Genomic DNA, 55,742 nt, shown 5'->3' with positions numbered 1-55,742 from the left:
GTGGTGCCGGCCGCGTGGTGCACGCCGGCCGCGACCGCGATCTCCTCGGCGGAGGTCGAGTGGAAGGAGGCCCCGCCGCCGCCGTGGTTGTGGATGTCCACCAGCCCGGGGAGCAGGATGCCGGCCGGCTCAGGATCGTCGGCGAGCGCGGCCCGCACATCCGAGACCACCCCACCGGAGATCGCGACGACGACGTCGTCGAACCCGCCCGGCCGCGGCACACGGCCCCGCACCACTTCGTCCACGCCGTCCGTCCCGTCTAGATCCATCGTTTGAACCAGATCCTCGTCAGCCATTCCTGCCGGGTGAGCAGCTCGTCGGTGTAGATCGGCCAGAACCAGGCGAAGTTGCAGACCACCAGGACGACGAAGATGCCACCGGCGACGGCACCCGCGATCCTCCGCCGGTCAGCCGTCCGACCGCCCGCCGCCGGAGGTGGCCGGTCCAGCATCTTGCCGAGACACAGGCACAGCCCGAGCACCAGGAACGGCAGCGCGATGATCATGTAGAAGGAGAAGATCGGTCGCCCGGCGTACTGCAGCCACGGCAGCCACGTCGACAGCACCCCGACCACGGCCACGCCGAACCGCCAGTCGCGGGCCGCGACCCACATGAACCCGGAGACGATCAGCGCGACGAACGCTCCCCACCACAGCACCGGGGTGCCGAGGAGGAGCACCTGCCGCAGACACGTCCCGGCCTCCTTCGGGCCGTCGCCGTCTGGGTCGGTCGTCGGCGTCGCCTCGCACATCTCGCCGCGCGACTTCGCGCCCGACAGGATCCCGGTGTCGGCGGCGACCCCGACGGGCCGGTTCAGCACGAGCCAGCCGACAGGGTGTGAGCCGTAGGTGTGCTCGGCGCACTCGAGGAAGTTGGTGTGGAAGGTGTAGACGTCGCGGTGGTAGTACCACAGCGACCGCAGCGACTGGGTCACCTCGCCGAGCCCGGAGGCGTCCGGCTCGGTCGCGGTCGGCCAGCGCTTCTCGTTGAGGTTCTCGGGGACGTACGACTTGTCCTCGCAGTGGCCCTCGCCGGTGTAGCGCGTGTACTGCGTCGCCGAGAGCGACTCCTCGTAGACGTCCGCGTGGGTCATCCACGGGATCCAGGTCATCACGTAGACCGCGGCCGCGACCCCGACCAGGTGGACGAAGGCCGTCGGCCCGTCGGCCACGCAGGCACGCAGCCAGGAGAGGCGTACGCCGAAGGAGCGCCGCATCCCGGCCGACCAGGCGACATAGAGGAGACCGAAGGCGGCCAGCGGGTAGAGCGCCTCCCACTTGCAGCCGATCGCCAGCCCCCACACGACGCCCGAGAAGAGCAGCCAGGGACGGAAGAGCATCCGGCGCACCGGGCCCCAGGCGCCGGGCGCGGCGAGCTGGGTGGGCGCGAGCGTGGCGAACCGTCGTCGGCACCAGTCGCGGTCCATCACCATCAGGTGCACCGCCAGCAGCAGGAAGAAGGCGACGAAGAGGTCGAGCAACGCCAGCCGGGACAGCACGAACGCCAGGCCGTCGAAGGTGACCAGGATGCCGCCGACGAGGCCGAGCAGCATGGAGCCGGACACGCGGCGTACGAAGCGGATCGTGAGCAGCACCAGCAGCGAGCCGACCACGACCGAGGCGATCCGCCAGCCGAACGGATCCATCCCGAACAGCTTGATGCCGAGCGAGATGATCCACTTGCCGACGTCGGGATGGACGATCATCGACGGGCCGTCGGCGAACTGCCCGGTCAGACGCCCGGCGAGGATGTTGTCGTCGGCGCCCTCGACGAAGTTGCGCGCATAGCCGAACTGCAGCAGCGACCAGGCGTCCTTGGCGTAGTAGGTCTCGTCGAACGCGAAGACCTTCGGCGTGCCGAGGTGCCACAGCCGCAGGAGGAAGGCGACCAGCGTGATGCCGATCGACGCGAGCCAGCCGGCACCGGCCGAGCCGCTGATCCGCCGCTGGGCGCGCTCCCACGCGGTCGGGAGCGGGTGACCGGAGGGGGTGCCGGCCAGGCCCTCCAGGGGCTCCGGCTCCTCGGTCACCGTCGTCGTCACGAGGGAACCCTATAACCTGCGACAATCGTCGAGTGGTGGTTACTGACGAAGGCGTGCTCGTACTTGCGGCGACCCCGATCGGGCGTGTCGAGGACGCCCCACCCAGGTTGGCCTCCGAGCTCGCCACCGCGGACGTCATCGCAGCTGAGGACACCCGCCGCCTCTCCCGCCTGACCCGCGATCTCGGCGTCGAGATCAAGGGCCGCATCGTCTCCTACTTCGAGGGCAACGAGAGCGCGCGGACCCCGTTGCTGCTCGCCGACCTCCTCGACGGCAACCGGGTGCTGCTGGTGACCGACGCCGGCATGCCGTCGGTCTCCGACCCCGGCTACCGGCTCGTCGCCGCGGCGGTCGAGGAGGACGTACGCGTCACGGCGGTGCCCGGCCCCTCGGCCGTGCTGACGGCGCTGGCCGTCAGCGGCCTCCCCGTCGACCGGTTCTGCTTCGAGGGCTTCCTGCCGCGCAAGGCCGGCGAGCGCTCGCGCCGCCTCGCCTCGCTGGCGAAGGAGGAGCGCACCATGGTCTTCTTCGAGGCGCCCCACCGCACCGAGGCCGCCCTGGCGGCGATGCGCGACGCCTTCGGTGGCGACCGCGCCGCCGCGGTCTGCCGTGAGCTCACCAAGACCCACGAAGAGGTACGCCGCGGGGGCCTGGCCGAGCTCGTCGACTGGGCCGCCGAGGGGGTGCGCGGAGAGGTCACCATCGTCGTCACCGGCGCCGACCCGTCCGCCGAGATCGCCGACGACCCCGACAGCCTGCGTGCCGCCGTCGCCGACCTGCAGGAGGACGGCATGACGAAGAAGGAAGCCATCGCCGAGACCGCCAAGCGGGCCGGCGTACCCAAACGCCAGGTCTACGACCTGGTCCACAAACCCTGACCCGACCCGTCGAAAATCGACCCCGAGACGTCGAAAATCGACGCCGAGAGGTCAGTCAACTGACCTCTCGACGTCGATCTCTGACGCCTCGGCGCCGATTTCTGACTTCTCGGGGGATCTAGGATTCCTCGTGTGAGTTTTCCGCCGCTTCCCGAGCCGCTGCCTGCGCCTGTCGTCGACAACCACACCCACCTGGACATCGTCCGGGGCGAGGAGGGTCTCCCGGTCGAGGAGGCGCTCGCCCGGGCGGCAGAGGTGGGGGTCACCCGGGTGGTGCAGGTCGGTTGCGACCTGCCGGGGGCGCGCTGGGCGGTGGAGGCGGCCGAGACGTACGACAACATGGTCGCCGGTGTCGCGCTCCACCCCAACGACGCGCCGAACCAGCCCGACCTCGAGGCAGCGCTCGACGAGATCGAGAAGCTGGCCGGGGCGCACGACAAGGTGCGCGTGGTGGGGGAGACCGGGATGGACTTCTTCCGCACCGACGAGAGCGGCCGAGAGACCCAGGCGTACTCGTTCCGGCGCCACATCGACATCGCCAAGCGGTTGGACAAGACGCTGATGATCCACGACCGCGACGCCCACGACGCGGTGCTCGAGGTGATCGACAGCGTCGGCCCGCCCGAGCGCTGGGTGATGCACTGCTTCTCCGGCGACGCCGACTTCGCCCGCCAGTGCCTCGACCGCGGTGCGTATCTCTCCTTCGCCGGCACGGTGACGTTCAAGAACGCGCAGTACCTCCGTGATGCGCTCGCGATCACGCCCCAGGACCGCATCCTGGTCGAGACCGACGCGCCGTTCCTGACGCCGCACCCGCACCGCGGCGCGAACAACTCCAGCTACATGATCCCGGCGACGATGCGGGTGATGGCGGAGGTACGCGGCGACGATCTCGAGGCGCTGTGCCGCGCTGTCAACACCAACACCGAGACCGCCTTCGGTGGCACCTGGTGACCCACCGGCGCTGAGACGGACGAAGGGCCCGAGGCGATCGTCTCGGGCCCTTCTCGATGGTGGATCAGGTCAGGAGACCTTGATCTGCATCGTGCCCTTCTTCTCGTTCGAGGAGAGGACCTTGATCTTCACGCCGCTGCCGGCGGTCTTGGTGGAGTGCGCCGGGTTGGACGGGTCCCAGTAGGCCGTCTCGGAGCTGTCGTGGAAGGTCGACACGCTCTGGTGCTTCGGCACGTCGAGAACGTTGTTCTCGCCACCGGCGACCTCGGCCTCGAGGTGCAGAGCGTCGGCACGGTCGACGTCGAAGGTCGCGTCGTAGCCCTGCATCCGGCCCCGGGCGATGCTGCCGTCCGACCACAGGTTCGCCTTCGCGGTCGAGTCGATCGGGAGGGCCTGGCCACCACCGGGGTGCTGCGAGGTGTTGTTGTCGGTGTAGGCACCGTTCTGGTACCAGACCAGCAGACCGTCCTGATAGGCGTAGTGGTCCACCTTGTCAGGCGCCGAGACCGCGTAGTCGAAGCTGTACGGGCCCGTGGCGAGGGTCTTGTCGTAGCCCATGTACTGCCGGTTCTCGGCGATGTAGAAGCGCGGGTACGTCTGGGTGTAGGTCCCGTCGGTGATGCCCATGTACTCCTTGACGGTCCAGTCGTCGAAGGACGAGAAGTCCGTGCTGTAGGCCGAGCCGACCGACAGGTCGTCGACGGCGAAGCCGTAGTAGTGCAGGCCACCGTCGTTCGCGGTGCGGAAGCGGAGCTGCACGTCCTGGCCGGCGTACTCGGAGAGGTCGGCGGTCAGGTCGACGTACTCCTGCGGGTCGTGGTCGGCGCAGTTGACGTCGCACGAGCTGTCGGAGGTGCCGTGGATGCCGTTGTTGTACTCGGCCGAGGAGAGGTTGGTGGCCAGCGGGGACGACCAGGTGGCGCCGCCGTCGGTCGAGGCCTCGAGGAAGGTGAAGTCGTACTCCGCCTCGAGGTCGTACTTCACCTTGGCCGAGAGAGTGCCGCCGTCGGGGACGGTGATCGCCGGGCTCACCGCGGTGGCGGTGCGGTCGTCGCCCTTGCCCGAGTAGAGGAAGGTCGTACCGGACGAGCCCTCACCGACGTCGTGGGTGGTCTCCCCGTCAGGCAGGTTGACCACGAGCGCCTGCGGGGTCTTGTCGCCGGTGTCGTGGTAGCTCGGACCCAGGGTCAGCTTCTTCGACGTGCCCGCCTCGACGGTGTCGTGGTTGAGCCAGCCGAGGAAGAGCTTCTCCGGGGCACCCATGTGGTTGGGGGTGGTGCCGATGGTGCCGTCACCGTGACCCAGCCAGGAGCCGGAGCTCATCAGGGTCCAGAAGCCGGTGCCGTTTTCGCCGCCGGCGGTGTCGTAGAAGTCCGGCAGACCGAGGTCGTGGCCGAACTCGTGGGCGAAGACGCCCAGGCCGCCGTTCTCGGGCTCGGTGGTGTAGTCGCGGATCCAGATGTCGGTGTTACCGATCTTGACGCCGCCGGCCTTCGGGAAGTCGGCCGGACCGTCGGAGCCGGAGGCGTTCGCGGCCCAGCGGTGCGACCAGATGGTCCACGGGTCGGCGCCGGCCTCCTCGCCCTCGCCGGAGTGGATCGCCTGGAAGTGGTCGATGTAGCCGTCGGGCTCGTTGAAGTTGCCGTCGCCATCGAGGTCGTAGCGGTCCCAGATGTCGAAGTCCTTCAGGTACTCCGTGATCTCGGCGTCGGTCTTGCCGGAGGCCTTCTGCGACTCGTACCAGGCGTTGGCGGTGTCCTGGATGTAGTTCTTCATCGAGGTGGCGGTCTCGTCGCCGTCCGCGCTCTGGTAGTAGGACTCCGCGTGCGGGAGCGTGATCCAGTCGCTGACGTCACCCTGGAGGTCGAAGCGGCCGCTCGACATCTCCTTGTAGGCGTTGTGGAAGGACTCCTTGCCCTTCGTCTGGTCGAAGAACATGTCCATGTAGTGGTCGCGCGAGAAGTCCTCCTCCCAGTAGGTGGAGTTGTCGTCCTCGGCGGGCGGGGCGATCTCGTTGTGGAGCGGGCCCGAGGTGTTGTCGGGGAAGGCCGGGTTGCCGCCCTCGCCGAACTCGACCAGGAAGCTCAGCAGCTGGGACTTCTCGGTGGGCTCGTGCTCCACCCAGCGGGCGTTCTTGCCCTTGCCCATCTTGACGACCTTGCTGCCGTTCTTGGTGACGGTCTGCTTCTCGCCGGTGGCGACAGCATTGGCGGCGTTGGTCTTCAGCTCGCGACGCTTGGTGTTGAGAGCGTCGGGCTTGTCATCGACCTTCTGCTTGACCGCAGCGGCGGCGGGCGTGCCCGTCTCCTCCGCTGCGTTCGCCGACGAGTGGGTCAGGGCGACCGGCGTCACGCCGGCGACCGCGACCGCGGCGAGAACGCTGGTTAGGCGTCTGTTCATCGTTCCTCCGGAGTCTGGTGACATCGCGCACATCTGCCTTCCCCGAGAAATGACCGGCACGACGGGCCATCACGACACAGATGGCTGTGGAGTACAACACCAAGCAACCCAGTTACCTGTAAAGGATTTGTCGCCTATTGGCCATAGACCGCGATATTTCGTGGCGGGATTACGACATGCACCGTGATCAACCGGCTTGACCTGCGATTTTGCCATGGTGAATCGCACATGTGTGATTCGCTGCGACAGGGATTGACAGCTCGATCTGGCGCTGTTTTGAGGCCGAGATTGCACGCTTGTAATTGCGTACGGATCGAGTGGCGAACTTGCATTTAACCGACGCGTTTTGTTCCGCTGGAGGACGAATAGCCGGGATCGGGACAGATCCGGGCGGTGTTTGGGGGTGGGCCTCAGCGCGTCGATCGACAGATTGCGCAGCACCGCGCGCCCGTGCCCGGGGGGATCGAACATCGGAGCATCGTGCCCGTCAGCAGCACCAATTCGTGGTACCGCAACATCGCTTCAACTCGCCGCCGTAAAGCCGTCCTGGTCGGCGGCCTCGCCGCAGCAGTAGTTGCCGCAGGGGGCGCGGCATACGCCGTGAACACCGCGCAGACCGACGTCATCGTCTCGGTCGACGGGAAGGCCAAGGACGTCAGCGTCCACGCCGACACCGTCGGCGAGGTTCTCGAGGCCGAGGGCATCAAGGTCGGTGACCGTGACGCCGTGGCTCCGTCGGTCGACACCAAGGTCGAGGACGGCAGCGCGATCAGCGTCCGCTACGCCCGTCAGCTCAGCCTCGACGTCGACGGCAAGGCTCAGGATCACTGGGTCACCGCGACGACCGTCGGCGGCGCGCTCGCCGAGATCGGTCGCGACTTCGACCGCGCCGAGCTCTCGACCAGCCGCGGTGCGTACATCGGTCGTGACGGGATGTCGCTCGACGTCGTCACGCCGAAGACCATCGAGGTAGAGCTCGCCGGCAAGAAGGCCAAGAAGGTCAGCGTCACCGCGCTGACCGTCGGTGACGCGCTCGAGGACCTCAAGGTGGATCTCGAGCGTCGTGACAAGGTCACCCCGGCGGCCGACAAGGCCCTGAAGTCCGGCCAGAAGATCGTCTTCACCGACTTCTCCGCGAAGAACGAGAAGGTCGCCCGCGAGACCATCGAGGCGCCCGTGGAGAAGCGCGAGGACGACTCGCTTCCGAAGGGCGAGACCGAGGTCGTCGAGGAGGGCGCCGACGGCGTCCGTTCGGTGACCTACCGGATCGTCTACAAGAACGGCGAGGCGGTCTCCAAGAAGGTCCTGAAGCAGAACGTCCTCGACAAGCCCGAGACGCGCATCATCAAGGTCGGCACCAAGGAAGAGGCCCCGGCGGCCAACTTCGCCGGCGGCAGCTCTGTCTGGGATCAGATCGCGCAGTGCGAGTCCGGCGGCAACTGGGCCATCAACACCGGCAACGGCTACTACGGTGGTCTCCAGTTCGACGCGCAGACCTGGCACGCGTACGGCGGCTCGGGTCTCCCGCACGAGAACAGTCGCGAGACCCAGATCTCGATCGCGGAGAAGGTCCGTGACGACCGCGGTGGCTACGGCTCCTGGCCTGCCTGCTCGCAGAGCCTCGGCCTGCCGCAGTAGGGCTGTTTCGGCCTTCGGGCCATAGTCTGTACCCATGACCGACCGCACCCCGCCGCGCCTGTTGGGCCCGGCGGAGGTGCGGTCGCTCGCGTCTGAGCTCGATCTGCGCCCCACCAAGCAGCGGGGGCAGAACTTCGTGATCGACGCCAACACCGTGCGCCGGATCGTCCGCGAGTCCGGCGTCGACTCCTCCGACGTCGTCGTGGAGGTCGGCCCCGGCCTCGGCTCGCTCACCCTGGCCATCCTCGAGACCGGCGCGCGGGTGACCGCCATCGAGATCGACGAGGTGCTCGCCGAGCGGCTGCCGCGCACGATCGAGGAGTACGCCCCCGACCAGGCCGACGCCTTCAGCCTGCTCCGCGCCGACGCCCTGCGGGTCGACTCCGTGCCCGCCCCGCCGCCGACGGCCCTGGTCGCGAACCTGCCCTACAACGTCTCGGTGCCGGTGCTCCTGCACCTGCTGTCCCTGCTGCCGTCGCTGCGCCACGGCCTGGTGATGGTGCAGGCCGAGGTCGCCGACCGGCTCGCGGCCAAGCCCGGCTCCAAGGTCTACGGCGTCCCGTCGGTCAAGGCCGCCTGGTACGCCGAGGTGCGCCGCGCCGGCGCGATCGGCCGCAACGTCTTCTGGCCGGCTCCCAACGTCGACTCCGGCCTCGTCTACTGGAAGCACCGCGAGCCGCCGTCGACGGAGGTCTCCCGCGAGGAGGTCTTCGCGGTCGTCGACGCCGCCTTCGCCCAGCGCCGCAAGGGGCTGCGCGGGGTCCTCAAGCCGCTGGCCGGTTCGGCCGAGGCGGCCGAGAAGGCCCTGGTCGCCGCCGGCATCGACCCGCTGGCTCGCGGCGAGTCCCTGACGATCACCGACTTCGTACGCATCACCGAATCGCTCCAGAGGGTCCCGTCATGACGATCACCGTCCGTGCCGCCGCGAAGTTCAACCTGCACCTCGGCGTTGGACCGGTCCGGGAGGACGGCTATCACCCGCTGGCGACCGTCTACCAGGCGATCGGTCTCTATGACGACGTCACGGCCGGCGAGAGCGACGCCTGGGATGTCGAGCTCACCGCGGAGGACCACATCGCGCTGGGGGAGATTCCGAGCGGCGACGACAACATCGTGATCCGCGCCGGCAAGCTCCTCGCCGCCCACCACGGGATCGACCGGGCGGCGAAGATCGCGATCCACAAGGGCATCCCGGTCGCCGGCGGGCTCGCAGGAGGCTCTGCCGACGCGGCCGCCACCCTCGTCGCCCTCGACCGGCTCTGGTCGCTGGAGACCCCCGACGAGGAGCTGCTGAGCCTGGCGGGGCAGCTCGGGTCCGACGTACCCTTCGCGCTCATCGGCGCGACCGCCGTCGGCGGCGGCCGGGGCGAGCTCGTCGAGCCGCTCACCGACAACGGCGACTGGTGGTGGGTCGTGGTCGGCAACGAGCAGGGTCTCTCGACGCCTGCGGTCTACCGTGCCTTCGATGAGCACGCGGGGGCCGACGTCGCCGACCCGGAGGTGCCCGAGCGTCTCCTGATCGCGCTGGAGAAGGGCGACCCGGAGCTCCTCGCCGCCGCCCTCGACAACGATCTGCAGACCCCCGCGCTGGCGCTGCGTCCCGACCTGGCGCAGACCTTCGCCGACGGCGAGGAGGCCGGCGCCTTGGCCGTCCAGCTCTCCGGCTCCGGGCCCACCGTCCTCATGCTCTGCCGCGACGCCCCCCACGCCCGCGAGGTCGCCGGCGCCCTGCAGGCGAAGTCGTACGACCGCGTCTGGACCGCCCCTGCCCCGGTAGCCGGCGCCCACGTGCTCACCTACTGACACCCCCGCCGAGACGGCAGAAATCGACGCCGAGACGTCAGTTATCGACGCCGAGAGGTCAGGAGAAGTGACGCCTCGACGTCGAAATTCGACGCCTCGGCGTCAGATTTCGACTTCTCGGGGTCAGGCGGCGCTGGAGACGACCTCGTCGGAGATAGCGGCGGCGGCACGGCGCAGGTGGCGGGTGATGCTGGCGGCGTTGAACCCGGCCGCGCTCCCGGAGACGGAGACGGCGGCGATCGCGCGGCCCTCCATCATGATCGGTACGGCGGCGCAGACGATGCCGAGCTGAGCCTCCTCCCGGTCGAAGGCGATGCGCTCGCTGTTGGCGCGGCGGAGCTCGGAGAGGAACTTCGCCGGGTCGCCGTGCGAGTGACGGGTGCGCCGGACCAGGCCGGACTCGAGCACGGCCGCGATGTGGTTGCGGTCGCTGAAGGAGAGGATCGCCTTGCCGAGCGCGGAGCAGGCTGCGGGTGCTCGCCCGCCGACGTACGTGTCGGTCTGGATGCCGCCGCGGCCGGCGATCTTCTCGAGGATGACGATGTCGGTGCCCTCGAGGATGGCCAGGTGGACGGTCTTGCCGGTCGCCACGTAGAGCTCGGCGAGGTGGGGCATCGCGGTCTCCCGGATGCCCTGCGGACGACAGATCTGCACCGCGTTGCCGAGCTCGAAGAGCCGGCGGCCGAGCACGTAGTGGCGGCCGGTGCGCTCGACGTATCCGCTCTGCTCGAGGTGGCGCAGGAGGCGGAAGGCGGTGGACTTGGGCAGCCCCGCGGTGCGAGCGATCTCGCTGACACCGAGCTTGGGGCCGGCTCCGAGAAATGCCTCCAGGATCTGGAGAGCCTTCGTCGCAGACGGGGTTGCCGAAGAGGTCGTCCTCGGGGCACCTTCATGGTCGTGCTGACTAGCCAGGGTGGGGATAGCAGAGACGCTCATGGGGGGATCTCCTTACTGAGACAGAAACCCACCACGATGGGGGGATCTGGTGGCTCTGACTCTCTGTGACAGCAGTCACTGTAACGATCGTTCCGGAGGTTGTGGCGGAAATGTTGGATAAATCTCATTCCTGACCTGCGGAAATAGATGACACGGCACATATTTCTATGCGTTTTCGACCGTTAGCGTCGTAGATCGTCTGTGGATCTACGGTAGTAGGTCAGTGACTGACCTGTGCATGAAACGGCGTCGCGGTGACCAGTCGCGCCAGCAGGTCGGAGGTCGTGGCCGGTGGCATGTCGGCGCTGTCGAGGGCCTCGGCGAAGAGGAGTCCGTCTACGATCACGAGCAGTAGCGCGGCCATGCCGTCGGCATGTTCCGGACCCTCCTCGGCAAGGGCTCCGCGGAACCATCCGGCGAACTCGTCGCGCGTCCGGCGGCGTACGTCGAGGAACCGGTCGCGCCCCGGCAACGGCTCGGAGCGCTTGGGGAGCACCAGCATCAGGCCGATCCGCAGGAACGGCGGAAGCTGGTGGAGGCTGGCCAGCAGCGGCGTCAGCATCCGGGGCAGCTCGGTCGTGCAGTCGCAGGCCTCCGCCGGGGGCTGCCACGACGGCTGCGTGCGGTTCCAGTCGCGGTAGGAGTCGTCGACCGCGGCCGAGAAGAGGTCGTCCTTGTTCTCGAAGTGCCAGTAGACCGAGGAGGCCGGCAGCTTCGCCGCGGCACAGATCCGGCTGATCGAGGCACCCTCGTAGCCGCTCTCCGCGGCGACCTTCAGCGCCGCGGCGAGTAGCTTCTCGCGGCTGCTGGTCGGTTCCTCTGCAGATGTGAGCGGCAGGTCCGCCTCCTCCGGGGCGATCGCCGGGTCGTGATCCCGCAGCCGGTCCACGATCGCGACCAGCCCGTCGGCCAGCCGCTGCCGGAGCTGGTCGAGGTCGGCGTAGTCGTCGGCCTGGACATGGATGAAGAGGCCGTCGTGAGCAGCGAGGGTCAACCGGGCGAGCACGCGGCTGTGCGCAGGAGGGAGGCCGGTCGCGGCGGACCACCACTGCTCGAAGTCGCTCAGGGTCCGGACGCGGATGCGGAGGAAGCGCTCCCGGGGCCCGTCGCCGACCGTCGGCCCGGACTCGAGGGCGAGCATCAGGCCCATCCGCCACCAGTCGGCCCTCGCGTCGAGCGTGGCCGAGGTCGTACGCCGCAGCCGGGTCAGCAGCGCCTCGCGGAGGTCGACCCCGGGTGAGGCGGGCTTCCAGCGCGGGACCAGCCGGTAGAAACGTCGATGGCCGTGCTCGAGCGCCTCGGCGAGCAGCTCGTCCTTGTTGGAGAAGTGCCAGTAGAGGGACGACGGCGGCAGGCCCGTCTCGCGACGGACGAGCGCCATCGTGGTGCCGACGTAGCCGCGCTCGGCGGCGAGGCGGAGGGCAGCTTCGAGTATCGCCTGACGCGAGCCGTGCTTGTGCTCGCGGAGCGACTTCTCGACCATTGCACGGAGTCTAAGCAGGTCAGGGGCTCTTCGTCCGCCCGGCGTGCCGCTGGATGGCCGCCGCGATGCGGGCCGCCTCACCGCCCTCGGGGAGAATGGGAGGCGATATGGCGAACCTCCTCAACCTCGAGCACGTCTCCAAGGCGTACGGCATCCGGCCCCTCCTCGACGACGTCTCCCTCGGCATCAGTGCCGGGGACCGGATCGGCATCGTCGGACGCAACGGCGACGGCAAGACGACGCTGCTGCAGGTGATGACCGGGCTGGAGGAGCCCGACTCCGGCCGGGTCTCGCGCCAGCGGGGGCTGCTGGTCGGCTTCCTGCACCAGGGCGACCAGCTCGTCGACACCTACAGCGTCCGCGAGGCCGTGCTCGGCGGACGCTCCGACCACGAGTGGGCCGGCGTACCCGCGCTGCGCGAGATCGTCGAGCAGCTCCTCGCCGGGATCGACCTCGACCGAGCCGTCATGGGGCTGTCCGGCGGTGAGCGGCGCCGCTGCGCGCTGGCCGAGCTGCTGCTCGGTGAGCACGACCTGATCGTCCTCGACGAGCCCACCAACCACCTCGACGTCGAGGCCGTCGCCTGGCTCGCCTCCCACCTCGCCGCGCGCTCCTCCGCGCTCGTCGTCGTGACCCACGACCGCTGGTTCCTCGACGCCGTCTGTCAGTTCACCTGGGAGGTCCACGACGGCCAGGTCGACGCCTACGAGGGCGGTTATGCCGCGTTCGTGCTCGCCAAGGCGGAGCGTCAGCGTCAGGCGGCCGCCTCCGAGGTACGCCGCCAGAACCTCGTCCGCAAGGAGCTGGCCTGGCTGCGCCGCGGCGCTCCGGCACGCACCTCGAAGCCGAAGTTCCGCATCGACGCCGCCAACCAGCTCATCGAGGACGTGCCCCCGCCGCGCGACCGCTTCGAGCTGCAGAAGTTCGCCACCCAGCGGCTCGGCAAGGACGTCATCGACGTCGAGGACGTCGACCTCTACCGCGGCGAGCGGCAGCTGCTCTCGCACGCCACATGGCGCATCGGCCCGGGTGACCGCATCGGCATCGTCGGCGTCAACGGCGCGGGCAAGACCTCGGTGCTCTCGCTCCTGGACGGCTCGCTCCCGCCTGCGGCGGGGAAGGTACGCCACGGCCGCACGATCGCTCTCCAGCACCTGACCCAGCAGCTCGACGACCTCGACCCCGAGGCGCGCGTCCTGCCGACGGTGGAGTCGATCAAGCGCGTCACCAAGACGACCGACGGCCAGGAGCTCTCGGCCACCTCGATGCTCGAGCGGTTCGGCTTCACCGGCGACAAGCTGGTGACCCGCATCGGCGACCTCTCCGGTGGCGAGCGCCGCCGCTTCCAGCTGCTGCGCCTGCTGCTCACCGAACCCAACGTGCTGCTCCTCGACGAGCCCACCAACGACCTCGACATCGAGACGCTCAACGTCCTCGAGGACTTCCTCGACGCCTGGCCCGGCACCCTCATCGTCGTCTCCCACGACCGCTACTTCCTCGAGCGCGTCACCGACTCCGTCTGGGCGCTCCTCGGCGACGGCCAGATCTCCATGCTCCCCCGAGGCGTCGACGAATACCTCGAGCGCCGCCTCCCCGCCCCCGCCGAAAAGGCACAAACCGACGCCGAGACGTCAGAAAATCTCGGCGAGACGTCAGAAATCGACCCCGAGACGTCAGTTTCCGCGCAGCCCAAGGCCAAGGCCGGCTCCGCCGAGGAGCGCGCGGCGAAGAAGGTCATCGCTCGCATCGACAAGCAGCTCGAGCGGATCTCCGAGCAGCAGCAGAAGCTCGAGGTCGCGATGGCCGAGGCGGTGAACGACTACACCCGCCTCGCCGAGCTCAGCGCCGAGCTCGACCAGCTCTCCGCGGAGAAGGACGAGCTCGAGATGGAGTGGCTCGAGGCCGCCGAGGTGATCGAGTAGCGACGCTCAGGCGGAGAACGGCACCAGCAGCCGGCGCAGCAGATCGGTGAGCTGGCTGCGCTGAGCGTCGTCGAGGCCGTCGAGGAACTCCCGCTCGGCGGCGAGCAGGGCCTCGAAGGCGCTGTCGACGGTCGCCTTGCCGTCCGGGGTCAGCCGGACGAGCACGCCGCGGCGGTCGGCCGGGTCGGGCAGGCGCTCGACCAGGCCGCGGGAGGCGAGCCGGTCGACGCGGTTGGTCATGGTGCCGCTGGTCACCAGGGTCTCGCGCAGCAGCCGGCCGGGGGAGAGCTCGTAGGGCGCGCCCGCGCGCCGCAGCGCGGCGAGCACGTCGAACTCCCAGGACTCGATCCCAGAACCGGAGAACGCGTCGCGACGGGCGAGATCGAGGTGGCGCGAGAGGCGGGAGAGTCGCGAGAAGATCTCGACGGGGCCCAGATCCAGGTCCGGCCGCTCGTGTGCCCAAGCCTCGCTCAGGTCGTCGACTTCGTCGCGCATGGCGCGAGCCTAGCCCACGATCGCCTCATCGAGAATCTTGACATCGAGAGAAGTCGGGAGGACGATCGGGATATCTTGACATCAAGAGATTCTGCTGAGAGGACGTACGCCATGACCGCATGGGACCCCGAGCGCTACCTGACCTACTCCGACGAACGCGGGCGGCCGTTCGTCGAGCTTCTCCGCCGGGTCGACGCCGACCACCCGAAGACCGTGGTCGACCTCGGCTGCGGACCGGGGAACCTGACGGCGCTGGCCGCCGAGCGCTGGCCGACGGCGCGGGTCGTCGGCCTGGACTCCAGCTCGGCGATGGTCGACAAGGCTCGGGCGAGTGTCAGCGGCATCGACTTCGCGGTGGCAGACCTCCGGGACTGGGCGGAGTCGGCCGCGCCCGGCTCGGTCGACGTACTCCTCTCCAACGCCACACTCCAGTGGGTCCCCGGCCATCTGGAGCTGCTTCCCGCGCTCGCTCGCGCGGTGCGTCCCGGAGGTTGGTTCGCCTTCCAGGTGCCCAAGAACTTCGACGAGCCCAGCCACACCGTGCGCGCCGAGTTCGCCGCCGAGGAGCCGTACGCAGCGCACACCCGCCACCTCGAGGCGCCGGCATCGCACGAACCTGCCGCCTATCTGGACGCACTGGTGCGGGAGGGGTTCGCGGTCGACGCCTGGGAGACCACGTACCTGCATGTGCTGACCGGCGAGGACGCGGTCTTCACCTGGATCTCCGGGACGAGCCTGCGGCCGACGGCGGCCGCCCTCGAGAAGGCCGGGCTCTTCGAGCCGTTCGCGGACGAGCTCAAGAAACGTCTCGCGCGGTCCTATCCGCTACGAGAAGATCCGGTAGGAAACAGTTTCGTCCTGCTCCCGTTCCGTCGCGTCTTCGTAGCCGCCCGCAAGCTGGAGGCCTGATGCGCATCCACCACGTACAGGTCGGTATGCCCGCTGGCGGCGAGCACGCGGCTCGGGCCTTCTATGCCGAGGGCCTCGGGCTGGCCGAGGTGCCGAAGCCCGTCGCGCTCGCCAAGCGCGGCGGCGCCTGGTTCCGCTCACCAGGTGGCGCGGAGATCCACCTCGGAGTCGAGGATCCGCACCGACCACCGGTCAAGGCCCATCCGGCCCTGGCGGTCGAGACCGAGGCCGAGCTCGAGGAGCTCGGCGCAAGGCTGGCGGAGCTCGGCTTCGACGTCGACTGGAGCCAGCGGCACAACGCCGAGGACTTCCAGCGCTTCCACGTCCGCGACCCGTTCGGCAACCGCGTCGAGATCGTGTGGCCGACCGGTGACTAGCACGAACTGGCCTTCCATGTGGGCGAAATCCGGAATCAATCGGAAAGAGGCGTAACGCGCACTGGTCTGGACCGTTGTCCCCCGGGGGATACAAGAACGATGCCAGGAATGATGCCAGAAACGATGGAAGGCAAGACTTTGACTGACGACGTGACCGTCCCCCAGCCTCGGGACGCGGAGACGACGAGCGTGGTCAATCGAGTCCGCCGGGCTCAGGGCCAGCTCGGCGGCGTGCTCCGCATGATCGAAGACGGCCGTGAGCTCGCCGACGTTGTCGGCCAGCTCAAGGCAGTGACCCGCGCCCTCGACAAGGCAGCCTTCGCGCTGCTCTCCAACGAGCTGCGTCGTGCGCACGCCGACGGAGACCGCCCGGAGCAGATCGAGGAGCTCGAGAAGGTCTTCCTGTCCCTCTCCTGATCTCGGGACAGGAGAGGGGTAGGAGGTTACCCTCGGGTAACCTAACCGCCATGAGCCAGCTCTACGACCTGTGGAAGTCCTTCAACCGCGTGCCGGTTGTCGGCAAGCGAGCGTTCTCGGTCGCCTTCGCGAAGAAGGCGCCGTACTTCGGGTCCATCCACCCGCTGGTCAACCAGCTGCGACCCAACTACGCCGAGGTCGTCGTGCCCAACCGCAGGGGCAACCACAACCACATCGGGACCGTGCACGCCATCGCGCTGTGCAACGGTCTAGAGATGGCGATGGGTGCCCTTGCGGAGGTCACCATCCCGCGCGACAAGCGCTGGATCCCGAAGGGGATGACCGTCTCCTACACCGCCAAGGCCTCCACGGACATCACTTGCATCGCGGAGACCGACCAGGAGCAGTGGGACACCGCCGACGGCGACCTCGAGGTGCGCGTCAAGGGCATCCGCGAGGACGGCACGGTGGCCATCGAGGGCACCATCAGCCTGTGGGTGACCCCGAAGAAGAAGTAGAGCGAGTACGCAACGGCCCGCTGCCCCGTCGGGGCAGCGGGCCGTCGTGCTGTCCGACGGATCAGACGATTCCGCTGGGCATGCCTGCGGCCGGTGCGGTCTGGAGCTCCGGGGTGTCCGTGGCGCCGACCGGGCCGGCGGTGTGGGCCACCCGCCGCGTACGGGCTTCGATCCAGTTGGCCACCAGGCCCAGGATCGTGTTGAGCACGATGTAGATCAGCGCGACCACGATCGCTGCGGGGATCAGGTTGTGGAAGTTGATGTCGAGCTGCTTCACCTGGTTGAGCAGCTCGCTGTAACCGAGCACGTAGCCCAGGGCGGTGTCCTTGAGCAGCACCACGAGCTGGGCGATGATCGCCGGAAGCATCGAGCGGACCGCCTGCGGCAGCAGGATCGTGCGCATCACCTGGCCGGAGGTGAGGCCGATCGCGGAACCCGCCTCGCTCTGCCCCTTGGGAAGTGCGTGCACGCCGGCGCGGATGATCTCCGCGATGACCGAGCCGTTGTAGAGCATCAGGCCCAGCACGACCGCCCAGAAGATGCTGGTCGGCTGGATGCCGAGCGAGGGCTGCAGGAAGTAGATGAAGAACATCAGCAGCAGCATCGGGATCGAGCGGAAGAACTCCACCACGACGGCGGACGGGATGCTGACGATCTTCAGCGGCGAGAGTCGCCCGACAGCGAAGACGAACCCGAAGGCCAGGGCGAGCAGGGAACCGACCGCGAAGGCGCGCAGGGTGCCGAGCAACCCGGGGATCAGCAGGTTGTTCCAGACATCGGCGTCGATGAACGGCGTCCACTTCTCGCCCTCCCACTGGCCGGTCTCCTTGAACTTCGAGAACACCAGCCAGGCGACGAAGAGGAGGGCGACCAGCACGAGGCCGGAGTAGAGCCAGTTGAGCTTCTTGGCGCGGGGCCCAGGGGCGTCGTACAGAACAGAGGCACTCATCGGATCACCGCGAATTTCTTGGAGGCCCACCCGGCGAGGAAGCCCACCGGCAGGGTCAGGATCATGAAGCCGATCGCGAAGATGATGAAGATCAGCACGATCTGGTCAGCCTCGTTCTCCATCATGGTGCGCATCTGACCGGAGGCTTCGTTGACGCCCTTGGCGGTGACGACTCCGATCGTGACGGCGACGGTCGTGTTCTTGATCATCGCGATCATGACGCTGGCCAGCGGGTTGAGCACCGACCGCAGCGCCTGCGGGAGGACGACCAGCCTGAGGTTCTGGGAGAACGTGAGCCCGATGGCGCGTGCTGCTTCGGCCTGGCCCAGCGGCACGGTGTTGATGCCCGAGCGCAGGACCTCGCAGACGAAGGTCGAGGTGTAGACGGACAGTGCGATGACCGCGAGCTGGAAGTTCTGCTCGTTGAGCGGAGCGGTCTGGCTCGCGCCGATCTTGAGCTGGTAGAAGAGCCCGAACAGCGCGAAGAACATCACCAGGGTCAGCGGCGTGTTGCGGAACGTGTAGACGACCGCGGCGCCGATCCAGCGCAGAACCGGAACCGGGGAGACCCGGAAGACGGCGAGCACGACGCCGAGGATGAGCGAGAAGATGCCGCTGAAGACGGCCAGTCTCAGGGTCAGCCCGAACGCTTCGAGAATGGCAGACCCATACTCGGAGAAGAGGTCCATGAGGTCCTTCCAGGTATTGCGGAGCGCCTCAGCTCAGGCCGAGCCGGCACAGCGGGCCCCGAGATCCAGGTCCGACTGCGCCGACTCGGCTGCTGCTGAAGACTCAGTAGCGGTCGACCTTCGGCGGCTCCGGCAGCTCGTAGCCGGAGTTGCCCAGGTTGTCGTTGAAGGCCTTCTCCCAGGCGCCGTCCTCGAAGGACTGCTCGATCAGGTCGTTGATCTTGTCGCGGTCCTCGCTGCCCTTGGGCAGGCCGACGCCGTAGTTCTCCTCGGAGAACGGCTGGCCGACGATCTTGAACTCGCCGGGGAACTCCTCGGCGTAGCCAGCGAGGATGATGTCGTCGGTGGTCAGCGCGTCGATCTGGCCGCCCTGAAGAGCGGTGATGCACTTGCTGTAGGAGTCGAACTCCTGCGGCACGGCGCCGTACTCGTCCTTGACCTTCTGGGCGGAGGTGGAGCCGGTGACGGAGCAGATCTTCTTGCCCTTCATGTCCTCCGGGCCCTTGATGGAGGAGTCGTCGGCGCGGATCAGGAGGTCCTGGCCGGCGACGTAGTAGGGACCGGCGAAGTCGACCTCGGCCTTGCGCTCGTCGGTGATCGAGTAGGTCGCGAGGATCATGTCGACCGTGCCGTCCTTGAGGAACGTCTCGCGGTTGGCGGAGACGGCTTCCTTCCAGGTGATCTGGTCCTCTTCGTAGCCGAGACCCTCGGCGATGTAGGTCGCCATGTCGACGTCGAAGCCGGCGTAGGTGCCGTCGGCCTTCTTGAAGCCAAGACCGGGCTGGTCGAACTTGATGCCGATCGTGATCTTGTCGCCGCCGGCGTCGGAGCCGGAGTCGTCGCTGCCGCCACAGGCAGCGAGCGAGCCGGCGAGCGCGAAGGCGCCCACGACCGCGGCGATCTTCTTGAACTTCATCGAATCCACCTTCTGGGATATGAGTGTTGGTGCGTTGCAGGGTTCGAGCCCGAGGCTCACCCGAGACGTACGTTCAGTGCTTGAGGATCTTGCCGAGGAAGTCCTTGGCGCGCTCGGACTGCGGGTTGTCGAAGAACTCCGCGGGGGTGTTGGACTCGACGATCTGGCCGTCGGCCATGAAGACGACGCGGTCGGCGGCGACGCGGGCGAAGCCCATCTCGTGGGTCACCACGATCATGGTCATGCCCTCCTTGGCGAGGCTGACCATGACGTCGAGCACCTCCTTGACCATCTCCGGGTCGAGGGCGGAGGTGGGCTCGTCGAAGAGCATCACCTGCGGCTTCATCGCCAGCGCCCGCGCGATCGCGACGCGCTGCTGCTGGCCGCCGGAGAGCTGGGCGGGGTACTTCGAAGCCTGGGCGCCGACGCCGACGCGGTCGAGCAGCTTCTTCGCCTCTGCCTCGGCCTCCGCCTTCTTGAGCTTGCGCACCTTCATCGGGCCCAGGGTGACGTTCTGCAGGATCGTCTTGTGGGCGAAGAGGTTGAAGCTCTGGAAGACCATCCCGACCTCGGCGCGCAGCTTGGCCAGGCCCCTGCCCTCGGCGGGCAGCTCCTTGCCGTCGAGCTTGATCGTGCCGGAATCGATCGTCTCCAGCCGGTTGATCGTGCGGCAGAGGGTCGACTTCCCCGAACCCGAGGGTCCGATCACCACGACGACCTCGCCACGCTTGATCTCCAGGTTGATGTCCTGGAGGACGTGCAGGTCGCCGTAGTGCTTGTCGACATGGTCCAGCACCACCAGAGCGTCTCCGGACGGGGCGCTGGTGGGTTCTGTGTCAAGCACGGTCATGTCGCAGACCTAACCACATCCTGCATTGCACATCCATGACTTGGTCCCTGCAGTCGGTTACAAGCAGATAACCAACAAGATTCAGTACGTCTGCCTCGACTGCCCGTCCGCGCCGGATTCCTCCGCGCGGCACCCGCGGTCGTACGCTTGAGGGCGCTATGACTACGTCGATCGCCTCTGGCTCCGCTCCGGCGGTGCGCACCTACGAAGTCCGCACCTACGGGTGCCAGATGAACGTCCACGACTCCGAACGCCTCTCCGGGCTGCTCGAGGACGCGGGCTACCTCAAGGCGACCGACGGCACGCAGGCCGACGTGGTCGTCTTCAACACCTGCGCGGTCCGGGAGAACGCCGACAACAAGCTCTACGGCAACCTCTCCCACCTGGCCCCGATCAAGGAGGCCAACCCCGATCTCCAGATCGCCGTCGGCGGCTGCCTCGCGCAGAAGGACCGGGCGACGATCACCGAGAAGGCGCCGTACGTCGACGTGGTCTTCGGGACCCACAACATCGGCTCGCTGCCGGTGCTGCTCGAGCGCGCCCGGGTGCAGGAGGAGGCGCAGGTCGAGATCCTCGAGTCGCTCGAGGTCTTCCCCTCCACGCTGCCCACGAAGAGGGAGTCCGCCTACGCCGCCTGGGTGTCGGTCAGCGTCGGCTGCAACAACACCTGCACCTTCTGCATCGTCCCCTCGCTGCGCGGCAAGGAGAAGGACCGCCGACCCGGTGAGATCCTCGCCGAGATCGAGGCGCTGGTCGCGGAGGGTGTCACCGAGGTGACCCTGCTGGGACAGAACGTCAACGCCTACGGCGTGGAGTTCGGCGACCGGAAGGCCTTCTCGAAGCTGCTGCGCGCCTGCGGCGAGATCGAGGGCCTCGAGCGGGTCCGGTTCACCAGCCCGCACCCCGCCGAGTTCACCGACGACGTCATCGAGGCGATGGCCGAGACGCCCAACGTGATGCCGTCGCTGCACATGCCGCTGCAGTCCGGCTCCGACCGCGTCCTCAAGGCGATGCGCCGCTCCTACCGCTCGACCAAGTTCCTCGGCATCATCGAGCGCGTCCGGGCGGCGATCCCGCACGCCGCCATCACCACCGACATCATCGTCGGCTTCCCGGGCGAGACCGAGGAGGACTTCCAGGCCACCCTGGACGTGGTCCGCGAGTCGCGCTTCGCGAGCGCTTTCACCTTCCAGTACTCCAAGCGACCCGGCACCCCCGCCGCCGACCTTCCCGACCAGATCTCGCCCGAGATCGTCAAGGACCGCTACCAGCGACTCGTCGACCTGGTCAACGAGATCGCGCACGAGGAGAACCAGAAGAACGTCGGCCGCACCCTCGAGCTGATGGTCGCCGAGGGCGAAGGCCGCAAGGACTCCTCGACGAAGCGCCTCTCCGGCCGCGCCCCCGACAACCGGCTCGTCCACTTCAACGCGGCCGGTGCCGAGGGCGTACGTCCCGGCGACATGGTCACCGTCGAGGTCACCTACGCGGCCCCGCACTATCTGGTGGCCGACAACCCCGTGCTCGAGGTGCGCCGCACCCGCTCCGGTGACGCCTGGGAGGCGCGCCAGGGGGTCTCGACAGGCTCGACCGACGGAACGTCGCCGACGGTCGGTCTGGGGATGCCCTCGGTCGGCGTGCCCGCTCCGCTTCCGCCCGCGCCTGCCTGCGGCTGATCGTCCGGCCCGTCGCGCTCCCGACAGCAAATTCTTCGCGGCTCCGTTCCCCTCGGGGTATTCCTGCCTCTAGCCTGAGGCAACTTGTCTCAGGAAGGGATACCCCCATGTCGATTCCCAAGTTGGCCAGCAGAGCCGCAGCGATGGGTGCACTCGGAGTGCTCGTGGCCTCAGGACTGGCAGCCGCCGCACCCGCGTCCGCGATGCAGGCGTCCGGCGGTGGCGGCGACGCGTGCTTCGACCCGCAGGCGGTCGGCGCGGCCCGGGTCGCCGACGGCACCAAGCAGGTCCGCGACAAGAACAACCTGACCGCGAAGCAGGCCGAGGCCAAGGAGAAGGAGCTCACCGGCGCGCTGAAGGCCAAGGGCAAGAAGAAGGGCGGCAGCGCCACCCTCGGGCCGACGACCATCCCGACCTACATCCACGTCATCCAGGAGGACGCCACCACCGGCGCGATCCCGCAGGCCAACATCGACGCCCAGATGGGCGTGCTCAACGACGCGTACGCCGGCACGCCGTTCTCGTTCGAGGTCGTTGGCCAGGAGACCACCATCAACCCGGCCTGGTATCCCATCATCTCCGGCTCGACCGGCGAGCGCGCGATGAAGTCGGCGCTGCGCCAGGGCGGCGACGACGCGCTCAACATCTACATCGGCGAGATCGACGACGGTCTCCTCGGCTGGGCGACCTTCCCGACCAAGAACATCTCCGCGCAGGACGGCGTGGTCATCCTCGGGGAGTCCCTGCCCGGTGGTTCGGCGGCGCCGTACGACGAGGGCGACACCGCCACCCACGAGGTCGGCCACTGGCTGCACCTCTACCACACCTTCCAGGGCGGCTGCCGCGGCAAGGGCGACGAGGTCGCCGACACCCCGGCCGAGGCCGAGCCCGCCTTCGGCTGCCCGGAGGGTTCCGACACCTGCACGGCGCCGGGCCTCGACCCGATCCACAACTTCATGGACTACACCGAGGACGCGTGCATGGACGAGTTCACGCCGGGTCAGGTGCAGCGGATGATCGACGGCTGGGTGGCTTACCGCGCCTGACGCTTCGCACCATCGGTTCAGACGCACCGAGCGCCGGGTCCCCTCGCGGGGCCCGGCGCTCGGTCTGTGTGATCGGTCTGGGTGATCAGTACTGCGACTCGCCCTGGCCGCCCTCGGAGCCCTGGTCGGAGCCGTAGGAGGCGCCGCCGGACTGCTGGTCGCCACCACCGAAGCCGCCCTGGTTCTCGTTCTCCTCGGCCTCCTGGCCGAAGCTCTGCTGGGACCCCTGCTGGGACCCCTGCTGGGACCCCTGCTGGGAGCCCGGCTCAGTGCCCTGCTCGGAGCCCTGGCCGAAACCCTGGTCGGAGCCGTAGGAGGAGCCGCCGGACTCCTGTCCGCCGCCGTAGCCGCCCTCGCCGCCACCGGACTGCTCGCCGCCACCGAACGAGCCGCCGTCGCTCTGGCCGCCCTGCTGCTGGCCGCCGTAGCCGCCCTCGCCGCCACCGGACTGCTCGCCGCCACCGAACGAGCCGCCGTCGCTCTGGCCGCCCTGCTGCTGGCCGCCGTAGCCGCCCTCGCCGCCACCGGACTGCTCGCCGTAGGAGGAGCCGCCCTCGGAGCCCGAGCTCTGGCCCTGGGACTGCTCGCCGCCGTAGCCGCCCTGGCTCTGGCCACCCTGCTGCTGGCCGCCCTCCTGGCCGTAGCCACCCTCGTTGGAGGACTGCTCACCGTAGGAGCCTTCGGAAGACTGCTCGCCGCCGAAGCCACCCTCCTGGCCGGTGTTTTGCTGCTCGTCGCTGTTGCCGTAGTTCTCAGACATGAAGGTCCACACTTCCGAGTAGTTGTGTTGGGACCGGACTCGAAGCGCATTCGCACGCTTCGCCCCCCGGCTGCCCTGGTGGGCACGAGATGCAACTCTCTAGACCGTTCCACGTGGCGGCACATATGGCAACAGTGCCGTAACAGTGTGTTCAAAAACAGTAAGCAAAATGTCCGTCTGGTGTAACGGTCACGAAAACGCGAGGCGGGGAGCAACCTGGTCGGTTGCTCCCCGCCTCGCGGTCTGGGTGGATCAGCGGTTGCCGTCCTCGCCACCGTCCATCCGGTCGACGTGGTCGCGGGCGGCGTCTACGCCCTTGTCGATCTTGTCGCTGTGCTTGCCGCCGGTCTTCTCGTCGGCGAACTCGCCGGCGCGGTCGATGCCGTCGCCCACCTTGTCGGCGCCTACCTTGTCGACGCCCTGCTTGGCGGCGTCCTTTGCCTTGTTAAAGAAGCTCATGCTTCCCCCCTCGTGACGGTGGCTCCCCGAAAGAGCCAACTTCCGGCCAGACTAACCACATGACGCACGACAACAACAGGGGGACACGCGATCGGGATGGCTCACCTGGGCTAGGCGAGCTGGGATCTTCGACCCTGTCGAAGACCCCGATCGTGGCCGTCGTCGGCGCCACCGCAGCCGGGAAGTCCTCGCTCTCGCTGGACCTGGCCGAGGCCCTCGATGGCGAGATCATCAACACCGACGCGATGCAGGTCTACCGAGGCATGGACATCGGCACCGCCAAGCTGCCGGTCGAGGAGCGCCGGGGCATCCCGCACCATCTGCTCGACCTCCTCGACATCGCCGAACCGGCCTCGGTCGCCGACTTCCAGGGTCTGGCGCGCGGCGTGATCGCGACGCTCCGCGAGGCCGGGAAGACGCCGGTGCTGGTCGGCGGCAGCGCCCTCTACACCCGCTCGGTCCTGGACCGCTTCGACTTCCCCGGCACCTCCGCCGAGATCCGCGCGCGTCTGGAGAAGGAGCTCGAAACCGCAGGTGAGACGGCACTTCACGATCGTTTGCGTGCCCTGGACCCGGTCTCCGCCGACCGGATCGAGATCGACAACGGCCGCCGGGTCGTACGCGCCCTCGAGGTCATCGAGCTGACCGGCGAGCCGTTCAGTGCCCGCCTTCCCGAGCAGGTCTATCTCGACCCGGCCACGATCCAGATCGGCGTCGACATCCCCCGGGAGGCGCTGGACGTACGCATCCGGCAGCGGGTCGCGGAGATGTTCGAGGCAGGCTTCGTCGACGAGGTCACCCAGCTCCTCGAGGCCGGCCTGGCACAGTCGCGCACGGCCGCCAAGGCGATCGGCTATCAGGAGGTCGCGGCGTACCTGGCGGGCGAGACGACCCTGGCGGAGGCGATGGACCGGACAGTCATCAAGACCAGGCAGTTCGCGCGTCGCCAGGACGCCTGGTTCAGGAAGGATCCGCGTGTGGTCTGGGTCTCATATGATGATCCAGACCGTGTCCACAAGGCAGTCACGGCCGTGCGGGCGTTGGTGGGGTGAGGGCGGTGGAGCCATGAGCAACGGCGAGCGGGACCGGCTGCGAGAGCTGCTGGACGCGGTGCTCGAGGGCGCTGACGACGGCAGGCCGCGCACCCTGGCCGAGATGGCGGGGGATGCCTACACCTCGCCCTACCACTTCAACCGGCTGCTCTCGCGCGGCACCGGCGAGCCGCCGGTGGCGATGCGGCGCCGGGTGATGCTGGAGCGAGCCGCGTGGCAGCTGCAGCACGGCGGCACCGTGACCGACGCGGCCTGGGCGGCCGGCTACGAGTCGGTGGAGGGGTTCTCCCGGGCGTACGCGAAGGCCTTCGGTCATCCGCCGAGCACGGCCGCGGTGAGCCACTGGCTGCCGGCCCCCAACGGGATCCACTTCCATCCGCCGGAGTCGCTGTGGGTCGACTCCCAGGAGCAGGTGCTCGCGCCGCTGACCGAGCAGCTGGTGATGCACGATCTCGACGACACCCGGGCGCTGCTCGACCTGGCCAAGGGAGTGCCCGACGAGGTGCTCGCCGAGGTGCGGCTGCCGGGCCACGAGGTGCTGCCCTGGGACGGGCCGGAGGAGAGTCTGCTCCAGGTGCTGGACGCCACGGTGTGGTCCAAGGAGTGCTGGGTCGCGTCGATCGAAGGGCTCTCCATGCCCGTGCGCCGCCCCGCCGGCTCCGCGCGGGCGCTGATCGAGCGGCACGACGCGGTGGCGCCGCGGTGGCTGGCGGTCGTACGCGACATCGAGCGCCGGGGCGCCTGGGAGGACCGGCTCGTCGACGCGCTCTGCGAGCCGCCGGAGAGCTTCCAGATGGGCTCGGTGATCGCCCACGTCCTGACGTACGCAGCCCACCGGCGCCTGCTCGCCCGGATGATGCTCCGGATGGCCGGCGTCGAGGTCGACCGCGGCGACCCGATCGAGTGGCTGCGTGCCCGCCGCGGCGAGGTGCCGACGGTCTGAGCTTGGGGGCGCAGGGCTGCTGGGCCCGGCCGTCGGGAAATGGTTCGGCGGTCCGGCGAGCGGCTCGTACCCTTGGCCCGTGACCCCTACCTGGACTGAGATCAGCACGCTCGAGGAACTCGTCGACCTGGTCGGCACCCCGCACGAGCGGGCGGTGAACAAGGGGCGCCCGGCGCTCCTCGACGTCGACCGGCAGTGGCTTGCCGCGTCACCGTTCTGCGTGCTCGCGACCTCCGACGCCGAGGGGAGCTGCGACGCCTCGCCCAAGGGCGACCCGGCCGGCTCCCTGGTCCACGTCATCGACGACACCACGATCGCGATCGCCGAGCGACCCGGCAACAAGCGCGTCGACGGCTACCGCAACGTCCTGGCCAACCCGCACGTCGGCCTGAACTTCCTCGTCCCGGGCCGTGGCGACACCCTGCGGATCAACGGCCGGGCGCGGCTGGTCTCGGACGCTCCGTTCTTCGACGAGATGGCCGTCAAGGGCAAACGGCCGATCCTCGCGCTCGTGGTCGAGATCGACGACATCTTCTTCCACTGCGCGAAGGCGATGCTCCGCTCGGGCCTGTGGAACCCGGAGACCTGGAACCCCAGCGACCTGCCCGCGCGGGCGGTCATCGCCAAGGAGGTCGAGAAGGACACGCGTACGCTTGCGGAGATGGAGGACTACTACCGTCCCGACAACTACTCGAAGCACCTCTACTGATGACCTACACCTTCCTCAAGGGCCACGGCACCGAGAACGACTTCGTGCTGCTCCCCGACCTCGACGGCTCCGTCCACGGCGCCCTCTCCGCGGACGAGATGGCCGACCGGGTCCGCGCGCTGTGCGACCGCCGGGCCGGCATCGGCGGTGACGGGATCCTGCGGGTGGTCCGGACCTCCGCCTACACCGGCGAGGACCGCCCGGTCAGCGACGCCGAGTGGTTCATGGACTACCGCAACGCCGACGGCACCCTGGCAGAGATGTGCGGCAACGGCACCCGGGTGTTCGCCGAATACCTGCGTGCGGCCGGTCTGGCCGGTGACGAGGTCACCTTCGCCACCCGTGCCGGCGACAAGACGCTGCGTGCCGCCGACGGTCTGTGGACCGCCGACCTGGGGTCGCCGAAGCTGCTCGGCACCACCCAGGTCACCGTCGACCACCACTTCTGGCCGGCCTGCAACGTCGACATGGGCAACCCGCATGCTGCCGCCGAAGTCGACTCGATCGACCCGCACGGCCCCATCGGCGACCTCTACGACTCACCGGTCTACGACGAGGCGGTCTACCCGCACGGGGTCAACGTCGAGTTCTTCGAGCGCGTCGGCGAGCGCCATGTCTCGATGCGGGTCTTCGAGCGCGGCGCGGGGGAGACCCGCTCGTGCGGCACCGGAGCCTGCGCGGTGATGGTCGCGGCCGCCGAGGCCGACGGTCTCGCGATCGCTCGCGATGCCGACGTGACGTACCGCGTCGACGTGCCGGGCGGCACCCTCCACGTCACCTGGACGACCGACGACCGCATCCTGCTGACCGGCCCGGCGGTCCTGGTCGGAGAGGGCACGACCTCGCTCTGAAGGCCGTGCACGCCACTCTGCATGCGAGACGGTTAACGGGTATTCACCTCAGTGAGGGTGGTCACGTCTAGTCTGCTCCCCATGGAGTTGACTGATAGCACAGCGATCGTGACCGGAGCGGCCAGCGGGATCGGGGCGGCGACGGCCCGGGCTCTGGCGGCCAAGGGTGCGACGGTGATCGTCGCGGACATGCAGAAGGACAAGGGCGAGGCCCTGGCGGAGGAGATCAAGGGGCTGTTCGTGCCCGTTGACGTGACCGACACCGACCAGATCACCAACGCCGTGGAGCGGGCCGTCGAGATCGCGCCGCTCAAGGCGGTGGTCAACTCGGCGGGCATCGGGTGGGCGCAGCGCACCATCGGCCGCGACGGCGAGATCTCGTCCGCGCACGACCTGGACGCCTACAAGAAGGTCATCGCGATCAACCTGATCGGCACCTTCGACATGTGCCGCCAGGCGGCGACGTACATCAGCCGCAACGAGCCCGACGCCAACGGACAGCGTGGCGCCATCGTCAACCTGGCCAGCGTCGCGGCCTTCGACGGCCAGATCGGCCAGGTCTCCTACTCCTCGTCCAAGGGTGGCGTGGTCGGCCTGACCCTGCCGCTCGCGCGCGATCTCGCCGCGGTCGGCATCCGCGTGAACACTGTCGCGCCGGGTCTCATCGACACCCCGATCTACGGCGAGGGCCCGGAGTCGGAGGCGTTCAAGGCCAAGCTCGGCGAGAGCGTCCTGTTCCCGCACCGCCTCGGCGTGCCCGAGGAGCTGGCGAGCATGGTCGTGGAGTGTCTGACCAACGACTACATGAACGGCGAGACGATTCGCGTCGACGGCGGCATCCGGATGCCACCGAAGTGACCGCACGCCACTGAATTAACTGGACGCATCGAGTACCCCCGCGGCTGGCGCACCGCTAATGTGTGCGCCAGCCGCGGCGCGTACGGGCCCGTGGCGCGGATGTCGGAGCAAGGGGAGTTCGCATGTCCGATAAGTCGGACAAGAGTCCGTCGAAAGCGCTCGCGATCATCGGATCCGGGGAGCCCACGGCGCCGGAGCCACCGAGCGCGCCCGCACGTGAGTCGCGGTTCAGCCGGGAGACGATCGGCGTGATGGCCGGTGCCGCCGGCGTCCTGGCGCTGTGCCTGCTCGCGACCGCGCTGGTCGCCAACACCTCGGCCGAGCCGGGCGAGGACCAGGCCTGCTCGGGCCCGCAGATGAAGGTCGCGGTGGCTCCCGAGGCGGCGACCGTGGTCGGCAACATCCTCGAGGACGCCGGCTGCAGCCAGATCGCGGTCGAGTCGACCAAGACCGACCAGGTCCTCGAGCCGATGGCGCTCGGCGACGATCTGCCCGACGTGTGGATCCCCGATTCCTCGCTCTGGACCGAGCGGGTCTCGGCCGTCGAGCAGCCGGTCGTGCTGCGCGCCTCGATGGCCACCTCCCCGGTGGTGATCGTCTCCGGCGACGGCATCAACCGCACCTCCTACGCCGAGGCCTTCGCCGAGGACGACCTGCTGATGGGTGACCCGCAGCGGATGATGAGCGCGCTCGGCACCGCCGTGGCGAGCCAGGGCAAGCCGGCGAGCGAGGCCAAGCTGCAGCCGTACGCCGAGCGGATCGCCTCCGGCGACGAGGCCGCCGCCCTGCCCGACTCGGGGCGCCTGGCCGAGCTGCGCACCGTGGCCAGCGGGGTCACCGCGACCAGCGAGCAGCAGTGGTCGACGTACGCACCGATGCTGAAGGCGAGCGCGCCCAAGGAGGGCACGGTCGTCCTCGACTACCCGGTCCTCATCACCGCCGACGCCTCGCGCCGCAACGCGATCGCCTCCACGATCACCAGCTTCGCCAGGGTGCTCGACAGCAAGGCCGCCGACGTCGCGCTGACCCAGGCCGGGTTCCGCACCGCCGGTGCCGGCAAGCCCTCGCCCAACGTCGGCGCCTTCACCCAGGTCGACCAGTCGGTCGTGGCCAAGACGGCCGCGGAATGGTCCGGCAAGCTGCGGCCCACCCGGACGCTCGCGGTCGTCGACGTCTCCGGGTCGATGGCCTGGCCCTCGGCTCCCGACAGCGCCACCACGCGCCTCCAGCTGACCCAGGCGGCGGTCTCCGAGGCGATCCGCGCCCTTCCGGGCGGCGCCGCCGCGGGCCTGTGGGCCTTCTCCGAGGAGACCGAGGGCAAGCTCGACGGCGACCACGACGTGCTCGTCCGCACCCGCCGGCTCGCCTCGGCGGGCCAGCGTGCGCGGCTCACCGAGGAGATCGCCGGGCTCACCAAGCGCACCGGCGGCGGCACCGCGCTCCACGACACCACGCTGGCGGCCTACCAGGCGGCCATCGCCTCCTACGACCCGCTCGCCTCCAACACCGTGCTCCTCTTCACCGACGGCACCAACGACGACGCCGACTCGATGGACCTGGCAGAGCTCGTACGTCAGCTGAAGTCTGCCTCCGATCCACGGCGCCCGGTCCGCGTGCTGGGTGTCGGGATCACCGCCGACGCCGATCTGGGGGCGCTGCAGGCGATCGCCGATGCGACCGGCGGGGCTGCGTACGTCGCAGAGCGGCCGGAGGACGTCGACGCCGTGGTGCGCGAGGCTCTCGGATAAGCATTGTCCCCCGGGTGGTGCGGCGCCGTATCCTTGTTGGTATATGACAAACAACGCACACGACTTTTCACTCGCTGACGACCTCCAGGCCACTGAGGACTGGGACGCGCTCGACGGCGACCTCGAGGACGGCTTCGAGTCCGGCTACGCCGACGAGGACCCCGAGGAGAGCGTCGACCCGACGGTCGGCGCCATGGAGCTCGCCGAGCGGCACGCGCTGCGGCGCGTCGCCAGCCTGCGCACCGAGCTCGAGGACATCACCGAGGTCGAATACCGCCAGCTGCGGCTGGAGCGAGTGGTGCTCGTGGGCGTATGGGCCGGCGGCACCCAGACCGACGCGGAGAACTCCCTGGCGGAGCTCGCCCTGCTGGCCGAGACCGCCGGCTCGGAGGTGCTCGAGGCGATCTACCAGCGCCGTCAGGCGCCTGACCCCGCGACCTACATCGGCCGGGGCAAGGTCGAGGCGCTCAAGGAGATCGTCGCCGCAACCGGTGCCGACACCGTGATCGCCGACGGTGAGCTGGCGCCCTCGCAGCTGCGCAACCTGGAGGACCGCACCGGCGTCAAGGTCGTCGACCGCACCGCGCTGATCCTCGACATCTTCGCCCAGCACGCCAAGTCGCGCGAGGGCCAGGCGCAGGTCGAGCTGGCCCAGCTCAGCTACATGAAGCAGCGGCTTCGTGGTTGGGGTGGCAACCTGTCGCGTCAGGCCGGTGGCCGTGTCGCCGGTGGCGCCGGTATCGGTGGCCGTGGTCCTGGTGAGACCAAGATCGAGACCGACCGTCGCCGGATCAACACCAAGATCGCCAAGCTCAACCGCGAGCTGAAGGCGATGAAGGGCACCCGCGACACCAAGCGTGCTGACCGCAAGCGCAACCACATCCCGGCGGTCGCGATCGCCGGCTACACCAACGCCGGCAAGTCGTCGCTGCTCAACCGGCTCACCGGCGCCGGCGTGCTGGTCGAGGACGCGCTCTTCGCCACCCTGGACCCGACCACCCGACGCACCACCACCGAGGACGGCCGCGTCTACACGATGTCCGACACCGTGGGCTTCGTGCGTCACCTGCCCCACCAGCTGGTCGAGGCGTTCCGCTCGACGCTCGAGGAGGTCGCCGACGCCGACCTCGTCGTCCACGTCGTCGACGGTTCCCACCCCGACCCCGAGGGGCAGCTGGCCGCGGTGCGCGAGGTCTTCGCCGACATCGGCGCCGCCGAGGTGCCGGAGCTGGTCGTGATCAACAAGGCCGACATCGCCGACCCGCTGGTGATCAGTCGGCTGCTGCGTGCCGAGCCCCACTCGGTCGCGGTCTCGGCCAAGACCGGCGAGGGCATCGACGCGGCGATCAAGGCCGTCGAGCACGACCTGCCGCGTCCGGACGTGGAGTTCTCCGCGCTGCTCCCCTACGAGCGGGGTGACCTGGTCAACCGGATCCATCAGCACGGCGAGATCGACCACCTCGAGCACACCGCCGAGGGCACCGTCGTCCGTGGCCGGGCCAACGCCGACCTGGCCGGTGAGCTCGCGGCGTACTCTGCTTGATCCTGGGGACCCCTCGGGGCCTGGTTCGGCGTTTCGACCCCGACGATGACAGGCTGGTCCTCCACACTTGGGACGATCAGCCGTTGGGAGGGCAGATGACACAGGTACGCCACGCGGCGCGCGCCACGATCGTGAGCGCGCTGGCGACTGCTGTCCTGGTGGCGACGCTCGCCGGCTGCTCCAGCGACGACGTGGGTGCGCTCCCGGGCCAGGAGAAGGGCCATGCGGGCGAGGTGACCCAGGACCTCTGCACGCGACTGGCGGCCGAGTCCGTCACCCGCGCTTCGGTGGTGACCGGCGTGGGGGAGCGGGTCGTGGTGATCGGCGACTCGTGGGCCTCCGGCTTCGGGCTCGACGACCCCGGCCAGTCCTGGCCTCGTTATCTCGACGGCGAGGTGCGGGTCTCCGGCTTCGGCGGCACGGGCTACTCCCACGGACTGATGGCGCGATGCGGCCCGATCTCCTTCTCCGAGCGTGTTCCCGACGTGGTCGCCCAGGGGGCCGACCTGGTCGTGCTCGAGGGCGGCATCAACGACTCCAAGAGCGATCTCGACGAGGTCGAGAAGGGTTTTCGGGCGACCCTGGAGGAGCTGAAGGGCTTCGACGTCATCGTGCTCAGCGCGCCCAAGGTCAAGTCCCGCGCCGCCGCCATCCGCCCGGTCAACAAGATGATGCGGCGGGTCTCGAAGGAGTACGGCGTGACCTACATCAACGTCTTCGACCTCGACCTGCCGATGCTCGAGGACAACACCCACCTGACTCCGGCCGGCCACGAGAAGTTCGGCGAGATCGTCGCCCACCGGATCGCGGAGAGCCGATCGGAGACTGTCCCCGCGCACAGCTAGGGTTGCCCGAGTGACCGCAACCGAAACCGCTCCCCAGACGCCCGTACGTGAAGCCTTGGCGGACGCGGTCGCGACTCTCGGTGGCACCACCCGCGACGGCCAGGTGCTGATGGCCGATGCCGTCGCCCGGGCGCTCGCCGACGAGGAGCATCTGCTGGTCGAGGCCGGCACCGGCACCGGCAAGTCGCTGGCCTACCTGGTTCCCTCGCTCCTCCACGACAACCGCGTCGTGGTCGCCACCGCGACCCTGGCGCTGCAGCACCAGCTGGTCGAGCGCGACCTCCCGCGCCTGGTGAAGGCGATCGGCTCGCGCCCCGGCGTCGACGCATCCTTCGCCGTCCTCAAGGGCCGCTCCAACTACGCCTGCCTCCACCGGGTGCGCGAGGGCGCTCCCGACGACCAGGGCACGCTGGTCGACGTCCCGCTGGGGCCGATGGCGGAGAAGGTCCTCGAGCTGCGCAGCTGGGCCGAGAAGCAGGCGGAGAACGGCGGCAGCGGCGAGCGTGACTCCGCGCCGCGTCACACCGACCGCGAGTGGCGGCAGGTCTCGGTCAACCACCGCGACTGCCTCGGTGCCGCCAAGTGCCCCTTCGGTGAGGAGTGCTTCGCCGAGGTCGCTCGCGAGAAGGCGCAGAAGAGCCACCTGATCGTCACCAACCACTCCCTGCTCGCGATCGACGCGATCGAGGGCGTGCCGATGATCCCGGAGTACGACGCCGTGGTGATCGACGAGGCCCACGAGCTGGTCGCCCGGGTCACCCAGGCGGCGACCGACGAGCTGACCGCGGCCGAGGTCGAGCGGGCCGCCCGGCGCGCGCAGAAGCACATCGACGGCTCCGAGGCCGACGACCTCGCCGACGCCTCCGACGCGCTGCGCGCCGCGATCAGCGAGAGCTCGCCCGGCCGGTTCGTGACGCTCCCCGAGATCATCTCCGACGCGCTCGTCCTGGTCCGCGACGCCGCGCGGTCGGCGCTCTCCGCGCTGCCGAAGCCGAAGGACTCCGAGAGCGCCGACCCCGGCTTCCAGCAGGCAAAGGGTGGTCTGCAGGAGGTCTTCACCACCGCCGAGCGGATGGCCGCAGCCTCCGAGCAGGACGTCATCTGGCTCAACGAGGGCAGCGACCGCATCCCGCCGCGTCTGTGCGTCGCCCCGCTGCAGGTGTGGGCGCAGATGCGCGAGAAGCTGCTTCGCGAGAAGACTGTTGTCTTCGCCTCCGCGACTCTCAAGCTCGGCGGCGACTTCGGCCCGGTCGCCGGAAACCTCGGGCTCAAGGCGGAGGAGCGCACCGAGCTGGGCGCCGGTGCGCAGCGTACCGAGGACGTGCTGCCGTGGGTCGGGCTCGACGTCGGCAGCCCGTTCGACTACGGCAAGCAGGGGATCCTCTACGTCGCCCGCCACCTGCCTCCTCCCGGCCGCGACGGGATGGGCGCCAAGACGCTCGACGAGATCGTCGACCTGGTCGACGCCGCCGACGGCCGCACGCTCGGTCTCTTCTCGTCCCGGCGCGCGGCGGAGGCAGCTGCCGAGGTCGTACGCCAGAAGCTGCCGCACCTGACCACCCTGGCCCAGGGCGACGCGCAGCTGCCCGAGCTCGCCGCGCAGTTCGTCGCCGACCCCCACACCGTGCTCTTCGGCACGCTGTCGCTGTGGCAGGGCCTCGACGTCCCGGGTGACACCTGCCAGCTCGTGATCATCGACCGCATCCCGTTCCCGCGGCCCGACGACCCGCTGATGTCGGCGCGCCAGCAGGCCGCCGACAAGGCGGGAGGCAGCGGGTTCATGCAGGTCGCCGCGACCCACGCCGCGCTGCTGCTCGCCCAGGGCGCCGGCCGGCTCATCCGCACCACCACCGACCGCGGCGTCGTAGCGGTGCTCGACGCACGCCTGGCCACCGCCCGCTACGGCGGCTTCCTCAAGGCGAGCCTGCCGCCGATGTGGGCCACCACCGACCCTGATGTCGTACGGAAGGCCCTCAAGCGGCTCTCGGAGATGGCCTCGGCCTGAGCCGACGACCTCGGGGCGGGGGTTCTTCGCTGCCCGGGTGTGACCGCATGGTGAGACGTTTCGGCGTGCTTGACGGGCACTTTGTGGACTTGTCGGGTGTTTCAGTGCCCGTCAAGTCCAGGGATACCCGGTCGACCGGGTATCCCTGGGCCCCTGGGACTCAGCCCCTCAGCGATAGACCTTCGCCGACCACCGGTGGGTGGCCTTGTCGGGCGAGGCGACGCCACGGCAGGAGAAGGCGGTGCCCTTGCCACACTTGAAGTTGCTGCTGGCGTTGGCGAAGGTGACCTCGACCTTGCGGATGCGCTTGGAGGAGAAGCCCTTGATGGTCTTGGAGGCGACGCCGCTCTTGTTGGGCTTGAGGTAGTAGACGCCGCGGGTGCCGTCGGTGCGGAAGACGGTGACAACGGCGGTGTTGGCGGCCGGGCGGGCGACGTCGACCTTCACCTTCAGCTTCCAGCCCTTGCCGACCTTCTTGGGGACCAGGCGCTGGGAGGCGTAGGTGAGGTGCTTGAGGGTGTGCTTGCCCTTGACGGTCTGCTTCTTGGCGCGCAGCACGGTGCGGCCGTCGTAGACCGGCGGGTAGTAGGCACGACCCTCGCTGTAGCTCTTCGACGGGGCCAGGTTGGCGGCGGCGAACCGGGCGTACTGCGTCTTCAGCGTGGTTCCGCGAGCAGCCAGCGACTTACGGATCGCGGCGGTGGAGTAGGTCGACGGAGCGCGGTTCCAGATGCCGAGGATCACCTCGGGCAGGTCACCGCGCTTCTTGGTGAAGCGCTCGGAGAGGTAGCGGAAGAAGATCCAGTTGCCGTAGATGCCGAGGTTGGAGGCGTTGGAGTTGTCCAGCGGCTTGCGCTGGTCCTCGAGCTGGCCGTAGGCCAGGTATTGCCGGTTGTCGTTGATGCTGTCGTAGACCTCGTCCTCGACCCAGGTCGCCGTGGACTCCATCAGCCAGCGGTCCTCGCCGGCGTCGTAGGCGAACTGCACCGCGTGGAAGTACTCGTGGGCCGCGGTCACCCGGAGATTCTCGGTGGGCGTGTTCATCGAGCCGTACTCGCTGGCGGCGTAGTCGTTGTCCAGGACGCAGTACGCCGTCGCGGCCGTCTTGGAGACCTTGGTCTCCGGGGCGCAGTAGCCGTAGTAGCCCTCGTCGTAGAGGTTCTCCAGGTAGATGTCGACCTTGCCCGGGGTGACCGCCTGGTCGGCCGCCGGCTTGCGATAGCCGGAACGTACGTAGACGTTATGGACCTTGGTGACCACGTCACGGACCTGCGCTGCGTACGCGACGGTGGCCCGGTTGCCGCCCTTGCCAGGCGTGTAGTGGACGCAGACGACGTCGCTGCAGGTCTGGGTGGCGGCGCGCGGGCGGGCGAGGAGCTCGCGAGCGGCCGCCTTGCCGGAGCCGTCCAGAGAGTCCTTGGCGTTCCACAGGTCGGTCAGCGCGAGGGTCGCGTCGGGACGGCCGGCGACGTGACGTCCGGGCACGACCTGGCGTGAGCCGCGCACCGACTGGGTGCGCTTGATCTTCTTGGCCACCTCGAGCGCCTCGCGAGCGGCCTTCTCGGTCACCGGCTGCTCGGCACTGGTGTCACCGCCGGCGCGCACCGAGGTCTCCGGCGATGCGCCGGTGGCCGGCATGGTGGCGGCGAATGTGGCCACGACCATGCCTGCGATCAAGACGAGCGAGCGTTGTGTGCGGTTGATCCGGCGGGCAATGTTTCGCATGAGGTACCAGACGTTCGGGATGGCAGACCCAGGCAGTCTAAGCGCACCCGAGGCGGCCGCACCGGTGAAACGCCTAGACGTGCCCGAGACTCGATCGGCGGTGGGACGGGCCTGGTTGCGTGCGGTTGCCGCGTTCCACGAAACGACGCAGCCGCCGACCCCTTCGAGGGCCGGCGGCTGCGATCACGCAGAGTCGGGAGCGGTCAGAGGCTGCGCAGGACCGCCGTCACCTTGCCGAGGATGGTCGCGTGGGTGCCGTCGATCGGCTCGTACGCCGGGTTGTGCGGCAGCAGCCACACCTTGCCGTCCTTGCGGGAGAGGGTCTTGACCGTCGCCTCGCCGTCGATCAGGGCGGCCACGATCTCGCCGTTCTCCGCGGTGGGCTGCTGACGCACGACCACGAAGTCGCCGTCGCAGATGGCGGCGTCGACCATCGAGTCACCGGAGACCGAGAGCAGGAAGAGGTCGCCGTTGCCGACCAGCTGCTTCGGCAGCGGGAAGACGTCCTCGACGCTCTGCTGGCTCGAGGTCTCCTCGGCCAGGATCGGGCCACCGGCGGCGATGCGGCCGACCAGGGGGACCATGGTGGCGTCGGGGTTGGGGTTGACGTCGGCCTCGGCGGTCACGGTCGACTCGCTCTCCTCACCGGACATGGCCTTGCGGTGGGCCATCACCTCCGGGAGGAAGACCTCGAGGGCGCGGGGCCGCTTCGGGTCCTTGCGGATCAGACCACGCTGCTCCAGCGCGCGGAGCTGGTGGGCGACGCTGCTCGTGCTGGTCAGGCCGACCGCCGCGCCGATCTCGCGCATGCTGGGCGGGTAACCGCGCTGCTCGATGCTGTCGCGCAGGTGAGCGAGGATGCGCTGCTGACGTGGCGTGAGCCCGGTCGCGTCCGGCGGCCCGTCGGGCAGCTCGCGGACGCGGCTCTTCTTCGAACCGCCTGATCCGGTGCCTGTCTTCTGCGTGGTCATGTCACCACATTAGTCCCTCTGGCACCACTACATCAAACATCTGTTCGATCTCGTCGAGGGGGCGTGTCGGCGTTCGAAAATTCTTGGGCGGCCTACTTGCGTTGTTCGAACACGTGATCTACCTTCGAACATGTGCTCGATCGAACACGTGATCGAGCCGAGAGTGATGGAGGCCGTGAGATGAGTGCAACAGTCCATGTGCTGCCCGTTGCCGAGCCGCCCCGCCCTGTCCGGGAGGAGCGACGCTCGACGGTGCGGCTCACCCGCCGCGGGCGGGTCGTCGTGTTCGCATTTGCGCTCGTCGTGCTCTTCGGGATCGCGCTGATCGGTGCTCGCGTCGCCTTCGCGGCGGGAGACGGTGACGACGCTGGATTTCGAGGCACCGGGTCCGCCGCCCACACGATGGTCGTCGGCGATGGCGACACGCTCTGGGACATCTCCGCGGAGGCCATCGAAGGCACTGACGCCTCTATTCGTGAGATGGAGCAGACGATCAAGGAGCTCAACAGCCTCGAGTCCTCGATGCTCGTGGCCGGGCAGACCCTGATCATCCCGACCGCGCCGTAGGCGGCGCCACACAGATGTCCGGCTGCTCCTTCGACCCTGGCGGCCGGCTACCGGGGAAAGTGAGAGTGCTGCAGACGATGGGAAGCGTCTGCAGCACTCTCGCTGTTCTCAGGGCCTTGTCCAGGGCCTTGTCCAGGGCCGGGCTCGGGTCAGTGACGACCCCGGTAGGGGCTGTCCGGCTCGGCCGGAGGCCACTGCTTGTTGCGGGCGTTGTGCCGTGGCGGCCACTCCTCGTCCGGCTGAGCGGACGCGTCCTGAGGCTGCCGCTGAGCGGGCATCGCCTGGGTCGCTGCCGGGTCCTGGGTGAGCCGTGCTCGCGAACCGGTCTGCCCGTAACCGCTCGGCGTCTGGTAGGCGCCGGACTGGTAGCCCGACGAGCCGGTGGCCTGCTGGGTCGGGTAGCTGTCCGTCCCGAAGCCCTGCGAGCCGTACGACTGCCGGCTGGGTGCCGGTGTCGAGGCGGGTGTCGAGGGCGGGGTCGAGGGCGGGGTCTGCGGGCTCGAGTAGTAGGGCGACGTGGCCGGCGGCGGGGAGGTCGGCGGCTGGTAGGTCGGTGCGCCGTAGGCGGCCCGGCTGCCCGTGGTGCCGAAGTCTGCACGACTTCCGGTGGTGCCGAAGTCCGAGCGGCTGCCGGTGTAGCCGTATGGCGACTGCGAGCCGGTGTCGGTGTAGGCCGACCGGTTGCTGGTGTCGCCGTACGGCGGCTGGCTGCCGGTGTCGTAGGGCGGCTGGCTCCCGGTGTCGGAGCTGTGTCGGCCGTAGCCGGTGTCGTCGTAGCCGTAGGAGCCGGTGCCGCTGCCGTAGTATTCCTGGTCCGCATATCCCTGCTCGGGGTAGGCGGAGTCCGCGTAGCCCTGGTCGGCATAGCCGTGGTCCGCAAAGGGCTGCTCGCCGTAGGGCTGGTCGACGTACCCCTGGTCGGAGTAGTCCTGCTCCTCGACGTACGCGTTGGCGTGGCTGCCGGTGTAGTCGTCGGCGGGTGGTGGGGTGGCGCCGGTGAAGGCCCGCCAGGCCTTTCCGGCGAAGGTGAAGGTCAAGAAGAGGCAGGCGACTGCAACGACGGCCGCGATGGCGAGCTTCGCCCAGGCGCCGGAATCGCCTCCCCGTGCGTCGGCCCCGAAACCGACGGCGACCCACACGAGCACTCCCCAGGCGATCAGGAAGGCCAGCGTCAGGATCGCAGGCAGGATGAAGGGTGGCCGGGGACCGCTTCTGGGGCGCGTGCCTCTCCGCGACCCGACGCGATTTCCTCCGGAGATGTTCGTCACGGGCCCCATTCTTACCCATCCGGGCCACTCGGGCGCCGCCGAACCGGAATCTTTCGCGGTTTGAGCGGCGACACGCCGGGCACACGGGGAAACGCGGCGCTCGCTTGCATCGGGTGAGGGGCGGGCGTACGGTTACCACTACATCTAGTAGTTACACCGCTGTAGTTATCCACATATAGTTCACATGAACAGAGGGATGACCCACAGCGGCGGGGGTGTTGTTCCACAGGGACTCACGCTCATATCCACAGGTTCCACAGGCTCGGGCGGTCATCGAGACGGCCTGGATCCACAAGGCTTCACGAGAGGGGCTCGACCGTGCACTGTCCGTTCTGCCGACACAGCGACACCAAGGTTCTCGACTCTCGTGTGGCCGAGGACGGTGGCCAGATCCGGCGTCGCCGGGTCTGCCAGGAGTGTGGCAAGCGGTTCACGACCGTCGAGCAGATGCAGCTGATGGTGGCCAAGCGCTCCGGCGCAGCGGAGCCGTTCAGCCGCGACAAGGCGGTCCACGGCGTACGCAAGGCGTGCAAGGGTCGACCGGTCACCGAGGACCAGCTCGCCTGCCTCGGCCAGGAGGTCGAGCAGACGCTGCGGAGCCAGGGACTGGCCGAGGTGCCCAGCCACGAGGTGGGGCTGGCGATCCTCGCGCCGCTGCGCGAGCTCGACGAGGTGGCCTACCTGCGGTTCGCGAGCGTCTACCGGGCCTTCGAGTCGGCGGCCGACTTCGAGCGTGAGATCCAGATGCTGCGTACCGAACGGGAAGTCCAGGACTTCGAGGCCGAGCATCCGGTCGAGGCACCGGTGGGCACCGACTAGATCCTCACGGATCACACAGACCGGCCCGGGCAGGCCGTGGGGAAGCGACCTGCTCGGGCCTATCAACGGCACAGCGAAACAGAAGATCAGAGCAAGGACTCCACCATCAGCACCGACCAGCAGCACGGCACAGCGATCGATGACAACAGGGGGAACGAAATGACAGACACGGCAGCAGAGGCACAGGCATCGGCGAAGAGGGGCGCCGGGTTGAAGATCGAGCGGATCTTCAGCACCGAGGGCGTGCACCCTTACGACGAGATCACCTGGGAGCGTCGCGACGTCGTCCAGAAGAACTGGAAGACCGGCGAGACCGTCTTCGAGCAGACCGGAGTGGAGTTCCCCGACTTCTGGTCGATCAACGCCTCGACGATCGTGACGACCAAGTACTTCCGCGGTGCGATCGGCACCGAGAAGCGGGAGCAGAGCCTCAAGCAGCTCATCGACCGGGTCGTGAACACCTACGTCGCCTCCGGCAAGGAGAACGGCTACTTCGCCTCCGACGCGGACGCCGACCTCTTCGGCCGTGAGCTCACCTGGCTGCTGGTCAACCAGCACTTCGCCTTCAACTCGCCGGTCTGGTTCAACGTCGGCACCGAGTCCCCCCAGCAGGTCTCGGCCTGCTTCATCCTCTCGGTCGACGACTCCATGGACTCGATCCTCAACTGGTACAAGGAGGAGGGCCTGATCTTCAAGGGCGGCTCCGGTGCCGGCCTCAACCTCTCCCGCATCCGCTCCTCCAAGGAGCTGCTGAAGTCCTCCGGCGGCACCGCCTCCGGCCCGGTCTCCTTCATGCGCGGTGCCGACGCCTCCGCGGGCACGATCAAGTCCGGTGGCGCCACCCGTCGCGCGGCGAAGATGGTCGTCCTCGACGTCGACCACCCCGACATCGAGGAGTTCGTCGAGACCAAGGCGCGCGAGGAGGACAAGATCCGCGCGCTGCGCGACGCCGGCTTCGACATGGACCTGGGCGGCAAGGACATCTCGTCCGTGCAGTACCAGAACGCCAACAACTCCGTGCGCGTCTCCGACGAGTTCATGCGCGCCGTCGAGGAGGGCAAGAAGTTCGGTCTCCGGGCACGTACGACCGGTGAGGTCATCGAGGAGATCGACGCCCGCGAGCTGTTCCGCAAGATCTCGGTCGCCGCGTGGGAGTGCGCCGACCCGGGCCTGCAGTACGACGACACCATCAACGACTGGCACACCAACCCGGAGACGGGCCGGATCACCGGCTCCAACCCGTGCTCGGAGTACATGTCGCTGGACAACTCCTCCTGCAACCTGGCGTCGCTGAACCTGCTGAAGTTCCTCAAGGACGACGACACCTTCGACGCCGTGCGTTTCCAGCAGGCCTGCGAGGTCGTCTTCACCGCGATGGACATCTCCATCTGCTTCGCCGACTTCCCGACCGAGGCGATCGGCGAGACCACCCGCGACTACCGCCAGCTCGGCATCGGTTACGCCAACCTCGGCGCGCTGCTGATGGCGATGGGTCTCGGCTACGACTCCGAGGGTGGCCGCACCATGGCCGCCGCCATCACCTCGCTGATGACCGGCGCCGGTTACAAGCGCTCGGCCGAGCTGGCCGGCGTGGTCGGCCCGTACGCCGGTTACGCCCGCAACGCCGAGGCCCACCAGCGGGTCATGCGCAAGCACCAGGCCGCCAACGACGCGATCCGCTCGATCAACCCGGTCGACCGCAACATCATCGACGCCGCGACCCGCGTGTGGTCCGACGTCGTCGACCTCGGCAAGGTCAACGGCTTCCGCAACGCGCAGGCCTCGCTGCTCGCGCCAACCGGCACCATCGGCTTCATGATGGACTGCGACACCACCGGCATCGAGCCGGACTTCTCGCTGGTCAAGTTCAAGAAGCTCGTCGGTGGCGGCTCGATGCAGATCGTCAACCAGGTCATCCCGCGGGCCCTGAAGAAGATGGGCTACCAGCCGGAGCAGATCGAGGCGATCGTCGACTACATCGCCGAGCACGGCCACGTCATCGACGCCCCCGGCCTGCGCCAGGAGCACTACGAGGTCTTCGACACCGCGATGGGCAAGCGTGCGCTGCAGCCGATGGGCCACGTACGCATGATGGCGGCCACCCAGCCGTTCCTCTCCGGTGCGATCTCCAAGACCGTCAACCTGCCGGAGTCGGCCACGGTCGAGGACATCGAGCAGGTCTACCTGGAGTCGTGGAAGCTCGGCCTGAAGGCCACCGCGATCTACCGCGACAACTGCAAGGTCGGTCAGCCGCTGGCCGACGGCAAGTCCGAGGGCGCCAAGAAGGACCAGGGTCTCTCGACCCCGGACGCGACCGCGCTGGCCGCCGAGGCCGACGTGGAGCCCGAGGTCGTCGAGAAGATCATCGAGAAGATCATCTACGCGCCGACCCGCAAGCGTCTGCCGAAGTCCCGCGTCTCGCGCACCACCTCCTTCACGGTCGGTGGCGCCGAGGGTTACATGACCTCCGGTGCGCACGAGGACGGGGAGCTCGGTGAGGTCTTCCTGAAGCTCGGCAAGCAGGGCTCGACCCTGGCCGGTGTCATGGACGCCTTCTCCATCGCGGTCTCCGTCGGTCTGCAGTACGGCGTGCCCCTGGAGACCTACGTCTCCAAGTTCACCAACCTGAAGTTCGAGCCCGCCGGCCTGACCGACGACCCGGACGTACGCATGGCGCAGTCGCTCATGGACTACGTCTTCCGCCGGCTGGCGCTGGACTACATGTCCTTCGAGGACCGTTCCGCGCTCGGCATCTACTCCGCCGAGGAGCGCCAGCGCTACCTCGAGACCGGCTCCTACGAGCCCCTCGGCACCGGCACCACCGCCGCCGAGCTCGTCGAGAAGCCGGCTCCGGAGCGCAAGGCCGAGGCGAAGACGGTCGAGGCAGAGGTCAAGGAGGCACCCGCCGAGGCCGCGGCCGAGGAGGCCCCGAAGGCTGCCGCGCACACCACCGCCGAGCTGCTCGAGTCGATCAGCGGCATGGCCATCGACAGCCCGCTCTGCTTCACCTGCGGCACCAAGATGCGCCCCGCCGGCTCCTGCTACGTCTGCGAGGGCTGCGGCTCGACCTCCGGCTGCAGCTGAGCCTGACGTCTGACTGATTCCGGTCCCGTGCCCGTCTTGGGTGCGGGACCGGCGTCATCTCGCCTGGATAATCTTGAGCGTGTGAGTGATCTGACGGACGTGATGGCGCTCGAGCGAGAGCTGCAGACCCCGGCGGCTCGCGCCGATCCTCGTCGGCTCGAGGAGCTCCTGGCACCGGACTTCGAGGAGATCGGCGCCTCGGGTCGGGTGTGGGACCTCGCGTCGATCCTCGAGATGCTGTCGGGCGAGGACGATGCCGGTCCCGCCATCGAGATGCACGACCTGACGGGCCGCGTGGTCACCGACGACGTCATCGTCCTTCGGTGGCAGTCGGTCCGCGGCGAGCGCCGGGCCCATCGGACCTCGCTGTGGGAGCGTCGTCCTGAGGGATGGCGGTTGGTGCATCACCAGGGAACGCTGGTCGGCTGAGGCGCGCGGGGACCACGAAGACCCGCACCCCGTCGGTCTGCACATGACACTCCACGTCGAATCGATCACGCTGGCGGCGCCGATCGCGGGCCGTTCACTGTCCACAGGATGGCTTGAGACCGAGTTATCCACAGGGCCGCGAATGCCGGTGGCGGAGATCGTGGGGTCGGGGGTCTGCTGGTCCCATGACCACACCGAAGAAGCGCGAGAGGCCGCTTCGGCCTCCCAACAGGATCAAGGATCCGCGACGGCGCTCGTTCGCGGAGAAGGTCGTCGACAGTCCTTACTGGCCGGCGATGTTCGCCGTGATCGACGCCGAGGCTCGCGGCGACGTGAAGGCTGCGCTGGAGATCATCCATCGCGCGGGCAACCAGCTCGACGGGGAGCAGTTCTGGCATCCGTTACGCATCGAGCGGCTGGAGCAGATGCGGCTGCTCGGCGCGAGCATCCCCAGATGGGCCCACTCGCGTTGGATCGTGTCTCAGGCGATGCAGGGGACCCAGCCGCGCAACAAGTGGCGGATGTCGAAAGCGATCATGGTCGCGACAGACGTACGCGGCGGCCCCGACCCACATCGTGACCGCGAGGCCGACCGCATCCGGATCATGGATCGCAGCTGGGTCTACCGTCAGGCGTTCCTCTACGAGCTCGGGGGCCTCGAGGCGTTCCTGCGCCACAACGCCTCCGGTGACCTCATCGCCGGTGCCGACCGGATCTGGGAGTGGGCGCGGGCGCCGATGCGCGGCGTACGGCTCCTCGGTCGCGAGCCTCGACACCTGCTCTGGGAGGACCCGGAGACCGGGGAGCAGATCAGCACGCTCAACCTCGGCGCGGGGATGCTCGTCGAGGACGGCGAGTGTGCGATCGGGCGGATCGTGCCGCTGGAGAGCGGGTGGATGTTCGAGACGGCGCCGCTCCGGGTGCCGGACGAGGTGGCCTACGCGGTCGCCGACGAGCCCGACAGATGGATCGACGCGCTGCGCGATGCCTGTGCCGAGGATTCTGCGAGCAAGATCTGGATCGACCGCGGGCTGCGTGACTACGGTCTGCTCACCGATCTCCCGCATGGCCTGATCAACCTCGCCATGGACGCGGGGCTGCACGCCTTCCACCATCCCGACGACGAAGAGCTCGGGGAGCTGTTCAGTCATCCCGCGGACTATCCGGCCTGCTTGGCCGCCTGGCTGGTGCGCCCGGAGACGATCGAAGCGCTCGCAGAAGGGGCGCCACGCGAGGCGATCTCGGTGCTGAAGGGGTTCATCGGGTACGTCCACGAGCCTGCCGCCGGGCTGATCCGCGACCTCGCGCAGCGCAGCCGGTCCGCCGCCTAGCGGAGGACCCGCCTGGGGAAGGAGAGCTCTTATACAGCCTGTTACCTTCGTTCGTGTTTGAAACCGGCGAATGCGGGTAGGACGAGGGCATGACCGACGACGACATGAACGTCAACCCCGACGATCTCAGGTCCATCAAGAAGACGCTCGACACCGCCGGCCGGGAACTCTTCAAGCAGGCCGAGCCACTGCAGAAGACCCCGGACGTCGGAGAGTCGTCGTCCGAGGTCGCGACCGCGCTGGCGTCGTTGGCGGCGGCGGTCGGAGGCATGGCCGAGGGGCTCGGATCCCTCGGCGACAGCGTGCAGAACGCGCTCGACCACGCGACCACGACCGATGATGCGGTTGGTGCGGAAGGCCAGCGCCACGCGCAGAGGGTGAGGGGCAGCTGATGCCGGAGGCGATGGACACCAAGGTCTACGGCGACCCCGCTGCGGCCCAGACCGCGGCGGAGGCGTGCACCAAGGCCAAGGACGCGGTCGGCGACGCGCTCGACGATCTCGGTACGGCGATCAAGACCGGCGGCTCCTGGAAGGGTCAGGCCGGCGACGCCTTCGAGAGGAAGGCCGACAAGCGCAAGAACGACCTGCGCCAGCTCGAGTCGCGCATCGAGGCGATGGGCAAGGGCCTCTCGACCTTCTCCGGTGACCTGAAGGCCGTCGAGACGAAGATGTCGACGATCCGCACCGAAGCCGGTGAGGCCGGGCTCTCGGTCAGCGGCACCGTGATCTCGCCGCCGACGGACCCGGGCGACAGCGCCTCGGAGAGCGACGTCAAGGCCCACAACACCAAGGTCGAGAAGTGGAACGACCTGGTCAGCCGGGTCGAGACGGCGCGCAAGGACGAGGACAACGCCCACGAGGACCTCGGCAAGGCGATCTCGAAGTCGACCGGCGACGGTTGGATCGAGGACCGTCTCGAAGACCTGGGCCTGCTGCCGAAGGACTTCTCCGACGGCATGCAGATCGGTGCGTACGCACTGGGGCTGGCCGGCCTGGGCGCGGGTGCCGGGGTCGACTGGATGGTGAAGAGCCGCTACGGCACGTTCCAGCCGCGGGTGAACGGCCGCTTCGCCAGCCCGTCGAGCCTGACCCGGCTCGAGCGTGCCGCGAAGGTGCTCAACGACAAGAACTGGCACGCGAAGGCCAACAAGGCAGCCGTGCGTGGCAAGTGGTTGACCGCCGGCAAGTGGGCGACCCGCGCCGGCTGGGTGGTCACTGCCGGATCCTCGGCCTGGGACCAGTGGCAGAAAGACGCCGACGACCCGTCGTTGTCGACGACCGAGCGGGTGAGCCGCACGGTGAGCACGTCCGCGATCACCACGGCCGGTGCCGCGGGTGGCGCCTGGGCAGGCGCCCAGGCCGGCGCGGCCATCGGCAGCGTCTTCCCCGGTCCGGGCACGGTCATCGGTGGTGTCGTCGGTGGTCTCGTCGGTGGCGCGATCGGTTCCGGGTTGGCGGGCAAGGCGGCCGACTTCGTGGTCGACGAGGCGGGCGAGCTCGGCGAGGCCGTGGTCGACGGGGTCGGTGACTTCGCGGAGGGTGTCGGCGATGTAGCCTCCGACGTCGGCGACGCCATCACCTTCTGGGACTAGGACCGCAATGATCTGGGCTGCACTCATCCTGGCCGTCGGCGTGATCGGCGCCGCGTTCAGCATCTGGCAACATCTCGGGCTCTCCGCGCGTGCCCGCTCCTGGGCGAACGCCTGGAACCGAGGCGGCGTGGGCGAGGACGTGGTGCTGATCCATCTGCCCTGCATCTCCGCGCTGGCCATCACGGGCTCCACGGCCTTTGGGCTCGTGCCGGAGCAGACCGCTGCCTGGACGATCATCGGCGGGCTTTTCCTGCTCACCTGCGTCGTCTACCCGCTGCTGGTCCTCCTGCCGACCCCGCCGTTCATCAAGCCCAAGTGGTATCGCGAGTCGCGTCCGAAGAAGCGCGCGACGGGGAAGAAGTGACCGTGCAGGACCAGCCGACCACACCGCCACCGACGCTCCCCGACGGCTGGGAGTGGGTCGATCCGCCCGAGGGCGTACGCCTCCTGGCGCTCGCGCCGGCCGGCACCGGCACGTTCCGGGCGAACATCACCGTGACCGCTCAGACCAACGGTGACCTGGGCTTCCGCGACTGGCAGGTCGGCTCCGAGATGGCGCTCGTCGAGATGCTGCCGGGTTACACGCCGATCGACCTCGAGCGGCTCACGATCGCTGGGCAGGAGGCGGGACGACGGCTCGCGATGTACGACGGACCGGGCGGTGCCGCGCTGACGATGGAGCAGTGGTTCGTGGACATCGACGGGGTCGGGCACACGCTCACCGCGACCGTGCCGACCGGCGACTACGCGACCTGGGCACCCCAGATCGACCGCACCGCCACGACCTGGAGCCCGGCATGAGCGCCGCAGCGGAGGTCGTCTGGGTCCTCGCCGGCCCGGGTGGACGGTTGGAGCACCGCGCGCACGTCGGCCCGAGCGGCATCCATCTCGAGCTCGGCATCGACGGCACGCGCACCCAGCCCTTGGACGTCCCGCGCGGCCACCTCGTGCCGAGCCTGATCCGCACCCTCAAGATCCGGCCGGTCAAGGACGCCACGGGGTCAGCCAGACCGTTCCCGACCGCCCGGATGGCGGATCTGCTGGGCGAGGACCAGAGCGTCCGGGACGCGATCCTCTACGAGGCCGACGCCCGCACCGGTTGGTCGATCAGCGTCAGCGGGTGGCAGCTGGCCGGCATCAACGGCTCCAACGGTGTCCATCTTGCGCTGCGGGACCAGCTGCTCCCGGTGACCAACACCGCCTTCTACCGGTTGCTGTGCGAGCAGCTCGGCGGCTACTGAGCGGCGAACACGAATAGGTAAAACTTCGCCCAGATCGGTTTGAGACGGCCGGACCGGGGAAGAACACATGCGGGACCACTTCCGAGACGGGGGACACCGCATGACCATCAGCATTCCCGAGTCGCTCACCACGCTCGCCGACGACCTGCGTGAGGCTGCGGACACCGCACGAGACGGTTACACCGACAGCGTCGCGGAGCTGGAGGTCGCGAGCACCGCGGCCGGCAACTCCACCGGTGGACCGGGCCTGATCAGCGCACACGTGAGCGTCTGCGACGCGGCGGGCACCGCGGTCGGCCGGCTGGCCGGCGTGCTCGAGCAGGACATGGACGACATCTACGCCTGCGCGTTCCTGTTCGCCACGACGGACGAGGACGCGGCAGAGCGGATGCGCTCCGAGATCCCGCGCCTCGGCGGATTCGTCCCCTACAACCCGACCGTCGACTGGTCCGTCTACGACGGGAGCCGCTGATGAGCAGCCTGTGGGACCTGGATGAGGACGCCGGCCAGCTGGACCGTGCGTCCAACCGGTGGGCCGCGCTCGGCACCGCGCTGACCACGTCCAGCGACAAGGTCGATGCCGGTTCTCGCCGGGTCCGTGCCGCGGACTGGGAGGGCAAGACCGCCGACTCCTACGACCAGCACCGCAAGAAGCTGATGACCGACCTCGAGGCCGGTGCGACGTTGGCCGAAGAGGTCGCGAGCGTGCTGGCTCGCGCCGCGGGCTCGGTACGCATCGCTCAAGGTCGCCTCGACCAGTCCTGGGCGACCGTGGTCGGCGTGCCTCACACCCGCGGCATCGGCGGTGAGGTGATCTTCCGGCCGTCGACACCGGAGGAGTCCAAGCTGGTCGACGACGCGATGAGCGTCGCCAACGAGATCCGCAGCGGCCTCGACGGAGTGCTCGCCACCGACAAGGACGCTCTCGATGCGGCCACCACCAGGTGGCAGGAGATCGCCCGGGTGTGGCAGACGGTCGCGGAGGGCACGACCGACGCCTTCGACCTGCCCGCAGGCGCGCAAGGCACCGGCATCATCACCTCCGGCGACCAGACGGTGATCAGCACGGGCGACGGTGATGACGAGGTCACCATCTTCGTCGACCCCAACACCGGCGAGCAGATCGTCGTGGTCAAGAACAGCAGCGGCGAGACCGTCTATCGCGTCCCGGAGGGCCAGGAGCTGATCGTTCGCGGAGGCGGCGGCAACGACCGCATCGGCGTACCGAAGGGGGTCGACCTGGACGTGACCCTGATCGGTGGCGAGGGCAACGACGTCCTCCACGGTGGAGACGGAGACGACCGCGCGTACGGCCTCGACGGCCACGACTACGTGGACGCCGGCGCCGGCTCGGACCGGGTCAGTGGCGGAGCCGACCGTGACTACATCGACGGGCAGACCGGGGACGACCGGCTCTACGGAGGCGAAGGGAACGACTCGGTCTACGGTCTCGACGGCAACGACGTCGTCGCGGGCGAGAACGGCAACGACTTCCTCGAGGGCGGATCAGGCAACGACCGGATCGTCGGTGGATCCGGCCGGGACACCCTCTCCGGAGGCTCCGGCGACGACCGGATCACCGGGGGCGGCGACGACGACGTGGCGTACGCCGGCACCGGCTCGGACACGATCGCCGGCGGCTCGGGTGACGACACGGCCTACTCCGAGAGCGGTGACACCGGCACCGGCACCGAGAAGACGGTGCGGGTGCAGATCGACGAGGTGCCGGAGTTCATCAAGATCGAGGGGAGCCCGGAGTTCCAAGCTCGAGTACGCGCCGACCTGGAGCTGCTCGCGGCCTCCCCGCGCGGGCAGCAGATGTTGGCCGACTTCCAGAAGACCTACGACGACTCCGGGTTCCTCGGCTTCAACAAGAAGGGCCTGACGATCGCGGAGTACGACGACAACAGCAACAGCACCGCCGAGCCCAGCGGCGAGCGGATCAACTACTCCCCGCGCATCGACTGGATCGAGGAGGGGCCGCCGGTGGTGGTGCTCTTCCACGAGATGGCTCACGAGTACGACTTCCGTCACGACCAGTTCGACCGCACCGAATACAACGGTGACGACACCGTCAACCACGGCGTCGAGCAGGGCGAACGAGTCGCTGCGGGGCTGCCGGTCGACCACGACAACGACCCCAGCACTCCGGAGCGGATCGACCCCGACCACTCCTACGATCTGACCGAGAACGGACTTCGTGAGGAGATGGGTGCGCCCAACCGGCCGCACTACTGAGACGATGAGGAAACTGCTGATGGGTTCGGTGATCGCAGCCCTGATCGCTGCGTTGAGCGGGTGCGGTGGGTCAGGTCTGCCGGGGTTCGAGGACGGCGGCGAGCCGCCCGACCCGAGGTCGCCGGCGACTGCGCCCAAGGTCGACTTCTCGGCGGACATCCGGGCCGAGGCGACGTCGGTGTCGGTGACCTACACGGTGATCAACAACGAGTCGTCCGAGGTCTTCGTCGCCGACCGTACGCTGGTGCCGTCGGGGGCAGGGACCAAGCTGTCGACCGCCCCGTACGTCACGGCCGAGAGCGGTGAGGACGGTCCCGTCCTGGTGCTCTCCCATCGGGTCTTCCCCTGGCCGCCAGGCGTCAATCTGGCCGTCGCGCCCATGGGTGGCGGCCAACTGTTGGCCCCGGGCAAGACGTTGACGGTCGAGACCAGCCTCGACCTGCCGGCGACCCGCAACCAACCCTTCGGCGACGATCTCGGGCACGGGAAGATCACGCTGCCCGAGGCGCCGGTGGCTGTACGTTTCTGCCTCGGCGTGGTCGCCTCGCCGATCCCGCCCGCGTTGAGGCTCGAAGAGGCTGACGGGGGTCTGACCTTCGCGCACGGCAACGCAGGTCACGATGCGCAGCATCTGCTCTGCAGCGCGAGCAAGTCGTTGGCTACTGATCCCGCTCGAGGGTGAGGGTCGAGAAGTCGGCGCCGAGGATGCGGAAGGCGTCGACGACGAGACTCGCGACGAGGGTTGCCTACGGGCGGGGCGCCGTGCGCCAGTAGTGCGGCGCCGCCGGAGCAGGGGCGATCGGATCGGTCTCGTCGGGCGTCAGCCAGCCTGCCGCGCGAAGTGCCTCGTGCTGCTCGGCGGAGGCCTCCCAGGTGCCGCCGATGTGCTGCGTACCTACCGGGCCAGAAAGCCTGTCGGCTCCGGCGCCGAAGGCTCGGGCTCGCTGACGATCACGAACTCCCGCTGCCCGAGGCCGGTGAGCTCGGAGGCGATGCGTTCCTGCCACTGTGTTGCGCCCACGGGACCATCCAACCAGGGCAACGGTGGGCACGAGAGCCGCGTTACCGCCGCGTTCACGCGCAAGGGGTTGTCACGTGGTCGCGGCACTGGTTGCATCTGTGCACCCCATTCCCCCACGAACAAGGGACCCCCACATGACTCTCGGGAAACGACTCACGCGCCGGCTCGCCCTCGCGCTTCCGCTCGCCGCACTTCTCTCCGTCATCCCGGCGGCCGCCTGGGCCGCCCCGCCCCCGGCACTGCCGGCTTCCGCCCCGGAAGCCGACCGCACCTGGCAGCCGGCCCTCGACTTCGACACCGATGGCTGTTACAGCACCCCGGCGATCGGCCCGGACGGCACGGTGAACGGCGGCCTGGGGATGGGCGGCACGGTCAACGGCCAGTGCCGTGATCTCTCCGACCTGCAGAACACCAACGTCTACTCCCGCTCGAAGTGCAACAACGGCTGGTGTGCCTATCTGTACGGCTACTACTTCGAGAAGGACCAGGTCTCGTGGGGTCCCGGATCCGCCGGCCACCGGCACGACTGGGAGCACATCATCGTGTGGGTGCGGGACGGTCGTGCGAGATTCATGTCCGTCTCCCAGCACTCGGGCTATCAGATCAAGCCCGAGTCGGAGCTGCAGTTCGAGGGCGGTACGCACCCCAAGGCCGTCTATCACAAGGACGGCGGCAGCACCCACTGCTTCCGTTTCCCCAAGGTCGGCGGCGGCGACGAGCCGCCCGAGAACCACGAGGGGGTCTGGCAGGTCAAGGGCCTGGTCGGCTGGGACAACTACCCGGCCGGCATCCGTGACCGCCTCGTCGCGGCCGACTTCGGCGCGGCTACCTTCAAGCTCACCGACGGGCGCTTCGGCAACGCGCTGGCGGCCGGGAAGCCGGCCGAGGTCTCCCTCGACCCGTACGCCTGAGCCGGCCCCGTCGGAGCCGGCTCAGGTTCTCGCAGGTCAGGTTGCCTGCGAGAAGTCGAACAGCGCGATCGGCGCCGAGGTCGGCTCCTCCGAGCCTCCGTCCGGCTCGACGGTGATCCCGGCGGCACTGGCATCCGCGGCGTCACCCTCGAGGACGATCGTCTGGTCGCTGTCGTCGGGCATCAGACCGGCGGGAACCATGACGTCGTCATGCTGGAGCCAGATCTCATAGACCTTCCCGTCAGGCGCGGGGGGCATGTCGGAGGTGACCAGCACCGCCTTGCCCTCCGAGACCGAGCGTACGATCCGGGCGCTGGCGCCGCGGGGCAGCTCGACGGAGACCGTCTTCGCGTCCTCGGCGCTCAACACCCGCTCGGCCGTCGACACCGTCTGGGTCGAGTCGTCGCGAGTCAGCTCGACCACTCCGACCGTACCGACGCCGACGATGGCCAGCACCGCCGCAGCGGCCGCGAGGAGTCGCCAGCCTCGATGACGAGGACCGGCTGAGCCCGTGGGGCTGGACGGAACGGAGCTGTCGGCGCGAAGCGCAGCGTCGATACCCTCGATGCTGGTCGGCGTCTTGGGCGGCAGCGGGCGGATCTCCTTGATGCCGGCGAGCAGACGATCGCGCATCTCCGGTGGCGGAGCGACGTCGGTCAGCACGCCGAGCAGTCCAGCGCTCTCCTGCAGGCTGGTCACCTCGGCTCGGCAGTCCGCGCAGACGGCGAGGTGCTGTTCGAAACGGGCGCGCTCGATGTCGTCGAGGGCGTCCACGGCGTACGCACCGGAGAGGGCGTGAATGTCTTGCGCTGTCATTGGTTCACTCCCATCGCGTCGCGAAGACGAATCAGCCCGTCCCGGATACGGGTCTTTGCGGTGCCGACCGGTAGGTCGAGCATGGCGGCTACCTCAGTGTGGGTGTAGCCGCCGAAGTATGCGAGCTGTAAAGCCTCGCGCTGAGCTGCTGTCAATGTCTCGAGTGCTGCGTGGACTCGTCGAGCCTCCAGCGAGCTCTCGGCCGCTTCGGCAGTGGTGTCGTGCGCCGGAGCATGTGTGGTGCCGTGGTACGCAGTGTCGTTGCGGCTGGCGGACTCCGCCGACCTGACCCGGTCCACCGCACGACGATGAGCCAGCGTCAGCAACCACGAATGGGCGCTGCCGAGGTTCTCGTCGTAGCGGCTGGCCTGGCGCCACACCTGGAGGAAGGCCTCCTGGGTGACCTCCTCGGCCTGGGCCGGGTCACGCACGACTCGGAGCACGAGTCCGTGAACTCGAGCGGCGGTCTGGTCGTATAGGGCCGCGAAGGCGGCTTCGTCGCCTCGAGCGATGCGACGCAGGAGCCCCGCAAGGCCGGGCGACCCGGTTCCCTCCGGCGACGAATCGCCGGAGGGAACTGAGCTGAGCGGTCTCATGTGTCGATCCTCGCGGATATCCGGTCGGATGTCTTGATCAGGGCATCAGAACGGTGTCGACGACGTACACCGTGGCGTTGGCGGTCGGGATGTTGCCGCAGAGAACCTTGGCGTTCTCCTTGCCGACGGTGAACTCCTCGCCCGAACCCTCGACGGCGATCATGTCGCCGGCCAGGGTCTCGTGCTCACCCGCGACCTCGTCGGGGCCGAGCTGACCGGCCACGACGTGGTGGGTCAGGACGGTGGTCAGCGTCTCCTTGTCCGCGAGCACGGCGTCGAGGTCAGCCTTCGGGATCTTCGCGAAGGCGTCGTCGGTCGGCGCGAAGACAGTGAGCGCGTCCGCACCGTTGAGGGTGTCGACCAGGTCGGCCTCGCCGACGGCGGTCACCAGGGTGGTGAGCAGCGGGTTGGCGCTCGCGGCCGAGGCGACGGGTGCGGTCGCCATGCCGTTGAACGAGCCCTCACCGTCGGCGGGGATCAGCTTGCAGCCCTCGCCGAAGGTCTGCGCGCCGGCCTCGGTCGCCTCAGTCTCCTCAGACGTCGACTCGGAGCTGTCGGAACCGCTCGTGGAGTCGGACCCGCTGTCGTCGGAGCCGCAGGCCGAAAGGCCGAGGCCCAGCACGAGGGCCAGGGAGGCGGCGACGCCGCCGGTGCGCGTGATGGTGTTGAGCTTCATGAGAGAGCCTTTCAAGGGATGTTCTCTTGCTGTCATGAGTACTTCGGCGTGGTCGCCCAAGCGGATTTCCTCGAGTTGGATTTCTTTCTGCGGGGTTCTCAGCCGACCGTGACGACGATGTCCTGGATGCCGCTGGAACCGTCGGGGAAAGGAGTGGCCCGGTCGGTGCTCTGCAGGGTGCCGTCGCGGTCGGTGACGCGTACGGCCAGCTGATGGCTGCCCGGCTCGGCCACCCAGGGCAGATACCACTGGCGCCAGTAGTCGATCCCGGCGTCCGGGCCGAGCTCGGCCTGCTGCCAGCGCCCGCCGTCGACGCGCACCTCGACCTTCTCGACCCCGTGCTGCTGCGCCCACGCGACACCACCGATCACGGTGCGTCCCGCCGGGATGTTGCTCAGCGGCCGCGGCGTGTCGATCCGGCTGGACAGCTTGATCGGGGCATCGGTCGCCCAGTCGCGGTCGGTCCAGTAGGCGGTCGCCGCGTCGTACCTGGTCAGGGTCAGCTTGGTGACCCACTTGGTGGCACCGACGTACCCATAGAGGCCGGGTACGACCAGCCGGGCCGGGAAGCCATGGGTACGCGAGAGCACCTCGCCGTTCATGCCGAGGGCGATCATCGCGTTGCGCCCGTCGAGGGCGGCCTCGAGCGGAGTGCTGATCGTGAAGCCCTCGACATCGGTCGAGAGGATCTGGTCGGCCCGATCGCCGACGCCGGCCTCCTCGAGCAGGTCCTTGAGGGGTACGCCGGTCCAGCGGGCGGCGCCGACGAGCTTGCCGCCGACCTCGTTGGAGACGCAGGTCAGGGTGATGTCGTGCTCGACATTCTCGCGGTCCCGCAGATCGTCGTAGCTGAAGGTGAGCTCCCGCTCGACGTCTCCGTCGATGGTGAGCGTCCAGCTGTCCTGGTCGACGATCGGGACGGCCAGCTTGGTGTCGACCCGGTAGAAGTCCCGGTTGGGTGTGCGGAACGAGGAGATCCCGTCGTACGTCTCCTCCAGGCCGGTCGGCAGGGCCGGCAAGGGCTTGCCGACCCGCGGCAGCTTGAGATTGGCGATCGCGGTACGACTGCGCACGACCAGCTCCCCACCGACCGCGGCCGCAGCGGAGAGGAGCGTCAGGGCCCCGAACCCGACCAGGACGTTGCGGCGGCTGGACAGCCGCTGGCTGTCGCCGTCCGTGGGGTGCACGGTCGGCTGCTCAGGCGAGTGGTCGGGCGTGTGCTCAGGCGTGTGGCCGGACGTCTCGCTGGCGTTCAGCGCGCGGGTCAGGAACACCAGCACGGCGGGCCCGAGGACGAGCGCGACGAGGGTGGGGATCAGATAGCTGATCTTGAAGAGCGGCTGCAGGGCCACCGCGGCCGCGGGGAGCAGGACCAGGCCGGCGAGGAGCACGGCGCCCAGCCGGAGGCGCCTTCGGGCGACGACTCCGATCGCGGCAGCGAAGGCGATGGTGCCCAGCAGCACGCTACCGATCAGGATCGGCTTGTCGGCGTGGCCGAGCTCGCGGACCGCCCACTCCTTGACGGGTGTGGGGGTCGCGTTGATGACCGCGGTGCCGACTGCGAGAGCTGGAGAGGACGCCGGGGTGAGCAGCGCCGCCGTGAGGTGTGCGACGGACATGCCGACCACCCCGGCGAGCACGCCTGCGGCGGCATGGGCGATGGTTCGGCTATTCAGTCGTCTCATGGCGGGGATTCGTGCCCGAGCCCCCATCGGATTTGATGCCGAGAGAGACGGCTCAGTCGGAGTCGCGCATCTTGGCGAGCCTGGCCCGCAGACCTGGCTT

General features: G+C 68.8%; 56 protein-coding genes (2 of these 56 cut by a window edge). 35 read left to right on the top strand and 21 right to left on the bottom strand.

Annotated features, from left to right (window positions below; all coding sequences use genetic code 11):
* A protein-coding gene (locus IEY81_RS17380) for an N-acetylglucosamine-6-phosphate deacetylase (RefSeq protein WP_229787945.1) crosses the window boundary here: on the bottom strand, nucleotides 1-245 show its start. It extends 898 nt beyond the left edge of the window; 245 of the gene's 1,143 nt are visible here — the first part of the coding sequence; the start codon lies at nucleotides 243-245; the stop codon falls past the left edge of the window.
* A 14-nt stretch (nucleotides 246-259) separates the two neighbouring features.
* A complete protein-coding gene (locus IEY81_RS17375; protein WP_189119748.1) occupies nucleotides 260-2,041 on the bottom strand; it encodes a dolichyl-phosphate-mannose--protein mannosyltransferase in 1,782 nt (593 codons plus the stop codon).
* Between the two features lie 32 nt (nucleotides 2,042-2,073).
* Here IEY81_RS17375 and rsmI point away from each other — a divergent pair, with 32 nt between their 5' ends.
* Both rsmI and IEY81_RS17365 read left to right on the top strand, forming a co-directional pair.
* Entirely contained in the window at nucleotides 2,074-2,919 is an 846-nt protein-coding gene (rsmI, locus tag IEY81_RS17370; RefSeq protein ID WP_189119747.1) for a 16S rRNA (cytidine(1402)-2'-O)-methyltransferase, read from the top strand.
* Between the two features lie 132 nt (nucleotides 2,920-3,051).
* Nucleotides 3,052-3,873, top strand: a complete 822-nt coding sequence (locus IEY81_RS17365) for a TatD family hydrolase (protein ID WP_189119746.1) — start codon at nucleotides 3,052-3,054, stop codon at nucleotides 3,871-3,873.
* Between the two features lie 69 nt (nucleotides 3,874-3,942).
* On the opposite strand, the gene IEY81_RS17360 is transcribed toward IEY81_RS17365, so the two are convergent.
* On the bottom strand, nucleotides 3,943-6,273 hold the full coding sequence (locus IEY81_RS17360; protein WP_189119745.1) for an immune inhibitor A domain-containing protein: 2,331 nt from the start codon (nucleotides 6,271-6,273) through the stop codon (nucleotides 3,943-3,945).
* Nucleotides 6,274-6,873: 600 nt separating this feature from the next.
* Between IEY81_RS17360 and IEY81_RS24280 the strand changes: the two genes are divergently transcribed.
* From IEY81_RS24280 to IEY81_RS17345, 3 genes are read left to right on the top strand one after another with little or no spacing between them, the layout of a single operon-like run.
* Nucleotides 6,874-7,911, top strand: coding sequence for a resuscitation-promoting factor (locus IEY81_RS24280; protein ID WP_271188426.1), 1,038 nt, complete (start codon nucleotides 6,874-6,876; stop codon nucleotides 7,909-7,911).
* Nucleotides 7,912-7,945: 34 nt separating this feature from the next.
* On the top strand, nucleotides 7,946-8,815 hold the full coding sequence (gene rsmA / locus IEY81_RS17350) for a 16S rRNA (adenine(1518)-N(6)/adenine(1519)-N(6))-dimethyltransferase RsmA (RefSeq protein ID WP_189119743.1): 870 nt from the start codon (nucleotides 7,946-7,948) through the stop codon (nucleotides 8,813-8,815).
* Nucleotides 8,812-9,714, top strand: coding sequence for a 4-(cytidine 5'-diphospho)-2-C-methyl-D-erythritol kinase (locus tag IEY81_RS17345; protein WP_189119742.1), 903 nt, complete (start codon nucleotides 8,812-8,814; stop codon nucleotides 9,712-9,714). Before rsmA ends, IEY81_RS17345 begins: the two co-directional genes overlap by 4 nt.
* Nucleotides 9,715-9,837: 123 nt before the next feature.
* On the opposite strand, the gene IEY81_RS17340 is transcribed toward IEY81_RS17345, so the two are convergent.
* Complete coding sequence (locus tag IEY81_RS17340) at nucleotides 9,838-10,650, bottom strand: IclR family transcriptional regulator (protein ID WP_189119741.1); 813 nt, start codon at nucleotides 10,648-10,650, stop codon at nucleotides 9,838-9,840.
* 220 nt (nucleotides 10,651-10,870) lie between these two features.
* Complete coding sequence (locus IEY81_RS17335) at nucleotides 10,871-12,133, bottom strand: TetR/AcrR family transcriptional regulator (RefSeq protein WP_189119740.1); 1,263 nt, start codon at nucleotides 12,131-12,133, stop codon at nucleotides 10,871-10,873.
* Between the two features lie 107 nt (nucleotides 12,134-12,240).
* Here IEY81_RS17335 and IEY81_RS17330 point away from each other — a divergent pair, with 107 nt between their 5' ends.
* Nucleotides 12,241-14,055, top strand: a complete 1,815-nt coding sequence (locus IEY81_RS17330; RefSeq protein WP_189119739.1) for an ABC-F family ATP-binding cassette domain-containing protein — start codon at nucleotides 12,241-12,243, stop codon at nucleotides 14,053-14,055.
* A 6-nt stretch (nucleotides 14,056-14,061) separates the two neighbouring features.
* Here IEY81_RS17330 and IEY81_RS17325 read toward each other — a convergent pair whose 3' ends face one another.
* Complete coding sequence (locus IEY81_RS17325; RefSeq protein ID WP_189119738.1) at nucleotides 14,062-14,550, bottom strand: MarR family winged helix-turn-helix transcriptional regulator; 489 nt, start codon at nucleotides 14,548-14,550, stop codon at nucleotides 14,062-14,064.
* A 111-nt stretch (nucleotides 14,551-14,661) separates the two neighbouring features.
* On the opposite strand from IEY81_RS17325, the gene IEY81_RS17320 reads away from it, so the two are divergent.
* The 4 genes from IEY81_RS17320 (at nucleotide 14,662) to IEY81_RS17305 (ending at nucleotide 16,771) form a co-directional block, all read left to right on the top strand.
* Nucleotides 14,662-15,459, top strand: coding sequence for a methyltransferase domain-containing protein (locus tag IEY81_RS17320; protein ID WP_189119737.1), 798 nt, complete (start codon nucleotides 14,662-14,664; stop codon nucleotides 15,457-15,459).
* Entirely contained in the window at nucleotides 15,459-15,836 is a 378-nt protein-coding gene (locus tag IEY81_RS17315) for a VOC family protein (RefSeq protein ID WP_189119736.1), read from the top strand. The genes IEY81_RS17320 and IEY81_RS17315 overlap by 1 nt, the downstream gene beginning before the upstream one ends.
* 150 nt (nucleotides 15,837-15,986) lie before the next feature.
* Nucleotides 15,987-16,253 carry a metal-sensitive transcriptional regulator gene (locus tag IEY81_RS17310; protein WP_008362591.1) on the top strand — a complete coding sequence of 89 codons (267 nt, stop codon included), beginning with the start codon at nucleotides 15,987-15,989 and terminating at the stop codon, nucleotides 16,251-16,253.
* Nucleotides 16,254-16,303: 50 nt separating this feature from the next.
* The gene (locus tag IEY81_RS17305; RefSeq protein WP_189119735.1) at nucleotides 16,304-16,771 is read left to right on the top strand and encodes a hotdog fold domain-containing protein; all 468 of its coding nucleotides are present in this window, start codon (nucleotides 16,304-16,306) and stop codon (nucleotides 16,769-16,771) included.
* Between the two features lie 61 nt (nucleotides 16,772-16,832).
* On the opposite strand, the gene IEY81_RS17300 is transcribed toward IEY81_RS17305, so the two are convergent.
* From IEY81_RS17300 to IEY81_RS17285, 4 genes are all read right to left on the bottom strand, one after another.
* The gene (locus IEY81_RS17300) at nucleotides 16,833-17,720 is read right to left on the bottom strand and encodes an amino acid ABC transporter permease (protein ID WP_189119734.1); all 888 of its coding nucleotides are present in this window, start codon (nucleotides 17,718-17,720) and stop codon (nucleotides 16,833-16,835) included.
* A complete protein-coding gene (locus tag IEY81_RS17295) occupies nucleotides 17,717-18,409 on the bottom strand; it encodes an amino acid ABC transporter permease (RefSeq protein ID WP_189119733.1) in 693 nt (230 codons plus the stop codon). Before IEY81_RS17295 ends, IEY81_RS17300 begins: the two co-directional genes overlap by 4 nt.
* A gap of 103 nt (nucleotides 18,410-18,512) precedes the next feature.
* Entirely contained in the window at nucleotides 18,513-19,325 is an 813-nt protein-coding gene (locus IEY81_RS17290; protein WP_189119732.1) for a glutamate ABC transporter substrate-binding protein, read from the bottom strand.
* Between the two features lie 73 nt (nucleotides 19,326-19,398).
* A complete protein-coding gene (locus IEY81_RS17285; RefSeq protein ID WP_373292242.1) occupies nucleotides 19,399-20,175 on the bottom strand; it encodes an amino acid ABC transporter ATP-binding protein in 777 nt (258 codons plus the stop codon).
* Between the two features lie 158 nt (nucleotides 20,176-20,333).
* Here IEY81_RS17285 and miaB point away from each other — a divergent pair, with 158 nt between their 5' ends.
* Nucleotides 20,334-21,851, top strand: a complete 1,518-nt coding sequence (miaB, locus tag IEY81_RS17280; protein ID WP_189119731.1) for a tRNA (N6-isopentenyl adenosine(37)-C2)-methylthiotransferase MiaB — start codon at nucleotides 20,334-20,336, stop codon at nucleotides 21,849-21,851.
* Nucleotides 21,852-21,958: 107 nt separating this feature from the next.
* A complete protein-coding gene (locus IEY81_RS17275) occupies nucleotides 21,959-22,897 on the top strand; it encodes a zinc metalloprotease (protein WP_189119730.1) in 939 nt (312 codons plus the stop codon).
* A gap of 85 nt (nucleotides 22,898-22,982) precedes the next feature.
* Here IEY81_RS17275 and IEY81_RS17270 read toward each other — a convergent pair whose 3' ends face one another.
* Both IEY81_RS17270 and IEY81_RS17265 read right to left on the bottom strand, forming a co-directional pair.
* A complete protein-coding gene (locus IEY81_RS17270; protein WP_189119729.1) occupies nucleotides 22,983-23,657 on the bottom strand; it encodes a hypothetical protein in 675 nt (224 codons plus the stop codon).
* Nucleotides 23,658-23,909: 252 nt separating this feature from the next.
* A complete protein-coding gene (locus tag IEY81_RS17265) occupies nucleotides 23,910-24,116 on the bottom strand; it encodes an antitoxin (RefSeq protein WP_189119728.1) in 207 nt (68 codons plus the stop codon).
* 119 nt (nucleotides 24,117-24,235) lie between these two features.
* On the opposite strand from IEY81_RS17265, the gene miaA reads away from it, so the two are divergent.
* From miaA to IEY81_RS17220, 9 genes are all read left to right on the top strand, one after another.
* Nucleotides 24,236-25,168 (top strand): tRNA (adenosine(37)-N6)-dimethylallyltransferase MiaA, encoded by a 933-nt coding sequence (gene miaA, locus IEY81_RS17260; RefSeq protein WP_229787949.1) that lies wholly within the window; start codon nucleotides 24,236-24,238, stop codon nucleotides 25,166-25,168.
* Nucleotides 25,169-25,181: 13 nt separating this feature from the next.
* Complete coding sequence (locus IEY81_RS17255; RefSeq protein WP_189119726.1) at nucleotides 25,182-26,111, top strand: helix-turn-helix transcriptional regulator; 930 nt, start codon at nucleotides 25,182-25,184, stop codon at nucleotides 26,109-26,111.
* A gap of 79 nt (nucleotides 26,112-26,190) precedes the next feature.
* The gene (locus tag IEY81_RS17250) at nucleotides 26,191-26,820 is read left to right on the top strand and encodes a pyridoxamine 5'-phosphate oxidase family protein (RefSeq protein WP_189119725.1); all 630 of its coding nucleotides are present in this window, start codon (nucleotides 26,191-26,193) and stop codon (nucleotides 26,818-26,820) included.
* Nucleotides 26,820-27,671 carry a diaminopimelate epimerase gene (gene dapF / locus IEY81_RS17245; RefSeq protein WP_189119724.1) on the top strand — a complete coding sequence of 284 codons (852 nt, stop codon included), beginning with the start codon at nucleotides 26,820-26,822 and terminating at the stop codon, nucleotides 27,669-27,671. The genes IEY81_RS17250 and dapF overlap by 1 nt, the downstream gene beginning before the upstream one ends.
* Nucleotides 27,672-27,752: 81 nt before the next feature.
* Nucleotides 27,753-28,529 (top strand): SDR family NAD(P)-dependent oxidoreductase, encoded by a 777-nt coding sequence (locus tag IEY81_RS17240; protein ID WP_189119723.1) that lies wholly within the window; start codon nucleotides 27,753-27,755, stop codon nucleotides 28,527-28,529.
* Between the two features lie 122 nt (nucleotides 28,530-28,651).
* Nucleotides 28,652-30,277, top strand: a complete 1,626-nt coding sequence (locus tag IEY81_RS17235) for a VWA domain-containing protein (RefSeq protein WP_189119722.1) — start codon at nucleotides 28,652-28,654, stop codon at nucleotides 30,275-30,277.
* A 43-nt stretch (nucleotides 30,278-30,320) separates the two neighbouring features.
* Nucleotides 30,321-31,820 carry a GTPase HflX gene (gene hflX, locus IEY81_RS17230; protein WP_189119721.1) on the top strand — a complete coding sequence of 500 codons (1,500 nt, stop codon included), beginning with the start codon at nucleotides 30,321-30,323 and terminating at the stop codon, nucleotides 31,818-31,820.
* 95 nt (nucleotides 31,821-31,915) lie between these two features.
* Nucleotides 31,916-32,665, top strand: coding sequence for an SGNH/GDSL hydrolase family protein (locus tag IEY81_RS17225; RefSeq protein ID WP_189119720.1), 750 nt, complete (start codon nucleotides 31,916-31,918; stop codon nucleotides 32,663-32,665).
* 10 nt (nucleotides 32,666-32,675) lie between these two features.
* Nucleotides 32,676-34,670, top strand: coding sequence for an ATP-dependent DNA helicase (locus IEY81_RS17220; protein WP_189119719.1), 1,995 nt, complete (start codon nucleotides 32,676-32,678; stop codon nucleotides 34,668-34,670).
* Nucleotides 34,671-34,838: 168 nt separating this feature from the next.
* Here the strand turns inward: IEY81_RS17220 and IEY81_RS17215 are convergent, their stop codons facing one another.
* Both IEY81_RS17215 and lexA read right to left on the bottom strand, forming a co-directional pair.
* A complete protein-coding gene (locus IEY81_RS17215; protein WP_189119718.1) occupies nucleotides 34,839-36,329 on the bottom strand; it encodes an MXAN_6640 family putative metalloprotease in 1,491 nt (496 codons plus the stop codon).
* 269 nt (nucleotides 36,330-36,598) lie between these two features.
* Entirely contained in the window at nucleotides 36,599-37,366 is a 768-nt protein-coding gene (lexA, locus tag IEY81_RS17210) for a transcriptional repressor LexA (protein ID WP_189119717.1), read from the bottom strand.
* Between the two features lie 180 nt (nucleotides 37,367-37,546).
* Between lexA and IEY81_RS17205 the strand changes: the two genes are divergently transcribed.
* Complete coding sequence (locus tag IEY81_RS17205) at nucleotides 37,547-37,933, top strand: LysM peptidoglycan-binding domain-containing protein (RefSeq protein ID WP_189119716.1); 387 nt, start codon at nucleotides 37,547-37,549, stop codon at nucleotides 37,931-37,933.
* A gap of 149 nt (nucleotides 37,934-38,082) precedes the next feature.
* On the opposite strand, the gene IEY81_RS17200 is transcribed toward IEY81_RS17205, so the two are convergent.
* Nucleotides 38,083-39,201 (bottom strand): hypothetical protein, encoded by a 1,119-nt coding sequence (locus tag IEY81_RS17200; protein WP_189119715.1) that lies wholly within the window; start codon nucleotides 39,199-39,201, stop codon nucleotides 38,083-38,085.
* A gap of 318 nt (nucleotides 39,202-39,519) precedes the next feature.
* On the opposite strand from IEY81_RS17200, the gene nrdR reads away from it, so the two are divergent.
* The 12 genes from nrdR to IEY81_RS17140 all read left to right on the top strand — a co-directional run bounded on the left by nrdR (nucleotide 39,520) and on the right by IEY81_RS17140 (nucleotide 50,619).
* Nucleotides 39,520-40,020: a transcriptional regulator NrdR gene (gene nrdR, locus IEY81_RS17195; protein WP_189119714.1), complete on the top strand. Its 501-nt coding sequence runs from the start codon at nucleotides 39,520-39,522 to the stop codon at nucleotides 40,018-40,020.
* 159 nt (nucleotides 40,021-40,179) lie between these two features.
* Nucleotides 40,180-43,104: a vitamin B12-dependent ribonucleotide reductase gene (locus IEY81_RS17190; RefSeq protein WP_189119713.1), complete on the top strand. Its 2,925-nt coding sequence runs from the start codon at nucleotides 40,180-40,182 to the stop codon at nucleotides 43,102-43,104.
* 81 nt (nucleotides 43,105-43,185) lie between these two features.
* On the top strand, nucleotides 43,186-43,533 hold the full coding sequence (locus IEY81_RS17185; RefSeq protein WP_229787944.1) for a nuclear transport factor 2 family protein: 348 nt from the start codon (nucleotides 43,186-43,188) through the stop codon (nucleotides 43,531-43,533).
* Nucleotides 43,534-43,718: 185 nt separating this feature from the next.
* Nucleotides 43,719-44,864 (top strand): hypothetical protein, encoded by a 1,146-nt coding sequence (locus IEY81_RS17180; RefSeq protein ID WP_189119712.1) that lies wholly within the window; start codon nucleotides 43,719-43,721, stop codon nucleotides 44,862-44,864.
* Nucleotides 44,865-44,953: 89 nt separating this feature from the next.
* Nucleotides 44,954-45,256, top strand: coding sequence for a hypothetical protein (locus IEY81_RS17175; protein WP_189119711.1), 303 nt, complete (start codon nucleotides 44,954-44,956; stop codon nucleotides 45,254-45,256).
* Nucleotides 45,256-46,458 (top strand): glycine zipper domain-containing protein, encoded by a 1,203-nt coding sequence (locus tag IEY81_RS17170; protein WP_189119778.1) that lies wholly within the window; start codon nucleotides 45,256-45,258, stop codon nucleotides 46,456-46,458. The genes IEY81_RS17175 and IEY81_RS17170 overlap by 1 nt, the downstream gene beginning before the upstream one ends.
* A gap of 7 nt (nucleotides 46,459-46,465) precedes the next feature.
* The gene (locus IEY81_RS17165; protein ID WP_189119710.1) at nucleotides 46,466-46,822 is read left to right on the top strand and encodes a hypothetical protein; all 357 of its coding nucleotides are present in this window, start codon (nucleotides 46,466-46,468) and stop codon (nucleotides 46,820-46,822) included.
* Between the two features lie 2 nt (nucleotides 46,823-46,824).
* Nucleotides 46,825-47,259 carry a hypothetical protein gene (locus IEY81_RS17160; protein ID WP_189119709.1) on the top strand — a complete coding sequence of 145 codons (435 nt, stop codon included), beginning with the start codon at nucleotides 46,825-46,827 and terminating at the stop codon, nucleotides 47,257-47,259.
* Nucleotides 47,256-47,699 (top strand): hypothetical protein, encoded by a 444-nt coding sequence (locus IEY81_RS17155; protein WP_189119708.1) that lies wholly within the window; start codon nucleotides 47,256-47,258, stop codon nucleotides 47,697-47,699. Before IEY81_RS17160 ends, IEY81_RS17155 begins: the two co-directional genes overlap by 4 nt.
* A 100-nt stretch (nucleotides 47,700-47,799) precedes the next feature.
* The gene (locus IEY81_RS17150; RefSeq protein WP_189119707.1) at nucleotides 47,800-48,171 is read left to right on the top strand and encodes a hypothetical protein; all 372 of its coding nucleotides are present in this window, start codon (nucleotides 47,800-47,802) and stop codon (nucleotides 48,169-48,171) included.
* A complete protein-coding gene (locus IEY81_RS17145) occupies nucleotides 48,171-49,937 on the top strand; it encodes a M91 family zinc metallopeptidase (RefSeq protein WP_189119706.1) in 1,767 nt (588 codons plus the stop codon). The genes IEY81_RS17150 and IEY81_RS17145 overlap by 1 nt, the downstream gene beginning before the upstream one ends.
* A gap of 19 nt (nucleotides 49,938-49,956) precedes the next feature.
* Nucleotides 49,957-50,619 (top strand): hypothetical protein, encoded by a 663-nt coding sequence (locus IEY81_RS17140; protein WP_189119705.1) that lies wholly within the window; start codon nucleotides 49,957-49,959, stop codon nucleotides 50,617-50,619.
* Between the two features lie 213 nt (nucleotides 50,620-50,832).
* Here the strand turns inward: IEY81_RS17140 and IEY81_RS24480 are convergent, their stop codons facing one another.
* Complete coding sequence (locus IEY81_RS24480) at nucleotides 50,833-50,958, bottom strand: hypothetical protein (protein ID WP_268244504.1); 126 nt, start codon at nucleotides 50,956-50,958, stop codon at nucleotides 50,833-50,835.
* A 134-nt stretch (nucleotides 50,959-51,092) separates the two neighbouring features.
* Here IEY81_RS24480 and IEY81_RS17135 point away from each other — a divergent pair, with 134 nt between their 5' ends.
* Complete coding sequence (locus IEY81_RS17135; protein WP_189119704.1) at nucleotides 51,093-51,869, top strand: NPP1 family protein; 777 nt, start codon at nucleotides 51,093-51,095, stop codon at nucleotides 51,867-51,869.
* 36 nt (nucleotides 51,870-51,905) lie between these two features.
* On the opposite strand, the gene IEY81_RS17130 is transcribed toward IEY81_RS17135, so the two are convergent.
* The 5 genes from IEY81_RS17130 to IEY81_RS17110 all read right to left on the bottom strand — a co-directional run.
* Complete coding sequence (locus IEY81_RS17130; protein ID WP_189119703.1) at nucleotides 51,906-52,685, bottom strand: anti-sigma factor; 780 nt, start codon at nucleotides 52,683-52,685, stop codon at nucleotides 51,906-51,908.
* Nucleotides 52,682-53,281: an ECF RNA polymerase sigma factor SigK gene (gene sigK, locus IEY81_RS17125; protein ID WP_189119702.1), complete on the bottom strand. Its 600-nt coding sequence runs from the start codon at nucleotides 53,279-53,281 to the stop codon at nucleotides 52,682-52,684. Before sigK ends, IEY81_RS17130 begins: the two co-directional genes overlap by 4 nt.
* A gap of 37 nt (nucleotides 53,282-53,318) precedes the next feature.
* On the bottom strand, nucleotides 53,319-53,957 hold the full coding sequence (locus tag IEY81_RS17120) for a fasciclin domain-containing protein (RefSeq protein WP_189119701.1): 639 nt from the start codon (nucleotides 53,955-53,957) through the stop codon (nucleotides 53,319-53,321).
* A gap of 98 nt (nucleotides 53,958-54,055) precedes the next feature.
* On the bottom strand, nucleotides 54,056-55,642 hold the full coding sequence (locus IEY81_RS17115; RefSeq protein ID WP_189119700.1) for a molybdopterin-dependent oxidoreductase: 1,587 nt from the start codon (nucleotides 55,640-55,642) through the stop codon (nucleotides 54,056-54,058).
* Between the two features lie 52 nt (nucleotides 55,643-55,694).
* A protein-coding gene (locus IEY81_RS17110; RefSeq protein ID WP_189119699.1) for a DUF429 domain-containing protein crosses the window boundary here: on the bottom strand, nucleotides 55,695-55,742 show its 3' portion. 1,710 nt of this gene lie beyond the right edge of the window; only the last 48 of its 1,758 coding nucleotides appear in the window; the start codon falls outside the window, past its right edge — the gene reads right to left on this strand; its stop codon occupies nucleotides 55,695-55,697.

The sequence above is a fragment of the Nocardioides luteus genome (assembly GCF_014648595.1).
Classification (GTDB): Bacteria; Actinomycetota; Actinomycetes; order Propionibacteriales; family Nocardioidaceae; genus Nocardioides; species Nocardioides luteus.
Note: the sequence above shows the minus strand (reverse complement) of the source record. Positions and strands in the feature narration are given on the sequence as shown.

Coding starts and splice junctions, on each gene's coding strand:
- rsmA (WP_189119743.1), top strand. CDS start 7,946: ATGACCGACCGCACCCCGCCGCGCCTGTTGGGCCCGGCGGAGGTGCGG.
- IEY81_RS17225 (WP_189119720.1), top strand. CDS start 31,916: ATGACACAGGTACGCCACGCGGCGCGCGCCACGATCGTGAGCGCGCTG.
- IEY81_RS17270 (WP_189119729.1), bottom strand. CDS start 23,657: ATGTCTGAGAACTACGGCAACAGCGACGAGCAGCAAAACACCGGCCAG.
- IEY81_RS17150 (WP_189119707.1), top strand. CDS start 47,800: ATGACCATCAGCATTCCCGAGTCGCTCACCACGCTCGCCGACGACCTG.
- miaB (WP_189119731.1), top strand. CDS start 20,334: ATGACTACGTCGATCGCCTCTGGCTCCGCTCCGGCGGTGCGCACCTAC.
- IEY81_RS17165 (WP_189119710.1), top strand. CDS start 46,466: ATGATCTGGGCTGCACTCATCCTGGCCGTCGGCGTGATCGGCGCCGCG.
- IEY81_RS17345 (WP_189119742.1), top strand. CDS start 8,812: ATGACGATCACCGTCCGTGCCGCCGCGAAGTTCAACCTGCACCTCGGC.
- IEY81_RS17115 (WP_189119700.1), bottom strand. CDS start 55,642: ATGAGACGACTGAATAGCCGAACCATCGCCCATGCCGCCGCAGGCGTG.
- IEY81_RS17140 (WP_189119705.1), top strand. CDS start 49,957: ATGGGTTCGGTGATCGCAGCCCTGATCGCTGCGTTGAGCGGGTGCGGT.
- IEY81_RS17180 (WP_189119712.1), top strand. CDS start 43,719: ATGACCACACCGAAGAAGCGCGAGAGGCCGCTTCGGCCTCCCAACAGG.
- IEY81_RS17325 (WP_189119738.1), bottom strand. CDS start 14,550: ATGCGCGACGAAGTCGACGACCTGAGCGAGGCTTGGGCACACGAGCGG.
- IEY81_RS17265 (WP_189119728.1), bottom strand. CDS start 24,116: ATGAGCTTCTTTAACAAGGCAAAGGACGCCGCCAAGCAGGGCGTCGAC.
- IEY81_RS17340 (WP_189119741.1), bottom strand. CDS start 10,650: ATGAGCGTCTCTGCTATCCCCACCCTGGCTAGTCAGCACGACCATGAA.
- IEY81_RS17305 (WP_189119735.1), top strand. CDS start 16,304: ATGAGCCAGCTCTACGACCTGTGGAAGTCCTTCAACCGCGTGCCGGTT.
- IEY81_RS17285 (WP_373292242.1), bottom strand. CDS start 20,175: ATGACCGTGCTTGACACAGAACCCACCAGCGCCCCGTCCGGAGACGCT.
- IEY81_RS17190 (WP_189119713.1), top strand. CDS start 40,180: ATGACAGACACGGCAGCAGAGGCACAGGCATCGGCGAAGAGGGGCGCC.
- IEY81_RS17175 (WP_189119711.1), top strand. CDS start 44,954: ATGACCGACGACGACATGAACGTCAACCCCGACGATCTCAGGTCCATC.
- IEY81_RS17290 (WP_189119732.1), bottom strand. CDS start 19,325: ATGAAGTTCAAGAAGATCGCCGCGGTCGTGGGCGCCTTCGCGCTCGCC.
- IEY81_RS17135 (WP_189119704.1), top strand. CDS start 51,093: ATGACTCTCGGGAAACGACTCACGCGCCGGCTCGCCCTCGCGCTTCCG.
- IEY81_RS17335 (WP_189119740.1), bottom strand. CDS start 12,133: ATGGTCGAGAAGTCGCTCCGCGAGCACAAGCACGGCTCGCGTCAGGCG.
- IEY81_RS17145 (WP_189119706.1), top strand. CDS start 48,171: ATGAGCAGCCTGTGGGACCTGGATGAGGACGCCGGCCAGCTGGACCGT.
- IEY81_RS17170 (WP_189119778.1), top strand. CDS start 45,256: ATGCCGGAGGCGATGGACACCAAGGTCTACGGCGACCCCGCTGCGGCC.
- IEY81_RS17155 (WP_189119708.1), top strand. CDS start 47,256: ATGAGCGCCGCAGCGGAGGTCGTCTGGGTCCTCGCCGGCCCGGGTGGA.
- IEY81_RS17315 (WP_189119736.1), top strand. CDS start 15,459: ATGCGCATCCACCACGTACAGGTCGGTATGCCCGCTGGCGGCGAGCAC.
- IEY81_RS17275 (WP_189119730.1), top strand. CDS start 21,959: ATGTCGATTCCCAAGTTGGCCAGCAGAGCCGCAGCGATGGGTGCACTC.
- IEY81_RS17120 (WP_189119701.1), bottom strand. CDS start 53,957: ATGAAGCTCAACACCATCACGCGCACCGGCGGCGTCGCCGCCTCCCTG.
- IEY81_RS17240 (WP_189119723.1), top strand. CDS start 27,753: ATGGAGTTGACTGATAGCACAGCGATCGTGACCGGAGCGGCCAGCGGG.
- lexA (WP_189119717.1), bottom strand. CDS start 37,366: ATGACCACGCAGAAGACAGGCACCGGATCAGGCGGTTCGAAGAAGAGC.
- IEY81_RS17255 (WP_189119726.1), top strand. CDS start 25,182: ATGAGCAACGGCGAGCGGGACCGGCTGCGAGAGCTGCTGGACGCGGTG.
- IEY81_RS17320 (WP_189119737.1), top strand. CDS start 14,662: ATGACCGCATGGGACCCCGAGCGCTACCTGACCTACTCCGACGAACGC.
- IEY81_RS17205 (WP_189119716.1), top strand. CDS start 37,547: ATGAGTGCAACAGTCCATGTGCTGCCCGTTGCCGAGCCGCCCCGCCCT.
- IEY81_RS17130 (WP_189119703.1), bottom strand. CDS start 52,685: ATGACAGCGCAAGACATTCACGCCCTCTCCGGTGCGTACGCCGTGGAC.
- IEY81_RS17300 (WP_189119734.1), bottom strand. CDS start 17,720: ATGAGTGCCTCTGTTCTGTACGACGCCCCTGGGCCCCGCGCCAAGAAG.
- IEY81_RS17330 (WP_189119739.1), top strand. CDS start 12,241: ATGGCGAACCTCCTCAACCTCGAGCACGTCTCCAAGGCGTACGGCATC.
- sigK (WP_189119702.1), bottom strand. CDS start 53,281: ATGAGACCGCTCAGCTCAGTTCCCTCCGGCGATTCGTCGCCGGAGGGA.
- hflX (WP_189119721.1), top strand. CDS start 30,321: ATGACAAACAACGCACACGACTTTTCACTCGCTGACGACCTCCAGGCC.
- IEY81_RS17360 (WP_189119745.1), bottom strand. CDS start 6,273: ATGAACAGACGCCTAACCAGCGTTCTCGCCGCGGTCGCGGTCGCCGGC.
- IEY81_RS17235 (WP_189119722.1), top strand. CDS start 28,652: ATGTCCGATAAGTCGGACAAGAGTCCGTCGAAAGCGCTCGCGATCATC.
- dapF (WP_189119724.1), top strand. CDS start 26,820: ATGACCTACACCTTCCTCAAGGGCCACGGCACCGAGAACGACTTCGTG.
- IEY81_RS17295 (WP_189119733.1), bottom strand. CDS start 18,409: ATGGACCTCTTCTCCGAGTATGGGTCTGCCATTCTCGAAGCGTTCGGG.